This window comes from Telluria sp. ZB4P36, assembly GCF_059685865.1.
In genome coordinates this window covers 1-54,050 of the sequence record NZ_JCASIE010000006.1, presented here as the reverse complement: position 1 = coordinate 54,050, position 54,050 = coordinate 1, and the positions used below count along the sequence as shown (strand labels likewise).

The window sequence follows — 54,050 nt, the reverse complement described above, 5'->3', positions numbered from 1 at the left end:
TCTTCTTCCGAGCCCGGCTTGTCCAGCACCGAGATGTCCTTCTCCGCGCGCACGCCCAGGTGCAGCAGCAGGGTGGCGTCGCCGCCGTCGTCCAGGATCATGTTGGCATGGGTTGCAGCCGATCCATCGCCCGGCCATTCGAAGATCCGGTGGGTGTACTCCCAGTACTCGTCCAGGGTCTCGCCCTTGACGGCGAACACCGGGGTGCCGACCGAGGCGATGGCGGCGGCAGCGTGGTCCTGGGTCGAGTAGATGTTGCACGATGCCCAGCGCACTTGCGCGCCGAGGGCTTCCAGGGTGCGGATCAGGACCGCGGTCTGGATGGTCATGTGCAGCGAACCGGCGATGCGCGCGCCCTTCAGCGGCTGGGCGGCGGCGTATTCCTCGCGGATCGCCATCAGGCCCGGCATTTCGGTTTCTGCAATGCGGATTTCCTTCTCGCCCCAGGATGCCAGGGAGATGTCTGCTACGAGGAAATCGTTGATGTCTTTGAGTACGGCGCTCATCACGCCCTCCTTTCAATGGTTGAAAAAAGTAACGTGAGCGCGGTTGCTGATATCCGAGCCTGGCGAAGATGGGAATCTTCGTCGCAACGCTCCTCGGAATAGGCGAGTTTACCATGAGTGGCGGCCTGGTGGGCCGCCACTGTTGCTGCCAGGGCTTACGCCAGGCCGGCTTCGGCGCGCAGCAGCGCCGCCTTGTCGGTGCGTTCCCAGGTGAACTCCGGCTCTTCGCGGCCGAAGTGGCCATAGGCCGCGGTCTTGGCGTAGATCGGGCGCAGCAGGTCGAGCATCTGGACGATGCCTTTCGGGCGCAGGTCGAAGTGTTCCATCACCAGCTGGGCGATCTTCTCGTCGGAGATGAGGCCGGTACCTTCGGTGTAGACGGTGATGTTGATCGGGCGCGCCACGCCGATCGCGTAGCTGACCTGCACCTGGCATTGGCGCGCCAGGCCGGCGGCCACGATGTTCTTGGCAACGTAGCGTGCGGCGTAGGCTGCCGAACGGTCGACCTTGGATGGGTCCTTGCCCGAGAACGCGCCGCCGCCGTGCGGAGCTGCGCCGCCATAGGTGTCGACGATGATCTTGCGGCCGGTCAGGCCGCAGTCGCCCTGCGGGCCGCCGATGACGAAGCGGCCGGTCGGGTTGACCAGGAACTTGGTGCCTTCGAGCCACTCGCGCGGCAGGACCGGCTTGATGATCTCTTCGATCACCGCTTCCTGGATTTGCGAGTGCGAGATTTCCGGTGCGTGCTGGGTCGACAGCACGACGGTGTCCACGGCCACCGGGCGGCCGTCGACGTAGCGCAGGGTGACCTGCGACTTGGCGTCCGGACGCAGCCATGGCAGGCGGCCATCCTTGCGCAGCTGCGACTGGCGCTCGACCAGGCGGTGCGAGTAATAGATAGCGGCCGGCATCAGTTCCGGGGTCTCGTCGCAGGCATAACCGAACATCAGGCCCTGGTCGCCCGCGCCCTGGTCGAGGTCGAGGCCAGCGCCTTCGTCGACGCCCTGGGCGATGTCAGGCGACTGCTTGTCGTAGGCCACCAGCACGGCGCAACCCTTGTAGTCGATGCCGTACTCGGTGTTGTCGTAGCCGATGCGCTTGATGGTGTTGCGCGCCACCTGGATGTAGTCGACGTTGGCGTGGGTGGTGATTTCACCCGCCAGCACCACCAGGCCGGTGTTGCACAGGGTTTCGGCAGCGACGCGCGCGCGCGGATCCTGTTCCAGGATGGCGTCGAGGATGGCGTCGGAAATCTGGTCGGCGACCTTGTCGGGGTGGCCTTCGGAAACGGATTCGGACGTGAAGAGATAGTCGTTGGACATGTGGGCTCCGGTTACTGCTGTGTTTTGAACGTGCCGCAGCAACGGGTGCCTGCGACGCTTTAGCGACATTTATATTCCGCTTCGCAAGTTGTCTATTAACTCGGCGGATCCTGCATAAAGTGGTATTTTACGCTTCCTCCAAGAATTTTGCTCTACCAAGACCCCTTCTTTCAACCCTGGTCAATCGCATGTTAGTTTTTTTATTCCGTGCACTATCGGTATTTCCATTGCCATTATTGCATGCCATCGGCGCGGCCCTCGGCTGGCTCGTCTATTTACTGTCCGGCTCGTATCGCCGCCGCCTGCGCGCCAACCTGGCCCAGGCCGGCTATGAGCAGCACCTGAACGCGGCCGTCGCCGAAGCCGGCAAGGCCATCATCGAACTGGCCTTCGTCTGGTGCGCCGATCCGCGGCGTGTCGCGCGCCATGCCAGCGTCGAGAACTGGGAGCTGGTGCAGGAACGCCTGGATGCCGGCCGCGGCATTGTCTTCCTGACGCCACACCTGGGCTGCTTCGAAATGACGGCCCAGCAGATCGCCCTGCACACGGCGCTGACCGTCATGTACCGCCCGCCGCGCAAGAGCGCGCTCAAGCCGCTGGTCGAAGGCGCCCGCGCACGCCACAACCTGAAGCTGGCCCCGGCCACCCTGTCGGGCGTGCGCATCCTGGCCAAGACCCTCAAGAGCGGCGAACCGATCGGCCTGCTGCCCGACCAGGTGCCGCAGGAGGGCGAAGGCGTGTGGGCACCGTGGTTCGGCCGCACTGCGTATACGATGACCCTGCCGGCCAAGCTGGCGCAGCTGGGCAAGGCCGACATCCTGCTGGTGTATGCCGAACGGCTGGCGCACGGCCGCGGCTATGTCGTGCGTTTCGTGCCCTTCGAGGGCAGCCTGGAAGGCTCGGCGGCGGAACAGGCAGGGTCCATCAACCGCGCCATGGAGCAGCTGATCGCGCGCTGCCCGGCGCAGTATTTCTGGAGCTATAACCGCTACAAGCAGCCGGAAGGCGTGGCCGGTCCGGAAAGCGGGGCCGCGGCATGAGGCTCCTGCTCGGTTTCCTGTGGCTGCTGCATTTCCTGCCGCTGCCCATCCTCGGCCGCTTCGGCGAAGCGGTCGGCAGCCTGATGTTCCGGATCATGGGCAAGCGCCGGCGCATCACCCTCACCAATCTGCGCCTGTGCATGCCGGAGCTGAGCGAGCGCGAACGCCACGCGATCGCGAAGCAGCATTTCCGCGCCTACGCGCGCAGCATCTTCGAACGTTCGATCCTGTGGTGGGCGCCGGAAGCGCGCGTGCGCAGCCTGATCCACGTCGAGCCGGCCGTGCCGCAGGCCGAGATGGAAGCCGGCCCGACCATCCTGCTGTGCCCGCACTTCGTCTGCCTCGACGTGGCCGGCGTGGCCTCGCGCGTGATCCCGGTGTGCAGCATGTACGTGCCGCAGAAGAACGCGGCCTTCGACAGACTGCTGCGCCACGGCCGCGAACGCTACGGTCCGGTGCGCCTGGTGACGCGCAAGGAAGGCATCAAGCCGATCCTGCGCGCGCTGCGCGACGGCCTGCCCTACTTCATGCTGCCCGACATGGACTTCGGCGAGAAGGATGCCGAGTTCGTGCCCTTCTTCGGCATCCCGGCCGCCACCCTCACCGCGCTGGGCCGCATCGCGGCCACCACCGGGGCCAAGGTGATCCCGGTGGTCGCCACCTACCTGCCGAATTACCAGGGCTGGCGTGTGCGTTTTTATCCGGCGTGGGAGAATTACCCGGGAGACGACATGGTCGAAGCGACCCGCCGCATGAATGCCTTCATCGAGGAGCGCGTGCGCGAAGCCCCGGCCGAGTACTTCTGGACGCACAAGCGCTTCAAGACCCGGCCGCCGGGCGAGCCCTCGTTCTACGAATAATGAAGCAGAACTGACACAGACATGAAACTCAAATTCACCAAGATGCACGGCGCGGGCAACGACTTCATCGTCGTCGACGCCATCCACCAGGACGTCAACCTGAGCGCGGAACAATGGCGCCGCCTGGCGGACCGGCGCTTCGGCATCGGCGCCGACCAGGTCCTGGTGGTCGAGCGCCCGGTGAGCGAAGGCTGCGACTTCCGCTACCGCATCTTCAACAGCGACGGCGGCGAAGTCGAGCAATGCGGCAACGGTGCGCGCGCCTTCGGCCGCTTCGTCAGCGACAAGGGCTTGTCCAGCGAACGCAGCATCCGCGTCGAGACCATGAAGGGCATCATCGCCCCGCGCCTCGAGGACGACGGCAGCGTCACGGTGGACATGGGCGCGCCGCGCCTGGATCCGGCCGAAGTACCTTTCGATGCCGCCGGCCTGGGAGGCTGGGCCGAGGGCGAGGACACCACCTGGCCACTGCCGGTCGGCGGCAAGACCGTGTTCGTGTCGCTGGTCTCGATGGGCAACCCGCATGCGGTGCAGGTGGTGGAGAACGTCGATACCGCGCCGGTGGAGACCATGGGCCCGGCGATCGAAACCCACGCGCGCTTCCCCAAGAAAGTGAATGCCGGCTTCATGCAGGTAGTGGACCGCCACCACATCCGCCTGCGCGTGTTCGAACGCGGCGCCGGCGAGACCCTGGCCTGCGGCACCGGCGCCTGCGCCGCCGTGGTGGCCGGGATCCGGCGCGGCCTGCTCGATTCGCCGGTACGCGTGTCGGCGCGCGGCGGTGAGCTCAGCATTGCATGGGCCGGACCGGGACAGCCGGTCTACCTGAGCGGGCCGGCGGTAACCGTGTTCGAAGGCGAAGTCGAGATCTGAAGCGCGGTCCGACGGCGCCAGCAGGATGGATCAGCTTGCCCAACTACGCTCCCTGATCGCAGCCGACGAGCGGCGCATGCGCGTCCTCCGTGCCGTGCAGGCGCTCCGCTTGCCCGATTGCTGGGTTGCTGCCGGTTTCGTCCGCAGCCGTGTCTGGGACCATCTGCACCAGTATCCCGCATCGCCGCTGCCCCAGGACATCGATGTGATCTGGTTCGATCCAGGGCAAGTGGCAGCGGAACATGACGCCGCCCTCGAGACGCGCTTGCTGGCCCGCGACGATCGCCTCCGGTGGTCCGTCAAGAACCAGGCCCGCATGCACCTGCGTAATGGCGACCGGCCGTATCGATCCGCAAGGGATGCGATGCGGCATTGGCCCGAGACCGCTACCGCGGTGGGCGTCCGGCTGGACGCGCAAGGAGGTATCGATGTCGCCGCCCCCTTCGGCCTGGACGACCTGTTCGCGCTGGTCGTGCGTCCGACCGAAGCTTTTGCAAGCGACAAACACGGCATGTATCTGGAGCGCATCCACTCGAGGCAATGGACCGCCAGATGGCCCGGCCTGAAGCTGCACGACGCGGATCACCAGGGCAAGGGAATCGCCGCGCCATGCTCGTCGACGACCGGCACCGGCGACACCGCCAGGATGCCGTAGAGGGTCAGCGCTTCACCGCCCGTGTTCACGACCTGGTGCAATTCGTTGGGCTGGCACAGGAGCACCGTGCCGGCGCCACACGGGGTATCGACGCCGTCATGCCGCATGATTCCATATCCACCTGTAAATATGATAACTTCCTCGCAGTCGTGCCGATGAAGGGGCGTGGCGGCGCCCGGACCCAGGGACTGCTGCCATACCTCGAAGGAATGGATCTGGCCCGCATGCGAAGCGAGCGTCTGGTGCTTCAGGCCTGGAAGTTCAATGGCCGGGATGGCGTCTGAGTGGCGGACTTGCATGGCAGCTCCAATAGTCTAGGGTTGGAGCGCGCATTATCGCCGCGCGTCTTTACACGGGAAACAGCACAGCATGTCCAAACCAGTTGGACACAAATTCAACACCGGCGCGGGCGCGCAGGAACTCGTCAAGCAGCGTTGCTTCGTGCAGGTCGTGCGCACGGGCGGCATCAGCAGCGCCGCGCGCCTGCTCGGACTCACGCCTTCGGCCGTCAGCAAGAACATCGCGCGCCTGGAAGCGGAGCTCGGCACCAGCCTGCTGGCACGCGACAACCGCCGGCTGGCGCCGACGGCGCGCGGCCAGCAGGCCTTCGAGGCGTGGAGCGAGCTGATCACACGGCTCGACCAGGTACAGCAGGAGCTTGCCGCACCGGAGGGCCTGGCCGGGCAGCTGGGGCTGTCGATCCCGAGCGGCATCCTGGCCTGGCTCTCGCCCCTGCTCGCGCGCTACCGGCAGGCATGGCCGCGCGTACAACTCTGCCTGAACGTCAGCGATGGCCACAGCGACCTGGTGCGGGACCGCAACGACCTGGCCCTGCGTTTCGGCCAGCTCAAGGACAGCAGCCTGCGCGCGCTGCCGCTCACCGTGACGCCGCTCGTCGTGTGCGCCTCGCCTGCCTATCTGGCGCAAGCCGGCACGCCGCGCCTGCCGGCCGACCTGGCGGATCATGTGGGCGTGTTCTTCCGCCGGCCGGACATTGGCCGGCCGCGTCCGGTGGAGCTGGTGCCCGAGTCGGTTCCCTGGCGGGCCCAGGCGATCATCAACGATGGCCAGTCCCTGGTCCAGGCGGCCCTGGCCGGCTTCGGCCTGATCCAGGTCCCGCTCATGCTGGTGCAGGCCGAGATCGATGCCGGCCAGCTGGTCGAGGTGCTGCCCGAGTGCCGTCCGGCGCCGCTCGAGGTCAACCTGGTGTTTTCCGGCGCTCCCTGGCTGCCGGCGCAGACGCGTGCCTTTGTCGACATGGCGAAGGACATGTTTCGCAAGTAAAGAACGGCCGCGGGCTTCCTTATGCTGCCAGCCCGATCTCCGCCGCCGCATCGCCTTCGTCCTCGGCCTTGCCCGCCGATCCCACCAGCGTCCGCAGCCGGTACAGGCGCTGCCGGTAATTTCCCTCGGGTCCAGACGGGCCGCAATCGATCCCCTCGAACAGCCGCGCGATGCGGTCGAGCGCGTGGCGTTCGTGCGCCGTGTCGACCAGCACCAGGCGGCGCTTGCTGCGCCCGTAGCTGGCGCGGATGTCGATCACCAGGCAGTGGCCATGGTCGGCGACGGGCACATCCAGCAACAGCGCTTCGGCGCGCGACAGGCCGAACAGCGCCGCCAGCTCCAGCCTCGCCTGCAGCAGCGGGTGCGCCTGCAGCAGCTTCTCGTGCCCGGCCAGCAGCTTGCCGGTCTCGGCATAGGGCGGCGTGGACAGGCGCGGGGCGATCTTGCGCAGCAAGGCCTGCGCTTCGGTGCTGCCCTGGGCGGATGCCTTCTGCAGCCAGTAGACGGCACGCACATCGTTGTTCTCGTTCTCGCGGCGCGCGCGCCAGGCGTTGTGGCCGCATTCGAGCTGGGCGTCGCGGTAACCCATCTCGGCCGCACGCTCGAGGTAGCGCTGGGCGTCGGCGACATTGCGCTGCGAGAACTCGGGCTTGATATAGATGCGCGACAGCGCATACCAGGCCTGGGCCAGTCCCTGCTCGCCCGCCAGCGTCAGCCAGCGGATCGCCTTCTTGAAATTGGCGGCGCCGCCGCCGGCGGCGACGCGGCGGCCGTCGACGCCCATGCGTGCGCAGCGCAGGCCCATCGCCAGCTGGGCGTGGCGGTCGTGCTCGGCTGCGGCGAGTTCCCAGAAGCACAAGGCCTCATCCGGGGCGAGCGGACCGTCATGCCGGCTTGCATCATGCCGGATGTCCGTACCCCGCCCTTCGTCGAGCAGGCGCGCCACCCGCGACAGCAAGGCGATGTCGCCCGGCGCCAGCCGGTGCACGCCGTCCTGGCTGGCGGCAGTGCGCACCACGGCGCGCGCCAGCGGCAGCGCGCGCACCAGGTAGTCGTCCCAGTGTCCGCCATTCCAGGCCTGGTCGAGCACGGCGGACTGGGCCTCGGCCACGCCGCTGTCGGCCGCGCGCCGCAGCCAGCCCTGGGCCGAGAGCGGGGCCCCGGTGCCGGCCGGCCGCACCGGCACGGCGTCGCGGCGGCGCGCCAGCAGCCATTGCGCATCGGGGAAGCCGGCGCGGGCAGCGTCTTCGAGTGCACGCAGGGCCTTGGCAAGCACTGGTGCCGCGGCCGGGATGGCGGCGCCGGTGACACCATCGCCCAGCACCAGCTGGGCGAACACGAGCCCGGCATGCACGCTGCCGTCGTCGTAGGCGCGCTCGTACCAGGGCGCGAGCGCCGCTGCGCCGGGCTGCGCCAGCGCCAGGGGAATGTGGTTGCCGATCAGTTGCCAGGCCTGCTGGCAGTCCTGCCGCGCAGCGCGCTCGAGCCAGTGCAGCGCGGTCGGCAGGCTCTGCGGCAAGCCGGCGCTGCCGAACAAGTAGAGCTTGCCTAGTTCGAGCTGGGCAGCGGCCTGCCCGGCGCGTGCGTTGCGGATGATCGCCAGTTCTTCGCGGTTTGCCATTGTTGCTTGTCTTGGTGTGGAATCGGCCAGCGGGGCCATGACGGCAAATACCGGAAAACGATGGCAGCTGCTGGCGGCGCCAGCACGGGCTTCACGCCAAAAAAGTTGCCAATATACAAGAATTTCCAGATTGCCGTCGCCGCGCACTTCAGTGTGACGCAGAGTCTACGGCGTCGCCGTGCCCGCTCCGTTTCAATTCCCGGCTTCCTTGAGACGGCGCAAACCCGTCCGTCTGGCTATTCGCCTGTATCTCTGAAGCAATTTGTTACATGTTTTTGAGGCGCGTTCCAAAAATACAACAACGCAATTGGATTTATTGGCTTTCGACCAACTACGCCCTTCATAATTGACAAAACCGACAATCTTGACGACTCAAGCATTTAAGGTGCAGCTATCCGGGCATTTAACATTTACGTCTCAATGCCAGGGATAAAGCTGAGATTTAATTAAGAAAAAGGAAACACGAATAATGAAACACTCCCTCATGGCCGTCGCTCTGCTTGGCGCATTCGCTGCCGGCACAGCACACGCACAAACCTCGGTTCAGATCTACGGCACCATCGACGCCGGCGTCATCAAGCGCAGCGGCCAGAGCCTGAACATCGGCAAGCGTGCATCGAACACCCTGGGTTTCAAAGGGACTGAGGAACTGGGCAACGGCCTCAAGGCACTGTTCCAGCTGGAAATGCGCTACGAGCCGGACACCGGCACCAATGAAATCGGCGGCAACGGCGCCCAGCGTCCGCTGTTCCAGGGCCAGTCCCGCGTCGGCCTGCAAGGCGACTTCGGCATGGTCCGCATCGGCCGCGGCCTGACCCCGTACCACGAAACCGTGGGCGCCTTCGAGCCCTTCCACGCCTCGCCGAGCCCGGCCGGCTTCTGGACCGACCTGGCCGTCGCCGGCTACAGCTCGCAGCCGCTGGACGTGGCTGGCTACTCGAGCAACCGCTTCTCGAACGGCGTCTGGTACAACTCGCCGGTCACCAGCGGCTTCCAGCTGAACGCCGCCATCGCCACCAAGGAAGGCGGCGGTGGCCCGGCCGTCATCGGCCGCGGCACCCCGGCCGCGCCGCAGTACCCGGTTGGCGCCGAAGCGTCGGCCAACCCGTTCTCGATCACCGGTACCTACAACAACGGCCCGGCAGCCTTCATGGCCGGCTACGAGCGTAACGCCATCGAGTCGAAGGTCTGGTCGATCGGCGCATCGTTCGCCGCCACCCCGGAACTGAAGCTGATGGGCCTGTACTCGAAGCAGGACCAGGAGCACAACCGCTTCGCCAACGCCAACACCAAGGCATGGGTGCTGGGCGCTAACTACACCATGGGCCCGGGCAAATTCCTGGCTGGCTATGGCCACAAGGACACTGATGGCCTGCAGAAGGTCAAGCAGCTGTCGCTCGGCTACGAGTACAGCCTGTCGAAGCGTACCTACCTGTACGTGGACGCATCGCGCAAGAAGGGCACCACCGCCATTCCGTCGACCGTCAACCACTACGACGTCGGCGTGAATCACTCGTTCTAAGCCGTATCCGGGCGCGGGCCTGCGGGCCTGCGCTCTGCACCGGGGGCGGACATGGGCGACCATGCCCGCCCCCGTCGTTTCATCCCTGTTCTGTAGTTTTTAAGCAACGCCAGCCAAGGCGCCGCCACCTCCTGCATCGGGAGTCTGTACAGTGCACTTAAGCAATGGCATATTGGCAAGGCGCGTATTAAAACGCTCGTTCGCAAATAATTTGGAGACCCAATGAAGAAAAGTATCCTGGCCGCGCTGCTCGGCACCTGTTTCGCAACCTCGGCCTTCGCGCAGACCAGCGTGCAAATCTACGGTATCGCCGATGCCGGCGTGATGTGGCAGAAAGGTGGCCCGACCAAGATCTATAGCGGCGGCGCCGACGGTTCGCGCATTGGTTTCAAGGGCACTGAAGACCTGGGCAACGGCTACAAGGCGATCTTCAATCTCGAAGCGCGCGTCGAACTCGACACCGGTACCCAGCAGCCGACCCTGATGAACGACAATCCGGGCACCTACCTGCTCAAGGGCATGGACGCGATCCCGGTCGCGATCCGCTCGCGCCTGCAGTCGCTGATCCAGCCGCCGGGCGGCCCGGCCGTCAACCAGGAACGCGCCCTGTTCGACCGCACCGCGATGGTCGGCGTGATCACCCCGGTCGGCGCCATCCTGCTGGGCCGCATGTACACCCCGGGCTATGAAGTCTTCAACATGGCCGACACCTTCGAGTCGGGCACCGCCGGCACCTGGGGCCACGTGACCGGCGGCACCGCCGGCTTCACCGCACTGGGCGCGGACATCCGCTCGCAGGAAGCCGTCCAGTACCGCATCGCCCTGCCGAACGGCATCGGCGCATCGCTGATGTACGGTCCGAAGGGTTCGGGCTACCTAGGCCGCTACAACAAGTTCCGCGCCGCAGCCGTGACCTACAAGGCCAACGGCTTCGACGTCGGCCTGGGCTACAACCACGGCTACGACCAGCAGAACCGTCCGAGCCTGCGCACCCTGACCGTCGGCGGTTCCTACGTCCTGGACGACAGCTGGAAACTGTTCGCCGGCTTCCACAGCCAGCGCAACCAGAACTCGGCCCTGCTGGCCGACTACATCGGCGGCTGGGATGCCGGCGTGACCCCGGTCCTGACCCAGCAGGGCGTGCCGGCGGCAAACCAGGCTGCGCTGCGCAACATCTTCGTGACCAACATCACCCGCAACACCCTGCAGGACGCACGCAGCTGGCAAGTCGGCGCGCACTACAAGCTCGGCAGCGGCCGCATCATGGCCTCGTACGCGCACCAGGATGACCGCCTGGCCTCGAACAGCGACGCCGACCTGTACGCAATCGGCTACGACCACTTCCTGTCGAAGCGCACCGACCTGTACACCGTCGCCGCCATCATCCGTAACCAGAACGATGGCCAGTACGCTCCGGGCACCGCCGGCAATCCGGGCGGCTTCACCAAGCGTCCGGGCGAAGACGGCCGTGCACTGCAGATCGGCATCCGTCACCGCTTCTAAGCTTCTGCTTTCCGCATGAAAGACGCCCTCCGGGGCGTCTTTTTTTGTCCGTCGATATCCGCCTGTCAGGTAAAATGCCGGACGAACTTTTCCCTCTGCATATTTTCATGACCATCGAGACACTCGACGCCAACGCCGTTGCCCAATACCTCATCGACCACCCGCAATTCTTCGAGGAGCACGCCGGCCTGCTGGGCGAAGTGAAGCTGTCGAGCCCGCTGACCGGCCGCGCCGTGTCGCTGCAGGAGCGCCAGATGGAAGTCATGCGCGACAAGTACCGCGTCCTCGAACTGCGCCTGGCCGAACTGACCCGCCGCGCCGAGGAAAACCACGCGATCGCCAACCGCTTCCACGCCTGGAACCAGGCCTTGCTCTCCTCGCATGGCGGCGCCGCGATCGCGCGCGACCTGGTCGACGCGCTGCGTACCGAATTCATGGTGCCGCAGGTCACCCTGCGTCTGTGGAACCTGGCGCCGGAGCACGCCGATGCCTGGTTCGCGAACGGCGTGTCGGACGACGCGCGCCTGTTCGCCTCCAGCCTGCGTGCACCCTACTGCGGCCTGAACAACGACTTCGAAGCGGTGCGCTGGCTCGACGACCCGGCCGCGGTCCGCTCGACCGTCCTGTTGCCGCTGGCCGCCGAAGGCAAGACCTTCGGCCTGCTGGTGCTGGGCGCCCCGAACGACGACCGTTTCACCGCGACCATGGCGACCGACTTCCTGGTCCACATCGCGGCCACCGCCAGCACCGCGCTGGCGACGCTGCGGGCCTGAACACCATGGCGGCGGCGCAGATGGAGTGGCCCGCACGCTACCTGAGCGAGCTGACTACCCAGCGCCAGCTGTCGCCGCACACGGTCGCGGCCTACCGCCGCGACCTGCAGGAACTTGCCACCCTGGCCGGCCACGAGGACTGGCCGTTACTGACCCACCACGACATCCGCCGCTTCGCCGCCAGACTGCACGCCGGCGGCCAGTCGGCGCGCTCGATCGCGCGCAAGCTGTCCGGCTGGCGCGGCTTCTACGACTGGCTGTCGCGCCAGGTGGCCTTGGCCGCCAACCCGGTCGAGGGCGTGCGCGCGCCGCGCCGCCCGAAGACCCTGCCCAAGGCCCTGTCGGTCGACGACGCCGTGCAGCTGATGGAAGGGAATGCCCACGGCCACCCGGAACCGGCCGAACTGTGCGACCGCGCCATGTTCGAACTGCTGTACTCGAGCGGCCTGCGGGTGTCGGAACTCGCCGGCCTCGACATGGTCTATACCGAAGGCGGCAATGGCCGGCCCGCCTCGCTCGGCTGGCTCGACCTGCAAGCCGGCGAAGTGATCGTCACCGGAAAGGGCAATCGCATGCGGCGCGTACCCGTCGGCGCACCGGCGCGCTCGGCGCTGTCGGCCTGGCTGGCGGTACGGCCTATTGCCCGCGACGGCAGCGCCGCGCTGTTTCTGTCCGCCCGCGGCACCCGCATCACGCCGCGTGTCGTGCAGACCCGCCTGAAGGCGCATGCACTGCGCGCAGGCACGCCGGTGCACGTCCACCCGCACGTATTGCGCCACTCCTTCGCCTCGCACGTGCTGCAATCCTCGGGCGACCTGCGCGCGGTACAGGAACTGCTCGGGCATGCGAGCATCACCTCGACCCAGATCTATACGGCGCTCGACTTCCAGCACCTGGCCGCCGTCTATGACAAGGCCCATCCGCGCGCCAAGGCCAAATAAGCGGCAATGGCTTGAGGCGCGTCAAGACGCCGCACGGTTAATGGTGATGTTGCACGAAATCCGGCATAATCGCCCGATTCTTCCGCCGTGATGCGGACACAAGCGACAGCAAAGCGAACAATGGAACCAATCCCAAGCACCATCCTCACCGGCTTCCTCGGCGCGGGCAAGACCACCCTCCTCAACCGCATCCTGCACGAGGAGCATGGCCTGAAGATCGCGGTCATCGAGAACGAATTCGGCCAGGAAAACATCGACAACGAGATCCTGGTGCGCGACACCGGCGAGCAGATCGTCGAGATGAACAACGGCTGCATCTGCTGCACCGTGCGCGGCGACCTGATCGTGGCGCTGACCAGCCTGGCCCAGAAACGTGCCGCCGGCGAAATCAGTTTCGACCGCGTGGTCATCGAGACCACCGGCCTGGCCAACCCGGGTCCGGTGGCGCAGACCTTCTTCGTGGACGAAGAAGTGGGCGCTAACTACATGCTCGATGCCGTGGTCACCGTGGTCGATGCGCGCCACGCGATGGACCAGCTGGACCGCCACGAGGAAGCCCAGCGCCAGGTCGGCTTTGCCGACAAGATCCTGCTCTCGAAGATAGACCTGGTCGATGCCGCCGCCGTCGATGCCCTGAAGGCGCGCCTGCACCGCATCAACCCGCGCGCGCCGATCTCCACCAGCGATTTCGGCCGTGCGCCGATTTCCGAGGTGCTGGACCTGCGCGGTTTCAACCTGAACGACAAGCTGGAGCTCGACCCGGACTTCCTGCGCGCCGAAGAAGGCCACGATCACGAGCATGATCACGAGCACGGCGAACACTGCGGCCACGACCACGTTCACGGCGAGGATTGCAAGCACCACGACCATCACCATAGCCACCATACTGACGACATCGCCGCCTTCGTGTTCAAGAGCGAGCGCGCCTTCGACCCGGAACGTCTCGACCAGTTCCTGGGCAGCATGGTGCAGGTCTTCGGCCCGCAAATGCTGCGCTACAAGGGCGTACTGTCGATGGCCGGCGCCGACCGCAAGGTCGTGTTCCAAGGCGTGCATCAAATCATGGGCAGCGACCTGGGGGCAAAGTGGGGCGAAGCCGAAACCCGTGGCAGTAAAATGGTGTTTATTGGTAAAAATTTACCAAAAGACGTATTTATCCGCGGACTCGAACAGTGTTTGGTATAAACTACATCAGTTTTGCGGGCAGCTCCGGGCCCGCCGACGACCTGCTGCGATAGTGGCAGGCCGGGCGCCAGCGCTACCGGCGCAAGCGCCTCCGGGCATGGTCCCACACGCCAGCCAGCATGTCGGGACAGGCAGTGAAGGACGGCGGTCGCCGTCCGGGCAGCGGCCCTGGCCCATGCACCTGTTGCCAAGGTGTTAATGCCTAGTTTGCTGCTAAAATGAAAACCTCTGTCGTATCGAAGGCATCATGACTAAAACAACGAAACCGAATACCGCCGCGCAGCTCGAAGAACGCCTTCTGACGGAAGAAGAAATTCGGGCGATGAGCGACGACGACTACATGAATCCGGCGCAGCTGGCGTTTTTCCGCAACCGCCTGCAGGAGCTCGAGAAGGAACTGCTGAAAAATGCCGGCGAAACCACCGAACACCTGCGCGAAACCGTGCTGGTGCCGGATCCGGCCGACCGCGCGACCATCGAAGAAGAACACGCGCTGGAACTGCGCACCCGTGACCGCGAACGCAAGCTGCTCAAGAAGGTCCAGCAATCGCTGCAAGCCATCGAAAACGGCGAGTACGGCTGGTGCGAGGAAACCGGCGAGCCGATCGGCATCCCGCGCCTGATCGCCCGTCCCACCGCGACCCTCTCGCTGGAAGCCCAGCAGCGCCGCGAACTGAAGCAAAAGCTGTACGGCGACTGACCCGTCCACCTCCTACCGAAAAGAGCATGCCCCGCAAGGCGCATGCTCTTTTCTTTTGTGCACGACAAACCTGCCGTGCATATATTTTGTTTCCCATCGGATACACTAGCGCTGCAGCGCGTGTGCGCAGCACATACCGCCCGCAGCCGTGCTACCGTCATGCTCGTGCCGGGACTTGTTCAATTATCCATTGGGGACCATGGGGCTGTTCTCCTTCCTGAAGAAAAAGAGCGACGCGCCAGGCGACGATATCCTGGCGCTGGACACGCGCCTGCGCGCCGGCGAGCCTTCGCGCCTCGACAGCGAAGCTGAACGCGAGCGCCAGCGCGCCATCGCGCGCGCCACCGCCGCCAAGATCGACGAGATCGAACTGGAGATGGCCTCCGCCATCTTCGACGACGAACCGGCCTGGGGCAGCGCGGCGCGCCGCCCGGCCGCGGCGGCCCCTGCGCCGGCGCCCGCACCGGCCGCAGAGGAACTGCCCGATGCCGCGGCCGTGCCGGCCACCGCGCCGGCCGTCGAGGAAAGCGCCATCCTGTATGCCAACGGCCAGGCCATGGCCGCCGAAGACCTGCTGCTCGACAGCCTGGGCGGTTTCGGCCAGCACGAACGCCTGCCCTGGTGGATGCTGTTCGACCTGTACCAGGCCACCGGACAGGAAACCCGCTTCGAGAGCATCGCGATCGACTACGCCAGCCACTTCGAAACCTCGCCGCCGGCCTTCCAAGCCCTGCTCCCCGCCCCGGCCGCGCCCCAGCTGGCCGGGGTGGCGGCCAGCGAAAGCTTCGGACCCGCACTCGACGGCGCCATCGAGGCGCGCCTGCAGCGCCTGCTGGCCTCAAGCGCCCCGCTGGTGCGCGTCGATCTCGGCGCGGTGCGCAGCGCCGATGCCGAAGGCTGTGCCCTGCTCGTGAAGGCCTTGCAGTCGCTGCGCAAGGAAGGACGCGAACTGGTGCTGGCCGGCGCCGACACCCTGATGGCGACCCTGCGTCCCATGCTGGCGGTGGGCGACCGCGCCTGCGGCGAAGCGCCCTGGCTGCTGCTGCTCGAACTGCTGCTGCTGTCCAACCGCGAAAAGGATTTCGAGGAATCGGCGATGGACTACTGCGTCACCTTCGAGCTGTCGCCGCCCTCGTTCGAAACGCCGAAGCACGTCTCGACCGCCGCGCCGGCCCCCAGCGCGGGCGACCGCTTCCTGCTGCCGGCCCTCGCGCTGGGCGACTGCGCCGCACTGCTGGACGCCGTCGACGCCTATGCCGAGGGACGCGAGCTGCTGGTGCTGGACTGCTCGCGCCTGGCGCGCATGGACTATGCCTGCGCCACCGCGCTGCAGGGCCGGCTGCGCGCGCAGTCGGAACGACAGCGCCGGGTCGAGCTGCGCGAACTGAACCACCTGGTCGCCGCCCTGCTGCGCCTGCTCGGCTATGCGCACGGCGATAGCGGCATTCGTCTTTACCCGCACCGCTACTGATTGCCTGCGCGACAGTTTTTAGCCGCGCTCGTCTTGCAATTTAATGCAGCCACCCCATCTGCGGCTTGCTAGACAACCACGAGGCTAAAAATGGAACAATTTCACGGCACCACCATCGTCACTGTGCGGCGCGGCAGCCAGGTCGCACTCGGCGGCGATGGCCAGGTCACGCTGGGCAATGTCGTCATGAAGGGCTCGGCGCGCAAGGTGCGCAAGCTGTATCAGGGCAAGGTCTTGTGCGGATTCGCCGGCGCCACCGCCGACGCCTTCACCCTGCTCGACCGCTTCGAAGCCAAGCTGGAAAAACACCAGGGCAACCTGCTGCGCGCCTCGGTCGAACTGGCCAAGGACTGGCGCACCGACCGCATGCTGAGCAAGCTCGAGGCCATGCTGCTGGTCGCCGACAGGGAATCGACCCTGATCATCACCGGCAACGGCGACGTGCTCGAGCCCGAAGACGGCCTCGGCGCGATCGGTTCGGGCGGCGTGTATGCCCACTCGGCCGCCAAGGCCCTGTTCGAGAACACGGAGATGGCGCCCGCCGAGATCGTCAAGAAGTCGCTCACCATCGCCGGCGAGCTGTGCATCTACACCAATCTGTCCCACATCATCGAGACCCTGGAATGAACCAGTCCCCCATCATGAACATGACGCCCCCCGAGATCGTCTCGGAACTGGACAAGCACGTGGTCGGCCAGGGCAAGGCCAAGCGCGCGGTCGCGATCGCGCTGCGTAACCGCTGGCGCCGCCAGCAGGTCGCCGAGCCGCTGCGCCACGAGATCACCCCGAAAAACATCCTGATGATCGGCCCGACCGGCGTCGGCAAGACCGAGATCGCGCGCCGCCTGGCCAAGCTGGCCGACGCGCCCTTCATCAAGATCGAAGCGACCAAGTTCACCGAGGTCGGCTACGTCGGCCGCGATGTCGACACCATCATCCGCGACCTGATCGACATCGGCGTCAAGCAGACCCGCGCCAGCGAGCAGAGGAAGGTGCGCCAGCGCGCCGAAGATGCGGCGGAAGACCGCATCATCGACATCCTGGTGCCGCCGGCGCGCGACTTCGGCTTCAACGTCAGCAACGGCGGCAGCGACGCCAAGGAAGGCGACGCCACCCGCCAGACCTTCCGCAAGCGCCTGCGCGAAGGATCGCTGGACGACCGCGAGATCGAGATCGACGTCGCCGACCAGGCCCCGCAGATGGAAATCATGGCGCCGCCGGGCATGGAAGAAATGACCGAGCAGATCAAGTCGATGTTCGCCGGCGTCGGCAACGCGCGCAAGAAGCCGCGCAAGATGAAGATCAAGGAAGCGATGAAGCTGCTGGTCGACGAGGAAGCCGCCAAGCTCGTCAACGAGGACGAACTGAAGCAGAAAGCGATCGCCAACGTCGAGCAGAACGGCATCGTATTCCTGGACGAGATCGACAAGATCGCCACCCGCTCGGAACACGGCGGCGCCGACGTCTCGCGCGCCGGCGTGCAGCGCGACCTGCTGCCGCTGGTCGAGGGCACCACGGTGAACACCAAGTACGGCATGATCAAGACCGACCACATCCTGTTCATCGCCTCGGGCGCCTTCCACTTGTCCAAGCCTTCGGACCTGATCCCCGAGCTGCAGGGCCGTTTCCCGATCCGCGTCGAACTGGAATCGCTGTCGATCGAAGACTTCAAGAGCATCCTGACCTCGACCGACGCCAGCCTGACCAAGCAGTACGAAGCCCTGCTGGCGACCGAAGGCGTCAAGGTCGATTTCACCATCGAGGGCATCCATCGCCTGGCCGAGATCGCGTTCTCGGTCAACGAGCGCATGGAGAACATCGGCGCGCGCCGCCTGTACACGGTGATGGAAAAGCTGCTCGAGGAAGTCTCGTTCACGGCCGGGGCCACCCGGGCCCAGACGGTCACGATCGACGCGGCCTACGTCAACGGCCGGCTCGACGCGCTGTCGGTCAACGAGGACCTGTCGAGGTACGTGCTGTAATTTTGTTAGGAAGGAAGACTGGCGATGGCAAACAAGGCACTGGCGACGCGGCAGAAGATGCGGCTGCGGGTGGAGCCATCTCAGCAGTTCGGCAAGCCGCGCAACCCGATCGCGGCGCTGGCCAAGGCACGTTCGGCGGGCGCGCACGCCACGCCGCTCTCCAGCGAGCGGCAGGAGGCCAAGCGCATGCTGAAGAAGGCCAAGCTGGTCGCGGACGACGACTGAAGAACGGCCCTTCCCCCGACTGATTTCCCCTTTGGCGGGCGCGCTTGCGTGTCCGCCTTTTTTACGTCCATCTCATCGGCAGCTTGTGCCGCGCCGGATTCGGCTGTACATTTTTCGCTGTTATCCACCTGACAGGAATCGCATGAGCTCACCGGAGTTGGTACTCGACGTGCTGCGCGCGGAAATGCGCACCGCCAGCATTACCTACAAGGACCTGGCCGCACGCATCGGCGTGAGCGAATCGAGCGTCAAGCGCATGTTCGGGCAGAAGGACATGGCCCTGTCGCGCCTGGCCCAGATCTGCCAGGTGACCGGCATCGCGCTGGAAGACGTGCTGCGCCGCGCCGCCGACGCCCGCCCCCAGTCCGACGCCCTCACCCTGCCGCAGGAAACCTCGCTGGTCGCCAAGCCGCGCCTGCTCCTGATGGCGATCTGCTGCCTCGGGCACTGGTCGCTGGAACAGGTGATCGAGACCTATCGCCTGACCGAACCGGAATGCATCACCCTGCTGGCCGAGCTCGACCGGCTCGGGCTGATCGAACTGAAACCCCTGAACCGCTACAGCCTGCGCGTGTCGAACGCCTTCCGCTGGTTGCCGGACGGCCCGGTGCAGCGCTACTTCCGCGAACACGTGGTGAAGGATTATTTCGCGGGCGGCTTCGACCGGCCGGGCGAAGCGCTGATGTGCCTGCCGGCGCGGCTGTCCAGCGCCAGCGCCCAGGAACTGGCGCAGAAGATCGAACAGCTGGCCGGTGAACTGGCGCGCCTGCACCGCAATGACCGCCGCCTGCCCTTGCAGGAGCGCGACGGCTATACCCTGCTGCTGGGCTTCCGGTCCTGGGAATTCGCGGCGTTCACAGCATTGCGCCGGGGATAAACCAAGCGAATCAAGCCGGCCTGGTCTGGGTATCGCCGCCGCGCGTCACGTGTAGCATGCGGCTCGGCATGCGCACCTTGGCCGTATGCCACACGCCGCGCGGGACGACCACGGCGCCGCTGCCTTCCAGCTTAACCTTGTGCAGCGCGCCGCCCTGCTCGAGCTGCAGCTCGACCTCGCCGGACAGCAGGTACACGAACTCGTCACCGTGCGGGTGCATTTCCCAGGTCGGCCAGTCGGCGGTAAACGCATACTCGGAGATCAGCCATCCCTGGCCGAAAGCGGCGAACTCGGGCGCCGGCAGCTGCCAGAAAGCCTCGCCGGCGACTTGCTGCGCCACGCCATCCGGCGCGAGGTGAACATAGGTGTGCTGGGGATGCAGGATCATGATGTCCGGGGATGAGGGATGAGTCCGCCCATCCTAGCACCGCGCCCGGCCATATGGCTTGCTGTATGATCCCGCACCTGGATACGAAAGCCGCATATGCTCACCATTACCATCAAGCAGGGCAAGGAAAAAAGCATCCTTGCCGGCGAACCCTGGATTTACCTCTCAGCCATCGACAAGGTCGAGGGCAAGCCCGCGGAACGCAACAAACAGGGCGTCACGGCCACCGTGCAGTCCTCGTCGCGCCAGTTCCTGGCGCGCGCGGCCTACAATGCCAAATCGCAGATCGCCGCGCGGGTCTGGACCCTGCGCGAGGACGAGCCGGTCGACCACGCGCTGATCAAGCGGCGCGTGCAGACGGCCGTCGAGCGCCGCCTCGACACCTGGCGCAGTGCCGATCCACAGGCGCTGGTCCAGCTGGTCGATGCCGAACAGGACGGCTTGCCGGGCTTGCTGGTGCACGGCTATGGCGGCGCCGCGGGTTACCTGGTCTGCCAGTTCAATGCCGCCGGGGTCGACCTGTGGAAGGTGCCGGTCGTGCAGGCCCTCCTCAAGGCCACAGGCTGCCCGAATGTCTACGAGCGCTGCGATGAGCTGGTGCGCAAGGCCGAAGGATTGCCGATCACGCGGCGCACGCTGGCCGGCGAGGAACCGCCCTCGCGCCTGAACGTGCGCGAGGGAAGCCGGCTGCTGCCGATGGACATCCGTACCGGCTTCACCTACCCGCGCTGAACGCCCTTGTCTGGCCGGCTGGCTTCGGGCATCAGCCACAGCAGGGCCAGCAGCACGTGGATGAGCGCGCCGAGCGGCGGGTAGACCAGCGACAGCAGGATCGCCAGCGCATACAGCGCGACCGACAGCCGGTTCTTGCCGTTGCTCCAGGAGTGCAGACTGGCGGCGCCGCTGTCCACGTCGAGGCGCCAGGACAGCAGGATGAAAGAGATCGAGCACAGCAGCAGTACCACGCCATACAGCGCGACCGGCACGGGCGCCATCGGATTCTCGCCGGCCCAGGCCGTCACGTAGGGAATCAGCGACATCCAGAACAGCAGGTGCAGGTTGGCCCACAGGGTGGCGCCGTCCACTTTCGCGACCCGGTCGAGCAGCGCATGGTGGTTGACCCAGTAGATGCCCACGTAGACGAAGCTGAGCGCATAGCGCAGCCAGCCCGGCAGCACTTCCGCCAGGCTTGCTACGGCGGTGCCGTGGGGCGGCTTCAGTTCCAGCACCATGATGGTGATGATGATCGCGATCACGCCGTCGCTGAAGGCCTCGAGGCGGTTCTTGTTCATGGGGCCTCCGGCTCTGCCTGCACCAGGTGCAGGCAGAGGATCGCGCTAGGGACGATCAGGGCCACGAAGCCGAAGGCGCGGTAGGCGAAGGCCGCGGCGGCACAGCCGAGGGCGAAGGCCAGCACCGGCCAGAAGAACTTGGCGCAGCGCGCCTTGGTGGCCGCGTCGGCGGCGCCGCGCAGGCGGTCGACCGTGTCGATCACGAGCTGGGTAACGTTCCCGGTCATCATCGAGGTCGGCGCCAGGTGGGTCAGCAGCAGCTTGCTGGCCGCGCTGTGCGCGCCCATCGCGGCGGCGCCCAGCAGGCCGGCCGCCATCGCAAAGGCACCGGCGCTGCTGCCCACCGGCTCGGCCAGCATGCCGCAGGCCATGAAGCCCAGCAGCAGCACCAGCTGCAGCAGGTAGGTGGGTTTGACGGCCGCCTTGCCGCGGCGCTCGCAGCCCGCCACCAGCAAGCGGGCTGCGGCGATACCCAGGATGAAGGCCGGGAAGGCCAGCAGCTTGAGCAGCGAAGGCGTCTGTGCCGGGTCGGCCAGTGCTGCCGCGATCAGGACGAAGTTGCCGGTGACGTGGGCCGTGAACAGGCCGAACAGGGCGACGAAGCCGAGGGTGTCGACGTAGCCGGCCAGGAAGCCCATGCTGGACGCCTGCAGGCGCTGGAAGTGTGCGCTCGTCATGATCAGAACGCGAAGCAGCTGCAGCCGAAGGCACCCCAGAATGCGCCGAAGCTTGATGCCGGGACGTTCGACTTGCGGGCGCGGTCATGGCTGTGGGCGTGCACGCCGCAAGGACCCGAACACTGGTGCGGCAGGGCCATGTGCGACTGCTGCGGCTGCGGGGCGGCCTTGCGCCAGTGGCCGGGTACCGTCGAGACCGGCGACCATTCCGGCAGCACGGGAATCGGCGCCGGCCCGATATCGCTGAATTCGGCGGCGCCGTAGACCACCTTGCCGCCGACTACGGTGAGCACCGATTCGATCGCCTTGATGTCTTCCGCGTCGACGCTGAAGAAATCGTCGGACAGTACCACCAGGTCGGCCAGCATGCCTTCCCGGATCCGGCCCTTGCGGCCTTGCTCGTTCGAGAACCAGGCGCTGCCCGAGGTCCACAGTTCGAGGGCGACGCTGCGATCGAGCAGGCCCTTGTCGCCGTACAGCGGCAGGCCGCCGACGGTGCGCCCCGTCACCAGCCAGTACAGGGCGGTCCAGGGGTTGTAGCTGGCCACGCGGGTGGCGTCGGTGCCGGCGCCCACCGGCACGCCCATCTCCAGCATCTGCTTCACCGGCGGCGTGGCTTTGGCCGCTTCGGCGCCGTAGCGGTCCACGAAGTATTCGCCCTGGAAGGCCATGCGGTGCTGGATCGCAATGCCGCCGCCCAGCGCCTTCACGCGCTCGATATTGGCCTGGCTGATGGTCTCGCAGTGGTCGAACATCCAGTGCAGGCCGTCGAAGGGGATTTCGCGGTTGATCTTCTCGAACACGTCGAGCATGCGCGTGATCGATTCGTCGTAGGTGGCGTGCAGGCGGAAGGGCCAGCGCTCGCTCACCAGGTGGCGCACCACCTTTTCCAGCTCGTCCTCCATGCCGTTCGCCAGCTCGGGGCGCGGCTCCAGGAAGTCTTCGAAGTCGGCCGCCGAGAACACCAGCATCTCGCCGGCGCCGTTGTGGCGGTAGTAGTCGCTGCCCTGCCCTGGCGTCACCATGCCGGTCCAGCGCTGGAAGTCTTCCAGTTCCTTGCCCTTGTTCTGGGTGAACAGGTTGTAGGCGATGCGGATGGTGAGCTGTTCGTTGCGGTCGAGTTCCTCGATGACGGAGTAATCCTCGGGGTAGTTCTGGAAGCCGCCGCCGGCGTCGATCGCGCTGGTGATGCCGAGGCGGTTCAGCTCGCGCATGAACTGGCGCGTCGAGTTCACCTGCAGGTCGTAGGGCAGCTTCGGACCCTTGGCCAGGGTCGCGTAGAGGATCATCGCGTTCGGACGGGCGATCAGCATGCCGGTCGGGTTGCCGGCGGCGTCACGCTGGATCTCGCCGCCCGGCGGGTTCGGCGTGTCTTTCGTGTAGCCGACGGCGCGCAGTGCGGCGCGGTTGAGCAGCGCGCGGTCGTACAGGTGCAGGATGAACACCGGAGTGTCGGGTGCCGCGGCGTTGATTTCTTCCAGGGTCGGCATGCGCTTCTCGGCGAACTGGAATTCGTTCCAGCCGCCCACCACGCGCACCCATTGCGGGTTCGGGGTGCGCAGGGCCTGTTCCTTCAGCATGCGCAGCGCGTCCGCCAAGGACGGGACGCCTTCCCAGCGCAGCTCGAGGTTGTAGTTCAGTCCACCGCGGATCAGGTGCAGGTGCGAGTCGTTCAGGCCGGGAATCACGGTGCGGCCGTTCAGGTCGATGACCTGGCTGCCCGCCTCCCGGAAGCGCATCACGTGCTCCTGGTCGCCGACCGCCAGGAAGCGGCCGTCGCGGATGGCGACCGCGCTGGCGTTCGGCTGCTCTCGGTCGAGGGTGGCGAACTTGCCGTTGATGAGGAGGGTGGTCTGTGCTTGCATGCTGCTGCTCCTGGCTGGGGTGGCGTGGCGGTCCGCCCTGGGGCGGACCGGTTCGGCGTGATTAACGGACTGCGGAGATGGGGGCAGGTGCGGGCGCCAGCACGTCGTTCTGGCCCTGGTTGCGGGCCGGGGCCTTGTGCACCATGGTGTAGGCGTAGTCCACGCCCATGCCGTAGGCGCCCGAGTGCTCGGTGACGATCTTGATCACGGCATCGTAGGTGTCGCGGTGCGCCCAGTCACGCTGCCATTCCAGCAGTACCTGCTGCCAGGTGACCGGCACCACGCCCGCCTGGATCATGCGCTGCATCGCGAAATCGTGGGCATCCTTCGAGGTGCCGCCCGAGGCGTCGGCGACCATATAGATCTCGTACTCGCCTTCCAGCATGGCGCACAGGGCGAAGGTGGTGTTGCAGACTTCGGTCCACAGGCCGGCCACGATGACCTTCTTCTTGCCGTTCCTGGCGAGCGCGTCGCGCACCTTCTGGTCGTCCCAGGAATTCATCGAGGTCCGCTCGAGGATGGGGTGGTTCGGGAACACGTCCAGGATTTCCGGGTAGGTCTTGCCGGAGAAGGACTCGGTCTCGACGGTGGTGATGATGGTCGGGATGCCGAAGGCCTTGGCGGCCTTGGCCAGGCCGACCACGTTGTTCTTCAGGGTCTGGCGGTCGATCGACTGCACGCCGAAAGCCATCTGCGGCTGGTGGTCGATGATGATCAGTTGCGAGTTTTCCGGGGTCAGGACTTCGAGTTTGGCGTTGGTCATGATGTTCTCCTTCAGTAAGTTAAGTAGGTAAATCCAGAATCGGGTCAGGCTTGGCGGGAGTCGCCGGTGTCGTTCTTGGCGCTGGGGACGCCGGTGATGCGGGGCTGGCACTCGCTGGCGAACCAAGCCTTGGTTATCGGTGCGCCGTCGATGATCCGTTTGGCGACCGGCACCACCTGTTCACCGATCAGCATGCCGAGCAGGCCGATCAGGGCGATGGCGGGGGGCGCCGGCGAGCGGACGTTGATCAGTCCGTAGACCACGCCTGCCAGGATGCCGGCGCCGAGAGAAACGAGGTACATGCTGTGCTCCTTGTTCTGCTATGCGTCCGGAGACGCGGCCTCAAAACCATCGAACTCTTCGATGCTTCAGGAACTGTGCTTCTCTGCTCCCGTTCGCCCTTGTGTTCGATGCGATGGAGTCATTATGCGCGGCCAGGGCCACATTGAAAAACGGATAATTTGCGGCCATATAATCGAATTTTTCGATTGTTCGCCGGATGCGAGGACGGGCGGGGTGGTGCCGTCTTCAGCGCGCGCAGGCGGCCGGGTGGGCATGCGCGAGGAGGTCACCTGCATGCTGCAGCAGGCTGTCATCCTTGGCAAGATGAAGCTGTGAATTCGTCACGAAAAGGCGCGTTGCCGCGCCCCCGTGGAAAGTGGGATGGATGCGTGTATCAGGGAGCGTTGCCCTTGACGACGGTGCCGCCCTGGATCACCACGGCCGGCGCTTCCAGCAGCTGGACGTTCGCCAATGGGTCGCCCTGTACCGCCAGCATGTCGGCGAAGCGGCCGGCCTCGACGATGCCGACATCGTTCCTGCCCAGTGCTTCGGCGGCATTCAGGGTGGCGGCCTGGATCGCCTGCAGCGGGCTCATGCCGTACTTGACCATGACCGCGAACTGCTTGCCGTTGCCGCCATGCGGGTGGACGCCGGCGTCGGTGCCATAGACCATCTTCACGCCGGCCGCATGCGCCTTCTTGAAGTTCTGGCGCTGGATCTCGGTGACTTCACGGTCCTTGCGCAGGTTATCTTCGAGCACGCCGTTCTTCTTGCCCTCGGCCGCCGTGTAGTCGCCGTTGTAGATGTCCATCGACAGCCAGGCGCCGTGCTTCTTCGCCAGCGCGATGCCTTCGTCGTCGATCAGGCTGGCATGCTCGATCGTGGTGACGCCGGCGCGGATCGCGTCCTTGATGCCGGCCGCGCCATGCGCATGGGCCGCCACCCTCAGGCCCCACTGCGCGGCCTCGTCCACCGCGGCACGCAGTTCGGCGAGGTTCATCTGCTGCTGACCTGGCTCGGTGTTGCGCGAGAACACGCCGCCGGTGGCGCAGACCTTGATGACCTGGGCGCCGTACTTGCGCAGCGCGCGCACCGACTTGCGCACTTCCTCGGGGCCGTCGGCGTTGTACGGGTTCCTCTCTTCCATCGAGGGCGGGAAGTAGGTGCTGTCGCAATGGCTGCCGGTCGGCCCGAAGGACCAGGCGCCGGGAATGATGCGCGGCCCGCGCACCTTGCCGGCGGCAATGGCCTGGCCCAGCCCGACGTCGTTCCAGTCCGAGGCGCCGACGTTGCGCACCGTCGTGAAGCCGGCATCCAGGGTCTTGCCGGCATGGGCGACGGCGAGCGCCGACCAGAAGCGGTCGTTGTATTCGAGGTAGCTGTAGCCGCCGAAGGTCGGGTCCGAATCGAGGTGGACGTGCATGTCGATCAGGCCGGGGACCAGGGTCATGCCGGGCAGCGCGATGCGGGCCCCGCCCTCGCCGGCGGGCGCGGCGCCGGCAGGCTTGACGCTGACGATGCGGCCGTCGCGCACCAGGATCTCGGGGTGCTGGACCATGCGTCCGGTGCGCACGTCGAGCAGGCGGTCGGCGGTGATGGTGACGTCGGCGGCCTGGGCCCCCGTCCAGCCCAGGGCGAGGCAAGACAGGACGATCCGCGACATCAGGGTATGGGTGCGATTCAAGAGCTAGCCTCCGGCATTGTGCATTTAACAGGATGCAACTTTATACGCCAGCCGACCTGGCTGCGCAATAAAAAACGCCGCATGCTTGCGGCGTTCCGGCTTACTGCGTCTGCGGCGCCTGCCCCACCGGGCTGTTGATTGCCCTGGTCGGCGGCGGCATTTGCACCTGGTTCGGCGGCGGCGGGATTTGTCCCTGCTGCTGTTGCTGCTGCGGAGACATGGTCGGATCGGGCGGCGCGTCCTGTACCGGGATCGCGTTTTCCGGGGTGGTCGGCGTGCCGCCCGGCGGACCGCCAGCCGGCGGCACCGACTGCATGCTCGGCGGTATCGACACGGCGCCAGGCGAGGTCTGCGGTTCGACACCGGGCGCCGGTGCGACGGCCACGGGCTGCGGTCCGGCCACCGGCGGCGCCATGTTGCCGCCCAGCTGGGACGCGGCCCCGGTATCGGGCGCCAGGTCGACGCGCTTCATCACGCCGCCTTCGGACAGCATCACGTAGCGCGCATGCACTTCGGCCACCGTTACGCCCGGCACGATCTCGCGGCCGATCCGCACCGCCTTCGGCGGCGAACCCTCGGCCACCAGGATCACGGCGCTGTTGGGGCCGGCCGAGACGACGCCGGTCAGCTGGTAATTGGAAATCGCCACCGCCGTCGGCTGGCCGCCGAACAGGTAGGCGGCGGCGTCCGGGCTCGGCTCGGCCTGCGTGACGACCGGCGGCGGCGCCAGCGGGCGCTGGGCGGGCTTGTACAGCTGCAGGAACCAGTAGGCGATCGACGCGACCAGCAGGATCAGCGCGAGCAGGGTGAAGAGGAGAGGCAAACGCTTGTTCATCGATGTCCTTGCTTTGTTTTTCTTATCGCACCAGCTGGTTGATTTCGATAATCGGCATCAGCACCGCCAGCACGATCAGCAGCACCACCAGACCCATGGCCAGGATCAGCACCGGCTCCAGCAGGCCGGCGATGGTGAGCGTGCGGCGCTCGAGGTCGGCCTGCTGCGAGTTGGCGGCGCGCTCGAGCATCGCGGGCAGTTCGCCGGTGATCTCGCCGGCGCGGATCATGTGCACCAGCATCGGCGGGAAATGCTTCTGCGCCGACAGCGCGCGCGCCAGGCTCACGCCTTCGCGCACGCTCGCGGTGGCCTGCTCGACCAATTCGCGCATGGCCACGTTCGACAGGGTATCGCGGCTGGTCTCGAGCGCGCGCAGGATCGGCACGCCCGAGCCGGTGGTGATCGCCAGCGTGCTGGCAAAGCGCGCGGTGTTCAGGCTGCGCTCGAACTTGCCATACACGGGGGCACTCAACAGCCAGGTATGCCAGCGCCGCTTCAGGTCCGGGTTGCGCAGCGCACGCCGCCACAGCCAGAACGCGGCGATGAGCAGGATGCCGACGTAGATGCCGTAGGCACGCACGAAATCGGAGATCGCCAGCATCATCAAGGTCAGGAAGGGCAGCTTCTGCTTGGTGTTGGCGAACACCGAGACGATCTGCGGCACCACGTAGGTGAGCAGGAAGATGACGATGGCGAAGGCCACCACGGTGACGATCGCCGGGTAGGTAAAGGCCAGGCGCACCTTCTGCACCAGCGCGTTGCGGCGCTCGATGTAGTCCGCCAGGCGCGACAGCACGCGCGAGAGCTGGCCGATCTGTTCGCCCGAGGACACCAGGGCGCGGTAGATCTCGGCGAAGTCGCGCGGATGGCGCGACAGCGCGCTCGAGAAGGCCGAGCCGCCGATGACTTCGGAGCGGATCGAGGCGATCAGGTCGCGCACGTAGGGCCGCTCGGCCTGTTCCAGCAGCGCGGTGAAGGCTTGTTCGAGCGGCAGGCCGGCTTCCAGCAGGCTGGCCAGCTGGCGCGTGAACAGCGCCAGCTCGACCTGCGACAGGCGCTCGCCGAAGCCGCGCGAGCGCGCCGCGCCGGAGGCGTCGAGCTGGGCCGCGATCAGCTCGACGTTCAGCGGCGTCAGGCCCTGGGTGCGCAGGTCGGCGCGCGCCGCGCGCGGGCTGTCGGCATTAACCACGCCCTTCTTGGTCGCCCCGCCCGCGTCGACGGCCTCGTAACGGAATGCCGGCATGACGTTAGTCCTTGGTCACGCGCACCAGCTCGGCGCGCGTGGTGGTGCCGTCCGCCAGCCAGCGCTCGCCGTCTTCGCGCATCAGCTTCATGCCGGTCTTCTGGGCAGCGACGCGGATGTCGGCTTCGGACGCCTGGTTGTGGATCTGGGCGCGGATTTCCTCGGTGGTTTCGAGCAGCTCGTAAACGCCGACCCGGCCGTGGTAGCCGGTGTGGCCGCAGCGCTCGCAGCCCACCGCGTGCCAGCCGGTGGCGTCGCTGACCTTGCACTGCGCGCACAGCTTGCGCACCAGGCGCTGCGCCATCACGCCCAGCAGGGACGAGGACAGCAGGAACGGTTCGATGCCCATGTCGAGCAGGCGGGTGACGGCCGAGGCGGCGTCATTGGTGTGCAGGGTCGCCAGCACCAGGTGGCCGGTGAGCGAGGCCTGCACCGCGATCTGCGCCGTTTCCAGGTCGCGGATCTCGCCGATCATGATCACGTCCGGGTCCTGGCGCAGGATGGCGCGCAGGGCCTTGGCGAAGGTCATGTCGATGCGCGCATTGACCTGGGTCTGGCCGACGCCGTTGAGGTCGTATTCGATCGGGTCTTCCACCGTCATGATGTTGGTGGTGGACGCGTTCAGGCGCGACAGCGCGGCGTACAGCGTGGTCGTCTTGCCGGAACCGGTGGGACCGGTGACCAGCACGATGCCGTGCGGCTGGTTGATCAGGCGGTCGAACTGCGGCAGCATGTCCGGGCTCATGCCCAGGTGGCTCAGGTCGAGGCGGCCCGCTTCCTTGTCGAGCAGACGCAGCACCGCGCGCTCGCCGTGGCCGGTCGGGAGGGTCGAGACGCGCACATCGACCGGCTTGCCGCCGATGCGCAGGGTGATGCGGCCGTCCTGCGGCAGGCGCTTCTCGGCGATGTCGAGCTGCGACATGATCTTGATACGCGAGATCAGCGAGGCGTGGATCGCCTTCTTGGGGCGCACGATGTCGCGCAGCGCGCCGTCGACGCGGAAGCGCACGACCGAGGTCTGCTCGAAGGGCTCGATGTGGATGTCGGAAGCGCCTTCGCGCAGCGACTGCGTCAGCAGCGCGTTGATCATGCGGATCACCGGTGCGTCGTCGGAGGATTCCAGCAGGTCTTCGATGGCCGGCACGTCCTGCAGCAGCCTGGTGAGGTCGAGGTCGGCGTCGAACTCGTCCACCACTTGCGAGGCGTCGCCGCCGGCGCCGGCATAGGCCTTGGCGATGGCTTCGTCGAGCTCGCCGCGCTCGAGGCGGCGCAGGGTGATGCGGCCGAAGCGGCGCGAGACTTCCGCGATCGCACTCGGCGCCGTGGCGCCGGACACCAGCACCTCGACGGCCTGGCCCGGTTCGTCCCCGCCGCGCGCCAGCACGCCGTGGTCACGGGCGAAGGCGAAAGGCAACAAATTGTTCATGGTCGGCTTATCTCTGGTTCGATGGCGTCACCGGGCGGAACTGCGAGGTCGGCTGGGCCTGGCGCTGCTGCTGGGGCTGCTGCCCTTGCGGAACGCTCTGGCCGCTGGCCGCGCCGGGCGCGCTGCCGGCCGCCGGTGCGGTCTGGACCGGTGCGGTCGCCATGGTGCCGCCGACCGGCGGCTGGCCATTGGTCAGCGGCGGCAGCTGCGGCGCACCAAGGCTGCGCATCAGGATGGTCTCTTCCTGGCTGGCCTGGCCCGAGGCGCCGACGGCGCGCATGTATTCGTAGCGGTCCATGGCGAGCGAGTTCGAGGCTTCCTTGCTGCGCACCACGACCGGGCGCAGGAATACCATCAGGTTGGTCTTGGTACGGTTGCGGCTGCGGTACTTGAACAAATTGCCCAGCACCGGAATGTCGCCCAGGCCGCGTACTTTCTCTTCGCCATCGCCCTCGGTGTCCTCGATGAGTCCGCCGAGCACGATGATCTGGCCATCGTCGGCCAGCACATTGGTTTCGATCGCACGGACATTGGTGGTCAGGCCCGACGCCGAATTGCGGGTGGACTGGTCGACACTCGAGTTCTCATGGTAGATCGCCATCTTGATCGTACCGCCTTCCGAGATTTGCGGGCGCACCTTGAGCAGCAGGCCGACATCCTTGCGGTCGACGGTCTGGAACGGATTGCCGCCACCGGTGGCGGCGGTGGTCGTGTACGAGCCGGTGATGATCGGGACGTTCTGGCCGACCTTGATCGTCGCCAGCTCGTTGTCCAGGGTGATCATGTTCGGTGTGGACAAGATATTGCCGTTGCCATCGTTTTCAAGGGCGCGCGCTACCGCACCGAGACCCAGCTCGCCGCCCACCTGGCGGAACAGGCCGAAGGTCAGCCCGCCCGGGATGGTCGGGACCGAGGTGCCCGACAGGCCGGTGCGCGCGGCCGCGGCCAGGTCGACGATGTTGCCGCCCTGGGCGCCGCCGGTGAAGGACTGGACGCCGCCGACGCGGTACTTGCTGTCGCTGTCGCCCGAGGCGCCGATCCATTGCACGCCGAATTCCGAGGCCTTGTTGGAGGTCACTTCGACCACCAGCGCCTCGATGTAGACCTGGGCGCGGCGCACGTCGAGCTGGTCGATGACGCTGCGCAGGTTGCGGTACACGGCATCCGGCGCGGTAATGATCAGGCTGTTGGTGGAGGCATCGGCCTGGATGAAGCCCGAGCCCTGGCCGCCGCCGGCGCCGCCCGCGGTGAGCTGGCTCTGCTGGCCGTAGGTATTGCCGGTGCCGCCCATGCCGACGCTGCTCTGCTGGCCCTGCTGGCCGCCGAGCCCGCCCGAACCGCCGGTACCGGTGGTGCTGCCGGCCTGGATCGAACCGCCCGAGGTGCCCTGCTGCTGCACCGGCACCGCCGAGGCGTCCTGCGACACCACGGCGCGCAGGGTCTGGGCCACGCGGCTGGCGTCGGCGTTCTTCAGGTAGACGACGTGGATATTGCCCTGCGACGAGGTCTGCTGGTCGAGGCGCGCGATCAGCGACTTGGCCAGGTTGGCGCGCGCCTGCGAGGGCGCACGTACCACGACCGAGTTGGTGCGCGGATCGGGCAGCACGGTGACGCGGCCCGAATCGCCGCCGGCGCTCGGTTCCATCAGGCGGGTGACGAGGGCCGCGATGTCGCTGGCGATCGCATTGCGGATCGGGATCACGTCGAGGTCGGCCGCCACCGGCGCGTCGAGCGCGGCGATGATGCGGGCCAGGCGGCGCAGGTTGTCGGCGTAGTCGGTGATGACCAGGGTGTTGTTTCCCGGGTTCGCCATGATGGAATTGTTCGGCGAGATCAGCGGGCGCAACACGGCGGTCAGATTGGCCGCCGATTCGTAGGACAGATAGAACACCTGGGTCGCGATCTGGTCGCCGACGGCGCGGCTGGCGCGCACGCCGCCGACCTGGGTCGGCGAGGACTGGGCCTTGGCTTCGGCTTCCGGCACCACCTTGGCATAGCCGTCGCCGCTGGTGACCACGGCATAACCCTGCAGGCGCAGCGTCGAGGTCAGCAGGCCGAAGGCCTGGGTCTTGCTCAGCGATTTCTCGGACACCAGGGTGATCGTGCCCTTGACGCGCGGATCGATGATGAAGGTCATGCCGGTGTAGTGGCCGATCGCCTTGATCACCGATTCGATGTCGGCGTTGACGAAGCTCAGCGCCGCAGCGTTCGCACTCTCCTGGGCCTGGGCCGGCGCGGGAAAGAAGCTGCCGGCGGTGGTGGCTGCGAAGCAGCACAGCATGGCGCCGGCCGCCATGCGGCGCAGCGCCGGCAGGCGCAAGCTGGATCGGGCGGCGAAGCCAGGGGCGAAGGTCGTACCGTTTTTATTGGTCATTATCTGAACTCGAGTGCGATTATGTTTTTGCCGTTCACCATGCGGCGCTGGCCCAGCAGGTTGAGCATATTGCCCAGCGTCTGTTCGTATCCTTCGGCGGCCGAGGCCTGGCCGGAAAAGCGCAGCCTGCCATTTTGCAGCATACCCGAGCCTGTCAGTACGAGCGCACCGCGTACCGTGCGCAGGTTCAGGTCGGCCTGGTTGCCGCGCCAGTCGAATATCATTTCATAGCTGCCCAGCGGCCGGATGGGCGCCATGCGCGAACCCATGTCGCTCAAGCTTAATACTGTCCTGCCCTGCACCGCCACCGTATTGGGTTGGCGCAGCAGGTCGAGCGTATTCCAGACCAGCCGGATGCTGCCGGTCGGCGCCAGCGTGTTGAGCGGCGCGCCCAGCCCGGCCAGGCCCTCGGCCGGCAGCAGCAGTTCGCCACTGCTCACCTGCCATTGCGACCAGCTGCCGTCGATGCGAACCGGGCGTGCCAGGGCTTGCGGGTTCTCCAATTCCATGTGGACCTGGCCCAACAGCACGAGCGGCGACAGACGCCAGGCGAAGCGTCCCGGCAGCAGCGGCGTCACCGCGCCACCCGCGCCCGGCGCCCCGCCCACGAAGGCTGAGCCGTTCCAGAGCGTACCCTGCGCATCCCCCAGAGTCAAACGGCCGCCGGTCTGCTGTTCGACCATCGGACCCAGCCAGGAAGCGGGCAGGAAGGCCATTACCGTGACGAGCACGGCCAGCAGGATCGGAACCAGCCAGAGCAGCAGGCGCTTCATTGGGCCGGCATGCTGGCCTGGCGCAGCGTGAGGGTGGCGTCGACCTGCCCCGCCGTAGCGAGGGCGGTGAAGACGGCATCCTGTACCTGGACCCGGTTCTCGCGGCGCTGGGCATCGAGCCAGGTGACCAGGTTGGCGAAGGACACGCCGTTGAGCTGGACCTTGGCGTATTCGCCGGTCATGGTGATCGAGCCCGCCTTGAGACCACGCTGGGCCATGCTGGCGCTCAGCGCGTCGGAGGTCATGGGCGGCACCTGGGGCGCCGGGTTGGCGGCCAGGGTCGAGGCTTCGGCGGCCAGGGTTTGCAGCTCGGCGGCCTGCTGGCGCAGCGCGGGCAGCGAGCGGCGCAGGCTGTCGCGCCCTTCGATGGCCGGCGCCAGCAGCAGCGCATAGACCAGCGCGACCAGGACCACGCCGCCGCCGACGGCGAGGAACTTGCGCTCCTGGTCGGTGCGCGCCAGCCAGTAGGCGAGCGCACGTTCCCGGATGGCGCCGGCACGGGTGCGGATGGTGGCGAGGGCGTTCATTGTGCTGCTCCCGAAGTGGGCGACTGCGTGACGCCCGTACTGCGGATGATCCAGGTGGCGGGCGCGCTTTCTTCCAGGCTCAGGTTGCGTGCGCCGAGGGCGGTGCGCAGCTGGCTCGTGGTGGCGGGGTCGACGGTTTCAGGTTTGACGCGCACGGTCAGGGCGCGTTCCCGGAACTCCATTGATGCAATGCCGGGCTGGCGCCCGAGGCCGCGCACCGTCTCGCCGAACAGGCCGGCGATCCAGCCGAACTCGTCCTGGCTGATCTGGCCGCTGGCGGCCTTGGCGCGGGCGATGTTCTGGCGCATCTGCGCGACCGGATCGATCACCGGCTGGTTCGGGTAGGCGCTGCGGAAGGTTTGGGTCATTTCCTGGCGCACCGCGTCGGCTTCGCGCTTCAGGCGCAGCCATTCGATGTTGACGCCGATGATGTTGACCACGACCGCGGCAAGGGCCAGGCGGATCGGCCAGCGCCAGCGGCTCCAGTCGCGCTGGGCGACACCGGCCGTGCCGAGGCCCGGCACCAGGTCGATGCCGCTGCTTTTCGATCCTGCAATCCAGTGTTCCCACGCATCGTTTTCCAGCGTGATACCGGGGCCGGCTTCCGCCAGCAAGACCTGGTATTCGCCGAACTGCTCGTGCGGCACATACAGGGTCAGCGGTGCATCGCCCGACAACGCGCGCGCAGTCTGCAGCGTGAGGGTCGGATTGCCGTCCATGGCCAGTCCCAGGCCTTCGTACTGTCCCTGGCGCAGCAGCAGTTCGCCGCTGGCGACAGCGGCGGAGACGCCGCCCGGCTGCAGCGGCAGGCACAGTTGCGAAGGAAGGGCGGCGACGGCGCGCGCACCCATGCCGAGCAGGGCTTTCACCAGCGGCTCGAGCCAGTCGCGCTGGACCACGGCGACCGGGCGGCGGCCGTCCGGCAAGGCGGGGCCGGACACCAGCACGCAGTCGAGCGGGTCGCCCAGGATGTGTTCTTCCACCAGCGCCGGCAGGGCCGCGCGCAGGCGCGCGCCGGTCACGGGCGGGGCCTGGACCGGCAGCAGGGTGACGTCGGTGCCGGCCAGCAGCAGCACCACGCGGCGGCTGGCGGCGACCGCGTCGCCGAGATTGCGCAAGGGGCCTTCGCCCTGCTGCTCGATGGCGCCGCCATCGGCGACCACCGCGAAACGGCACAGGGCATGCTCGCCTTCCGCGCGCGCCGGGTGCCGGATATAAAGAGTCGTCAAACTGTCTCGCTTTCTTCTAGTTCTGGCGGGTCCAGACTACCCTGGTTCCACCGCCGACGGTGATCGCGGGTTGCCGCTCGATGAGCGATTCCGCGTTCAACGCCGCACGGTCGAGCCGTATCCGGCTCTGTACGATAAACCACCGGCTCCTGACATCCCAAGTGTCGGGCAATGCATCGCCATCCGGCACCTGGCTTTTAAAATACTCTTCCGTGCGCCACGCCGCCGTCTTGCGGCGCGCCACCAGGGCGTTGGCCTGCGACAGCGACATGTCCTTCACCAGCGCCGACAGCAGCTCGGGCGGCACGGTATTCACGTTCAGCTTCGTCACCTCGGTGCCGTAGGGCAGCACGATCAGGAAGGGCCGCAGCTTCGCCAGCACCTCGGGCGTGATTCCCTGCACCGCCAGCAGGTCGTCCACCTGCAGTACCGGGATCGGTATGCCGTTGACGGCCGGCACCGGAGACAGCGTCGATGGCGTCGATGGCGGCGGTGGCGGTGGCGGCGGTGGCGGCGGATTGGCCGGGTCCACCATGGCTGTCCCTACCTGCTGCCCCTGCGCGACGAAGTTCGCCACCCGATCGGCCAGGCGGATGTCGAGGCGCAGGTTGTCCAGCAGCTTGCCGAAGATCCTGACCTGCTCCTCGTCCTTGATGCGGTCCCTTGCAAGATTGACGAGATTGTAACGCGACGTGGCGTCAATAATGTTGCCGGACAGCGTCGCGTCAAAACTTTCGCCCTGCACCCGTTCGCGCTCGATGTACTGGTCGAGCCGGGTCTCGGCCAGCGGCGTGGCCCAGACCTGGTCGAGCGAGGTGTATTGCGAGGTATACGCGTCCTGGCGCAGCACCAGGCTGGCCCAGTCGAGGGCGCCGCGCAGGATCCACTTGGTCTGCAGGTGCAGGCGCTGGTTTTCCATCGAGCGCACCTGCACCTGCTGCTGCCAGAACAGGCTGGCGACGATCGAGATTGCGAGCGTGGTCAGCAGCAGGGCCGTGACGACGGCGACGCCGCGCTGGCGCAAGCTGGTCGGGGCGCGCATCAGGTGCCTCCCAGCAGGAAGAACTTGATCATCGGGACTTCCTTGCCTTGCACCACGAGGCCGACCTGCAGGCCGCTCGGGTCTTCCAATTGGGCGCCGTCGGCGGCCGGCGCCGGCTCGGAGCGCCACTGGTTGCCCTGGTAGGCCAGGATGTTCATGCCGGTCAGGCCGCTTTGCAGCGCGACCGGCGGCGCCGATTCGGACGGCGCGTCGCCGGCGGCCGCCTGCCACAGCGCCTCCAGCTGGGCCAGGTCGCGCGTGCCGCGCGATTCGCGTCGCACCAGGGTGCCGTCCACCACGCGGTAGGACACCACCACCAGCTGCGAGGCTTCGTTCTCGTTATAGACCTTGCGCACCAGCGTGAAGCGGGCGTCGGCCCACTGCAGGTTGGGACGGCGGCCGATGATCTCGCGTCCGGCCAGGTGCTCGCAGTCGCTCTGCATCTGGGCAAAGGCCAGTTGCAGGCCGCGCGTGACTTCCATCTGCTCGACCAGCGCGATACGGGCGCGCACGATGCCGTCCAGCCCGCGCCAGCCGAGCACGGCCAGGATGGCGAGGATGCTGATCGCCACCAGCAGTTCGACCAGGGTGAAGCCGCGGCGGCCTTGATGGAGGGGTGGCGTCATGTCCGCGAAGGCCTCAACACGAGCTGGACCAGTTTGACGATGCGGCGCGTCGGACGTTCGGCGTCGAACACCGAGACTTCGATCCGGCGCAATTGCGGATTGGGGCTGGTCAGCACTTCTTCTTCGCAAATGAGCTTGAGCTCACCCTGAGGACAGGGGAAGTTGCGCTTGCCGACTTCGGGGAATTCCTTGCCCAGGCGGATCTGCACCAGGCGGTTCTCGGCCGACCAGGTGGCCATCATGGAGGCGCGCAGGCCGTCGCTGTTGGAGGTCAGGCTGCCGACGGCGCGCAGGCCGGCGCCGAGCGCGGTGCCGACGATGACGAGGGCGACCAGCACTTCGAGCAGGGTGAATCCGCGTGCGCGCATGTTCATGCCCTATTCCACCGTGAAGTGGCCGATGCCGTCGGCACGGATCGCGACCGCATTGCCGCCGGTGGCGAGGGTCAGCACGAAGGGCTTGTCGACCGGCTCGCGCCCGAAGGTGATGCGCACCTGGTTGGGATCGGCGCCGGTGGTCGGCTGCAGCACCAGCTGCAGCGGGGCGCCGCGGAAAGTCCGTTCGCGCAGCAGGTCGTCGCGGGTGACCGGCTCCCAGCCGGTGTCGTTGCGCACGACGAAGCGGTAGCGCTCGGGATTGGCCTCGAAGGCGACCTGGCGGTTGCGCACGATGGCTTCGTCACGCGCCAGCTGCAGCAGCAGGGCGATGCGCTGGGCTTCCTGCTGCAGGTCCTGGCGCGGGGAAGGGATGGCGTTGAGCGAAGCGAGGCCCAGCGTGATGCCGATGATGACCATCACGACCAGCAGCTCCACCAGGGTGAAGCCGCTACTGCCTTGGGCGCCCCGGGCCCGCATCGGAATCCTTATTCCCAGGAACCGACGTCGGCATCCTCACCGGTGCCGCCGGGCTGGCCATCGGCGCCCAGCGAGAACACGTCGACTTCGCCGTGGATGCCTGGCGACAGGTACTGGTAAGCATTGCCCCACGGGTCTTTCGGCAGTTTCTCGATGTAGCCGCCGTCTTTCCAGCCGCCGGCGGACGGGCCCGCGGTCGGCTTGGTGATCAGGGCTTGCAGGCCTTGCTCGGTGCTCGGGTAGCGCTGGTTGTCGAGCTTGTAGAGCTTGAGTGCCTGCATCATGGTGGCGATGTCGACCTTGGCGGCGGTGACGCGCGACTCGCCGGTACGGCCCAGCAGCTTCGGCACCACCAGGGCGCCGAGGATGCCGATGATGACCACGACGACCATGATCTCGACCAGGGTGAAGCCGCGTGCGCGGCGCTGCTTACGTTGCGAATCAATGTGCATGGGTTAATCTTTGTAAGGACGTCGGTTGAAGACAGACAGTATAAAGCCACATGCGGCCATGGGCTACCACGTGCGCGTGAGCAATTGTACTCGGGACGGCCCAGTTAACCCTGTCTTAATGAGCTTGTCCAGATGCTCATGCCGCCCGGCTGGCGCGGGCCGCGCAGACGGGGCAGGACAGGTTGCGGGCGACCTTGAGCGCGGTCCATTCCATGGCACGTCCGTCGAGCAGCAGCAGGCGCCCGGCCAGCGGCTCGCCGATGCCGGCCACCAGCTTCATGGCCTCGGCCGCCTGCATGGCGCCGACCACGCCGACCAGGGGCGCGAACACCCCCATGGTGCTGCAGGCCACGTCCTCGAAGTTGCTGTCCTCGGGGAACAGGCAGGCGTAGCAGGGGGCCTCGGGTCGGCGGCTGTCGAAGACCGAGAGCTGGCCGTCGAACCGGATCACGGCGCCGGACACCAGCGGCTTGCCTTCCTCCACGCAGGCGCGGTTGACGGCGTGGCGGGTGGCGAAGTTGTCGCTGCAGTCGAGGACCACCGTCGCGGCGCGCACCAGCTCCCGCAGGCGATCGCCGGCCGCCCGTTCGCGCAGGGCGGTGACGTCGATGTCGGGATTGATGGCCAGCAGGGCTGCGCGGCCGGAATCCACCTTCGGCTGGCCGATGCGCGCGGTGGTGTGCATGACCTGGCGCTGCAGGTTGGTGAGGTCGACCTCGTCGTCGTCGACCAGGGTGATGCGGCCGATCCCGCCTGATGCCAGGTAGAGGGCGGCGGGGGAACCGAGGCCGCCGGCGCCGATGATCAGGGCGTGGGCGTCGAGCAGGGCTTGCTGGCCTTCGATGCCGATCTCGTCGAGCAGGATGTGGCGGGAGTAGCGCAGGAGCTGGGTGTCATTCATGCCGCAGACACTACTTCTTCGGCGCCTTGATCTCCGGCGGCTTGGTCTCCGTCCCCGGCAACACCTTCGGCGCCGGTTTCAATGCCTCCGGCTCCGCCTTGGCCAACTCTACCTTCTGCCCCTTGAAGTGATTGATCGCCTGGGCCAGCTGGAAATCGTCCTTGCTGCCGTAGTCGAGCGGCTTGCGGTCTTTCAGTTGGGCGATGGCGCGCTGCTGGGCTTCGAAGGCGTCCTTCTTCTCCTTGACGGCCGGCGTCTTTTCGCCTTCGCTGGCCAGGTGGCGCTGCAGGTCGGCCTCGCGCACGCGCAGCACGGCCAGGGCGTCGCCTTCTGCGGTTTCGTCCACGCGCATGTCGGGCACGATGCCGGTCGCCTGGATCGGGCGGCCCTTCGGGGTGTAGTAGCGTGCCGTGGTCAGCTTGACCGCGGTGTCGGCCGACAGCTGGCGCAGGGTCTGCACCGAGCCCTTGCCGAAGGTCTGGCTGCCCATGATGATGGCGCGCTTGTAGTCCTGCAGCGCGCCGGCCACGATCTCGGAGGCCGAGGCCGAGCCGCCGTTGACCAGCACCACCATCGGTACGGTCTTGAGTGCGGCCGGCAGGCCGGCCAGCGGGTCGGCGCCGCGCTGGGCATAGAACTCGCGGCGGCCGTAGAACTGCTGGTTCGAATCCGGCAGCTGGCCCTTGGTCGAGACGATCAGCTGTTCCGGCTGCGGCAGGAAGGCCGCGGACACGCCGATCGCCCCCGGCAGCAGGCCGCCGGGGTCGTTGCGCAGGTCGAGCACCAGGCCCTTGATCTGTGGGTTTTCGGCATACAGGGCCTTGGCCTTCCTGGCCAGATCCTCGACGGTGTTTTCCTGGAACTGGCTGACGCGCAGCCAGGCATAGCCCGGCTCGATCATCTTTGCCTTGACGCTCTGGACCACGATTTCCTGGCGCTGCACCGGCACCACCCAGGGCTTGTCCTCGCCGCGGCGCGCGATGGTCAGCGTGACCTTGCTGCCGGCCTTGCCGCGCATGCGCTTGATCGCTTCGTCGAGCGACATGTTGCGGACCGGGACGTTGTCGATGCGGGTGATCAGGTCGCCGGACTTGATGCCGGCCTTGTGCGCGGGGGTATCCTCGATCGGGGCGACGATCTTGACGTAGCCGTCTTCGCTGGCCACTTCGATGCCGACGCCGACGAACTTGCCCTGCACCGCTTCCTTCATCTCGCGGAAGGCTTTCTGGTCGAGGTAGCTCGAATGCGGGTCGAGCGAGGCGACCATGCCGCCGATCGCTTCAGACAGCAGCTTCTTGTCCTCGACCGGCTCGACGTAGTCGGACTTGATCAGGCCGTAGACGTCGGCCAGCTGGCGCAGCTCGTCGAGCGGCAGCGGCGCGCCGGTTTCCTTCTGCGCATGGGCCGAGAACTGGAAGGAGGCGGCGACGCCGGCCACCATGCCCAGTCCGATCAGCCCGAGATTCTTTGCCTTACCCATGTGTGGTGCCCCTAGAATTTGATCCAGCTTGCCGGATCGAAGGCCTTGCCGCGATGCCTGAGCTCAAAGTATAGCCCCGATTCCTCGATACCGCCGGTATTGCCCGCGCTCGCGATCACCTCGCCGGCGCGCACCATGTCGCCGGGGCGCTTGAGCACCGCCGAGGCGAAGCCGTAGGTCGACAGGTATTCGCCGCCGTGGTCGATGATGACCATATTGCCCCAACCGCGCATCCAGTCGACGTGCACCACCCGTCCCGGACCCACGGCCCGCACTTCGGCGCCTTCGGGCGCAGTGAAGAACATGCCCTTCCAGGTCAGGCTTTCGGTACGGCGCGCGCCGAAACGGGCGCGGATATTGCCGCTGATCGGCGGCGTCAAGCGTCCCTTGAGGGCGGCGAAGGCGCCGGCCGGCGCCGGCGGGGCCAGCGGAACCTCCTGCTCCACCGTGCCCGGACGGGTTTCAGCCGGCCTGTCGGCGGGCTTCTGCTCGGCCACTTTCGGCGGCGGCGCCTCGGGCTCGGGCCTGGCGACCGGCTTGCCGTTCTGGCGCGCGATGCGGTCGCGCTCGGCCTTCTCGGCGGCGGCCCTGGCGCGGGCCAGGGCGCGCGCCTGTTCCTCGGCTTGCGCCTTGGCCTTTGCCGCGGCCAGGGCGGCCTGGCGGCGGCGCTCGGCCTCGGCCTGCTCGCGGATCAGGCGCGACAGGCGGTCCACCAGCTCGCTCATGCGCTGTTCGTCGCGCTGCAGACGGTCGGCCTGCTTGCGCTGGTCGCTCAGGCGGGTCGACAGGTTCTGCATCAGCGCAGTGCGCTTGGCCTTTTCCTTTTCCAGCGTCTGCTTCTGTTGCTGCTGTTCGCCGGCGATTTCCTGCAGTTCCAGTTGGGCGTTCTCGACCTTGTCGCGGTTGGCCTCGACCTCGGCCAGGTTGGCGCGCAGCGAAGACAGGAGCTTCGCCTGGGCCTGCGACACGTAGGCCATCATTTGCAGGTCGCGGTTGATGCGGTTCGGGTTGTCGCCGGACAGCAGCAGCTTGATGCGGTCTTCGTTGCCGGCCACGTAGTGCTCGCGCAGCAGTTGCGACAATTGTTTCTTTTGATTAACAATTGTCTGCTGCAGGCGCTCGCCCTGGGTCGACAGCTCGTGCAGGCGGGTGCTGGTCGCATCCTGTTCCTCGGCCAGCTCGCGCAGCGCGCGGTTGGCGTCGGAAATCGCGGCCTCGGACTCCGCCAGCTCGTCGGCGGCATCGGCCCGCGCATCTTCGGTGCGGGCGATGTCGCGCTTGATCGCCTCCAGCTTCTGCTGGATACCGGTGCGCTGCTTCTCCGCAGTCAGCTTCTGGCGGCTGCGTTCGGTCTGGCGTTGGGCAAAGGCGGAATCGGACAGCGCGACCGCCAGTAATGCGCACAGGAGCGCACTACCGGCTGACTTCGTGAATGGCAAACGCAAGCTTACTTCGCCTTCCCTTGGTTGGCCACGGCCGCCACGGCGGCGGCGATCGCGTCCTGGTCGCCCAGGTAGTAGTGCTTGATCGGCTTGAGGTCGGCGTCCAGTTCGTACACCAGCGGCTGGCCGTTCGGGATGTTCAGGCCGACGATGTCGGAGTCGCTGATGTTGTCCAGCATCTTGATGATGGCGCGCAGGCTGTTGCCGTGGGCCGAGATCAGGATCTTCTTGCCGGCGCGGATGGCCGGGGCGATTTCCTCGTCCCAGCATGGCATCACGCGGGCGACGGTGTCCTTCAGACATTCGGTCAGGGGAATCTGCTCTTTCGACAGGCCGGCGTAGCGCGGATCGTTGAACGAGGTGCGGTCGTCGCCCTCTTCCAATGCCGGCGGCGGGGTGTCGTAGCTGCGGCGCCAGACCAGCACCTGCTCGTCGCCGAACTTGGCCGCGGTCTCGCCCTTGTCCAGGCCCTGCAGGGCGCCGTAATGACGCTCGTTCAGGCGCCAGTCGTTCTTGACCGGCAGGTACATCATGTCCATCTCGTCCATGGCCAGCCACAGCGTGCGGATCGCGCGCTTGAGCACCGAGGTGTAGGCCACATCGAAGGTGAAACCGGCTTCCTTGAGCACGCGGCCGGCGCTCTTCGCCTCGTTGATGCCCTTCTCGGTCAGGTCGACGTCGGTCCAGCCGGTGAAGCGGTTCTCGAGGTTCCAGGTGGATTCGCCGTGGCGCATGAATACGATTTTGTACATAAGCTCTTCTTCGGTTAAAAGGTGCGATTGAAATCCGGTCCAGCATCTATTTTATAATGCGCCGATTCAGTTCAACCATTGGGACACTTGTGAATTTCATTCTCGATAATATCTTCGTCGTGGCGATCGCCGTGATTTCGGGCGGCGCCCTGCTCTGGCCGGCCCTGGCTCCACGCGGCAAGCGCGCCACCCCGCTGCAGGCCACGCAGATGATCAACCGCGGCAAGAGCCTGGTGCTCGACGTGCGTACTTCGGACGAGTTCGCTGCCGGCCACCTGCGCGACGCGAAAAACATCCCGCTGGCAGACTTGGGCAATCGGATCGGCGAGCTGGAAAAGTCGAAGAACCGCAGCGTCATCGTGGTGTGCCAGAACGGCGCCCGCGCGGACAAGGCGGTACGCCAGCTGCAGGCCGCCGGCTTCGAGGACGCGCATGCGCTCGAAGGCGGCCAGGCAGCCTGGATCGCGGCCGGCCTGCCGGTGACTAAGTAAACATTTGGAAGGAAGCACCATGACCGCACACGTCGTTCTGTACCACACCGCCAGCTGCCCCTATTGCGTCCGCGCCGAGCGCCTGCTCGAAGCCAAGGGCGTGACCGACATCGAGCGCATCCGCGTTGACCTCGATCCGGAGCAGCGCCAGATCATGATGCAGCGCACCGGCCGCCGCACCGTCCCGCAGATCTACGTGGGCGACACCCACGTCGGCGGTTTCGACGACTTGTACGCACTCGACCAGGCGGGTCGCCTGGACCCGCTCCTGGCCGGCCATTAAGCTGTCAGTAAGTACATACTCAGCCTGGATCGACGGGCTTTGGGGACCATGACCGCGGGGGTATTGCATCAGAATTGATTTTGATACAATTGCCCTCGCGTTTGACCAAAGTACCGGGACGGCGCGTCCGTCCACCATCATTTAAAACGAAAGCGTTCCATGTCCGACGAAAACCTGCAACCAGTATTCCAAATCCAACGCGTCTACCTGAAAGACATGTCGCTGGAGCAACCGAATTCCCCGGCAATCTTCCTCGAGCAGGAAGCGCCGACCATCGAAGTGTCGCTGGACGTCGGCGCCGAATCGATCGCCGAAGGCATCTACGAGTCGACCGTGACCATCACCGTCACCGCCAAGCTGAAAGACAAGGTCGCTTTCCTGGTCGAAGGCAAGCAGGCAGGCATCTTCGAAGCCCGCAACATCCCGGCCGAGCAAATGGATCCGCTGCTGGGCATCGGCTGCCCGAACATCGTTTACCCTTACCTGCGCGCCAACATCGCTGACGTGATCAGCCGTGCCGGCTTCCCGCCGGTGCACCTGGCCGAGATCAACTTCGAAGCCTTCTACCAGCAGCGCCAGCAAGCCATGGCACAAGCTGCTGCAGCTCCGGCACAGTAAGTTCCCACTCACGGGCATCGCTTGCGGTGCCCGTGCCTCCGGCGCCCCGGTCCCCCCAGTCCTTCGGCCCGCCATGATTCCATCCCGCCTCCTTGCAAGCGTGCTCCTCCTGGCAGCGCCGGCTGCGTTCGCCCTGGATTTCAAGAGCGTCGGCGCGGCACCCGTGATCCTGTACGACACGCCATCCAGCAAGGGCGCGAAAATGTACCTGGCGCCGCGCGGCATGCCGCTGCAGGTGGTGTCGAGCTACGGCGAGTGGGTCAAGGTGCGCGATGCCGATGGCGAGCTGGCCTGGACCGAGGCCAAGGGCCTGAGCGCACGCCGCAACGTGGTGGTGCGCACGCCGGGCGCCAAGGTCTTCGCCGGCCCCGAGGAGGGGGCGCAGGTGCTGATGACGGCCGACAAGGGCGTCGTTCTCGAACTGGTCGACCCGACCGCCATTACCTGGATCCGGGTGCGCCACCGCGACGGCATCGACGGCTATGTCCGCTCGAACGACGTGTGGGGCCTGTGATTCCTGAAAACTATGCAGAAAAAACCATCCAAGATCACCGTCCTGGGCGCCGGCGCCTGGGGCACGGCCGTGGCCATCGCCCTGGCCGCCCGCCATGACGTGCTGCTGTGGGGCCGCAATCCCGAACAGATGGCCGAGACCGCGGCGGCGCGCGAGAACCTGCACTACCTGCCGGGTTTCCCGCTGCCGGCCGGCCTGCGTGTCGGCGCCGACTTCGAGGCGGCGCTGGCGCACGTGACCGATGCAGGCGAGGATGAGGCGCCGCTGCTGATCCTGGCCTGCCCGGTGGCCGGCCTGCGTCCGCTGCTGGGGCAGCTCAAAGGCCGTGCGATTCCGAACGTGGTCTGGCTGTGCAAGGGCTTCGAAGCCGGCACCGGCCTGCTGCCGCACCAGGTGAAGGCCGAGGTGCTGGGCGACGGCGTGCCCGGCGCGGCGCTGAGCGGTCCCTCGTTCGCACAGGAAGTGGCGCGCGCCCTGCCCTGCGCCTTGACCGTGGCCTCGAGCTCGGAAATCCTGCGCGAGCGCGTGGTCGCCGCGGCGCACGGCAACAACCTGCGCGTCTACTCCTGCGACGACATGATCGGCGTCGAAGTAGGCGGCGCTGTGAAAAACGTGATGGCGATCGCCACCGGCGCGGCCGACGGCCTGGGCCTGGGGCTGAACGCCCGCGCGGCCTTGATTACCCGCGGACTGGCCGAGATCACCCGCCTGGGCGTGCACCTGGGCGCGCAGGCCGGCACCTTCATGGGGCTGACCGGCATGGGCGACCTGATCCTGACCTGCACCGGCGACCTGTCGCGCAACCGCCGCGTGGGCCTGGCGCTGGCCCAGGGCAAGCAACTGGACACCATCGTGGCCGAACTGGGACACGTGGCGGAAGGCGTGCCGTGTGCGAAGTCGGTGCGCGCACTGGCGCGCAGGCTCGGGGTGGACATGCCGATCACCGAGGCGGTGGCGGCGGTGCTGTTCGATGGGGTGGCGGCGACGGAGATGGCGCAGCAGTTGCTGGCACGGGATCCGCGCGACGAACTGGCCTGAGGTTTGCCGCGCTGCGAAGCCTATTTGCCCGAACTGCGCCCCTCATTCGTCGGCCCACCCGTCCTGACGGCCCCCAGCAAAATGGTCATCAAGGCCACCGCATCCTGGTTCGCCCGGATCGCATGCGGCACCCCGCCCTCCAGGTAAACCATCTCGTTCGGCCGCAACACGGTGGTGCGCCCGTAGGCGTCGAAGGCGATCTCGCCTTCCAGGCACACCAGGGTCATCTCGCCCTCGACCCAGTGCTCGGGCATCGGCTTTTCCTTCGGCACCACCAGCCGGATCAGTTCCATGTGCTCGGTCTTCGCGAGCGCGATCGAGGTGAAATGGGCGATGTCGTCGTCGCCGCGCTGCAAGGCGATGCGCTCGCCCGAAACTGCGTGTTGCAAGGCCATGTCGCCTCCTTATTCGGTTGTTTCCTCTTCGTCTCTTGCCTCCGGCACGCTGCGCAGCCAGCTCACCAGCGCGAACGCATCCTTCATGCCGCTCGCCAGCTGCGGCACCAGCAGTTCCGGTGCATTCAGCAGCAGCGGCACCTCGATCCACACGAAAAAGCTCTTCAGCTTCAGGTATTCCACCAGTGGGTGGTTGGGATCGACGCCCTTCGGTGGACGCTGCAGCTTGTCTTCTTCCTGCAGGTCGCCATAGGTCGCGCGGAGATGCTTATTCTTCAACATTTTGCTGAAGCCTGTCGCATCGTTGACCACGTGTTCGCGGATCGCCTTCAGGCGGTGCGCCGGCGGCAGGTATTCGCCCGCGCCGAACAGCAGGTTGCCGTTGGCCTCGATGTGGAAGTAATAGGTGGGCCCGCCCGCCGCGCTCGGACGGCGCTTGTTGAGCGGTGCGATGCCGGCCGAGAAATGGGTTTTGTAGGGGCGCTTGTCCTTGGCGAAGCGCACGTCGCGGTGGATGCGGAACAGCGCCTTCTTGGGGTCGCAGCCGGCCACCTGCTTGTCGAACGTGCCCAGCTCCCCGATCAATTCCGTGACTACTTGCAGGAATTCGGCGCGCAGGATGTCGTAGCGTGGTTTGTTCCAAAGGAACCAGGGCCGGTTGTTATTCTCGCTGAGTTCGCTTAGGAATTGTGTCAGGTCACGCAGGTGCATGCAGGGTCCGGAAAAAGGCTTCTTCTATTGGGGCTGGCGCGGGCGCTTGCCGACGGTGACGTCGAGCGTGGACTCGCGATTCTTGCGCAGGATGCGCAGCGGCGCCGTGTCGCCCGGTTCGAGCTGGGCAATCAGATTGAGCATCTCGCTGGTATTCGCGACGTTCTTGCCGCCGACCGCCACCAGGATGTCGCCCGGGCGCATGCCGGCGCGGTCGGCCGGGCCGCCGCGCACCACGCCGGCGATGATCGCTCCGCTCGAGCGTCCCAGTCCGAAGCTCTCGGCCAATTCGGGCGTGATGTCCTGCGACTCGATGCCGATCCAGCCGCGCACCACCTGGCCGTGCTCGACGATCGAGTCGAGCACCTTCTTGGCGGTACTGACGGGAATGGCGAAGCCGATGCCGACCGAGCCGCCGGTCTGCGAATAGATGGCCGAATTGATGCCGAGCAGGTGGCCGTTGGTGTCGACCAGGGCCCCGCCCGAGTTGCCGAAGTTGATCGCGGCATCGGTCTGGATGAAGTTCTCGAAGTGGTTGATGTGCAGGTTGTTGCGCCCCAGCGCAGAGATGATGCCGAGGGTAACCGTCTGGCCGACGCCGAAGGGATTGCCGATGGCCAGCACCACGTCGCCCACGCGCGCCGCCTCCGGGTCGCCCAGCACCATCACCGGCAGGTTGCGCGCCTCGATGCGGATCACGGCCAGATCGGTCTCCGGGTCGGTGCCGACCACGCGTGCCGAGGCCTTGCGGCCGTCCGCCAGGCCCACTTCGATGACGTCGGCGCCTTCGATGACGTGGTTATTGGTCAGGATGTAGCCGTCGCCGCTGACGATCACTCCCGAGCCGAGGCTGGCCAGCTGCTCGTCGGGCGGCAGGCGGTCGCCGAAGAAGCGGCGGAAGAAGGGGTCCTTCAGCAGCGGATGGGTTTCACGCGAAGCCTTGCTGGTGAGGATGTTGACGACGGCCGGCATGGCGCGTCCGGCCGCGTCGCGGTAGCTGCCGCTGGCCGGCAGGCGCGGCCCCTGCAGCACCGGCACCTCGGAAGGGCCGAGCGCGACCTGGGTAGGCGCCCGCTGCAGCCAGTCGGGCCGCATCGCGGAGATCACGAAATACAGCGCCAGCGCAACCGTGACGGCCTGCGCGAACAAGAGCCAGAAGCGCTTGATCGCTCCCGGCTGGCGCCGCGGGCGGGTGCCCTGCGGCTTGAGTTCGTGGACGCTGTCGTTCACACCATTACTTCCTCAAGGAGTCGCGAATGTCGCGCAGCAGCAGGATCTCTTCCGCTTCCGCCGCGGTGGGCGCGTCGACCGGGCCGCGCAGGCGGTTTACCATCCGCACCATCAGGAAGATGATGAATGCGAGGATAATGAAGTTCAGCAGGATGGTCAGGAAGTTGCCGTAAGCGATTACGGCGCCGGCTTTCTGCGCCTCGGCCAGCGGCAAGGCCGTACCCTGGCCGTTCAGGGGCAGGTAATAATTGGCGAAATCGAGGCCGCCGAACAACATACTGACCGGCGGCATGATGACGTCCTTGACCAGCGAATCGACGATGCGCCCGAAGGCGGCGCCGATGATCACCCCGACGGCAAGATCGACGACGTTGCCGCGCATTGCGAACGTTTTGAACTCTCCCAGCATGGACATGTCTGTTCCCTTCGTTGTTATTGAGTCAAGCGATTTCATGATACCGCAAGCGGGAATGCTGCGGATGCACACGTGTATAAAGGGTCTAAGCAGGTAGGGGTATTCCGCTCGGATGTGTCCGCTTGATAATTTTTTTCCAATCGGTATTGCCCTTCACATATAATTTTGTGTTGCTGGAAGCTCTTTATTGATTCTTAAGATTCGTATTTTCACGGAGTGGGGTTGGTATGAGTATTGAAAAGCAGGTCGATTCAGGCCGACGCGGACTGCTCGTCGCGACATGCGCTGCAGGTGGCGTCGTCGGGGTGTCCACGGCGGGAGTTCTTGTTAGTACCTTCCAGCCGTCAGAGCGCGCGAAAGCCGCCGGCGCCCCGGTCGAGGTCGACATCTCCGACGTCAAGCCAGGCGATTTGAAGGTGGTCGAATGGCGCGGCAAGCCGGTCTGGATCCTGCGCCGCACGCCCGAGATGATGGCCACCCTGGACAAGGCCGTGCCCGAGCTGGCCGACCCGAACTCCGAAAAACCCTACCAGCTGGAGACGCCGGAATACGCCAAGAACGCCTGGCGCGCCCGCGAAGAGCACAAAGAGGTGCTGGTCACGGTCGGCATCTGCTCGCACCTGGGCTGCTCGCCGTCCTCGCGCCTGGCGTCCGGCCCCCAGCCCAACCTGCCCGACGACTGGCCGGGCGGCTTCCTGTGCCCTTGCCACGGGTCGACCTTCGACCTGTCGGCGCGCGTCTTCAAGAACAAGCCGGCGCCGACCAACATGGACGTCCCCCCTTACATGTACCTGTCCGATAACCGCCTGGTGATCGGCAAAGACGAGAAAGGCGAGGCATAACATGGGCGGACCATTCAAGGAAACGCAGGTTCCCGCGAACGCACCGGCCGGCGCCAAGGCCCTGGCCTGGGTCGACGACCGCTTCCCGCTGTCGAAGCTGTGGAACGACCAGTGGGGCAAGTACTACGCCCCCAAGAACTTCAACATCTGGTACCTGTTCGGCTCGCTGGCGATGCTGATCCTGGTGCTGCAGATCGTCACCGGCATCTTCCTGACCATGCACTACAAGCCGGATGCCAACCTGGCCTTCGGTTCGGTCGAGTACATCATGCGCGAAGTGCCGTGGGGCTGGCTGGTGCGCTACATGCACTCCACCGGCGCCTCGATGTTCTTCATCGTGGTCTACCTGCACATGGCGCGCGGCCTGATGTACGGCTCCTACCGCAAGCCGCGCGAGCTGATCTGGCTGTTCGGCTTCGCGATCTTCCTGTGCCTGATGGCCGAGGCCTTCTTCGGCTACCTGCTGCCATGGGGCCAGATGTCCTACTGGGGCGCCCAGGTGATCGTCAACCTGTTCGGCGCGATCCCCGTGATCGGCCCGGACCTGTCGCTGTGGATCCGCGGCGACTACGTGGTCTCCGACGCCACCCTGAACCGCTTCTTCGCCTTCCACGTCATCGCCCTGCCGCTGGTGATCCTGGGCCTGGTCGCCGCCCACCTGATCGCGCTGCACGAAGTCGGCTCGAACAACCCGGACGGCATCGAGATCAAGGACAACATCGGTCCGGACGGCCACCCGGTGGACGGCATCCCGTCGCACCCGTACTACTCGACCAAGGACTTCTTCGGCGTGGCGGTGTTCCTGCTGATCTTCTCGGCGATCGTGTTCTTCGCGCCTGAGATGGGCGGCTACTTCCTGGAATACAACAACTTCCTGCCGGCCGACTCGATGAAGACCCCGCCGCACATCGCGCCGACCTGGTACTTCACCCCGTTCTACTCGGTGCTGCGTGCGACGACCGCCGACTTCATGTACGTGCTGATGGCCGCGATTGCCGCCTACGTCGTGTTCATCTGGTTCAAGTCGCGCCTGGCCTACAAGACCAAGATCGCGATCGCGGTCATCGGCCTGGTCCTGATCATCGGCATGCTGCCGCAGGTGCTGGATGCGAAGTTCTGGGGCGTGGTGCTGTTCGGTTCGTCGGTGGTGATCATCGCCTTCCTGCCGTGGCTCGACCACTCGCCGGCACGCTCGATCCGCTACCGTCCGGACTGGCACAAGTGGGTCTACATCCTGTTCGCGCTGTGCTTCGTGGCCCTGGGCTACCTGGGCACCCAGCTGCCGACGCCGGCCTACACGATCATCTCGCAAGTGGCGACCCTGCTGTACTTTGCGTTCTTCCTGTTGATGCCGTGGTGGAGCACGATGGGCCGGTTCAAGCCGGTCCCGACGCGCCTGACCTACTCGGCACACTGATCACCAGAGAGCACAAGGACACCACATGAAATTCTTTGCGAAGAAACTGATCGCGGTCCTGGCCCTGGTGCCGGGACTGGTATTCGCCGCCGACAGCGGCTTCCCGCTCGAGCCGGCACCGGAGCGCAGCGACCTGTCGTCGCTGCAGAACGGCGCCAAGCTGTTCGTCAATCACTGCTTGAACTGCCACTCGGCATCAAGCATGCGCTACAACCGCCTGCGCGACATCGGCCTGACTGAAGAGCAGATCAAGAACAACCTGTTGTTTTCACAAGACAAGGTTGGCGGCATGATGACGACGGCCATGCGCCCGGACGACGCCAAGACCTGGTTCGGCGCCGTGCCGCCGGACCTGTCGGTGATGGCGCGCGCCAAGGCTTCGCCTTCGGGCACCGGCGCGGACTACCTGTACACCTACCTGCGCACCTTCTACAAGGACGACACCCGCCCGACCGGCTGGAACAACATGATCGTGCCGAACGTGGCCATGCCGCACGTGATGTGGCAGGAACAGGGCGTGCGCCAGGCGAAGTTCGCCGACGTGCCTGACCCGCACGAAGCTGGCAAGACCATCCACAAGTTCGTCGGTTTCGAGCAAGTCCAGCCGGGCACGATGTCCCAGCAGGAGTTCGACACCGCGACCGCCGACCTGGTTGCCTACCTCGTGTGGATGGCTGAGCCAGCGCAAGACCAACGCAAGAAGTTAGGCGTTATTGTGTTGCTCTTCATGACGCTGTTCGCCTTCCTGGCTTGGCTCTTGAACAAGTCGTACTGGAAAGAAGTGAAGTAAATTCGCTTTCATTGCCCGGTTGGCTATAATACGGGCAATCATTTTTCGGGGTGAATCGCTAGGCGCTTCACCCCATTGTTTCTTAAGGAACTATAAACCATGATGGTTCTCTACTCCGGCACCACGTGCCCGTTCTCCCAACGCTGCCGCCTCGTCCTGTTCGAAAAGGGCATGGACTTCGAGGTGCGCGACGTCGACCTGTTCAACAAGCCGGAAGACATCTCGACCATGAACCCCTACGGCCAGGTGCCGATCCTGGTCGAGCGCGAACTGATCCTGTATGAGTCGAACATCATCAACGAGTACATCGACGAGCGCTTCCCGCACCCGCAGTTGATGCCGGCCGACCCGCTGATGCGCGCCCGTGCCCGCCTGATGCTGTTCAACTTCGAGAAGGAACTGTTCGTCCACGTGCACGTGCTGGAAAGCGAGCGCAACAAGATGAACGACAAGAGCCACGACAAGGCCCGCAATGAAATCCGCGACCGCCTGACCACGCTGGCCCCGCTGTTCCTGAAGAACAAGTACATGCTGGGTGACGAGTTCTCGATGCTGGACGTCGCGATCGCCCCGCTGCTCTGGCGCCTCGACCACTACGGCATCGAGCTGTCGAAGACCGCGGCCCCGCTGATGAAGTACGCCGAGCGCATCTTCTCGCGTCCGGCCTACATCGAAGCGCTGACCCCGTCCGAGAAGGTGATGCGCCGCTGATGCCGTGTGCGGGCGCTGATCGCGCCCGCATGCCGCGTCTCAGGCTCCAGTGATTCAGTACGCGCCGGTTTCGGACGCCGCACAGGCGAATCCGCTAAACTGGCGCGCAAGCTTTGCTTTTTTTATCACGTCCATGTCAGAGATTTCCACCAAGCCCTACCTGCTGCGCGCCATCTACGAGTGGTGCACGGACAGCGGCTATACGCCCTACCTCGCGGTCAAGGTCGACTCCGCTACCACAGTGCCGATGGAGTACGTCCGCAAGGGCGAGATCATCCTGAACATCAGCTACGGCGCCACCTCGGGCCTGAAGATGGACAACGACGCGATCCACTTCCGGGCGCGTTTCAATGGCGTGTCGCGCGAGCTGTACATTCCGGTGCAGAACGTGCTGGCGATTTATGCCAACGAGAACGGCCAGGGGATGGCGTTCGAGGTGAATGTCACGGCGGCCGAGATGGGACCTTCTTCGTCGTCGTCCGAAGAGGCGGTTGCGCCGTCGTTGTCGGCGGTGCCGGGCAAGCAGGCGGAGACGCCGGTCGAGACCACCACGGCGCCGGATGGCGATGACGAGCCGCCGAAGAAGGGCGGACGCCCAACGTTGACCCGCATCAAATAGCGTATAATCGTTGTTCCAAGATTAAGCCGACTTAGCTCATCAGGTAGAGCAGTTGATTTGTAATCATCAGGTGGCGGGTTCGAGTCCTGCAGTCGGCACCAAAATTCGCTGAAAAGGGTTGCATGCATTTCGCGTGTAACCCTTTTTTTGTTGATCTATTCAAGCGGATTTGCCAGCTAAAAGATCAGTTCCAACGTCCATCGTATCGCGACGTGCAGGTGATCGTCCGATTTCATCTGTCGAATTTTTTTACAGAAATTATGATTGAGAAATCAGTCATCGGTAACTATTTGTTTTCACAGCGTATTTACTCTAGGCATGAAATTTGCATAACAGCAAACCGGTCTATCACTAGGGAAAACACAATGAAAACAATGATGCGAATGATTGCAGCAGCAGTTACCGTCCTGGCTTGCTCGGCTGCCGGCGCCACCACCATTCAAGGTGCAAGCGTCATCGCGAATAATAGTTTTGTCGGAGGGTATCCGCCGTCGCGCTTGGTCGATCAATCGGGCTTGACAAAGACCTACATCAGCGGCACGACCAGCTTCGAAACCTATGCGGCTTCCACTCCTGGACACACTGGCACCTCCTTCTCGAGCGGTTATTTTGCCGCGGCACCAAGCTATGTCGATTTCGACCTTGGCGCCATCTACACACTAAAAAAAATTTGGTTTGTTCAACGATAACGATGGGCAGGGGGTCAAAAATTTCAACCTGCTTATCGCCAACAATACCAACTTTACAAATGCCATTTCCTTGGGCAGCTTTGCTGCCACCTATGGCCCTGGAGATTATGGCCAGGCAGTGCTTCTGCAGGCGTTTGACCTGAACGTGGCGTCTGGTCGCTACATACGCGTCAACTTCGTGACCTCGCATAATTCCTCGCATGTAAATGTCGGCGAAGTCATCTTCGGTGTAGCGGACAATGCCGAGATTCCCGAGCCGTCCAGTTTTGCACTGCTGGGTCTTGCCGCTATCGGCGCAGGCATCGCACGCCGTCGGAAATCCCGCTCCTGATCTAGCACGACATGACTTGTCGGGCCTTAAACACTACGTAGTCGTGCCGCCGGCCCGCAAGTAAGTCGACAGGAAATGCTCAAAACTCACGTGGCGTTGCGGCGGATAGGCATTGCGCTGTCCCGGCCCCTTCGGCAGCGCAGCCCAGGTCCGCGCCACCTTTGGCATGGCGGCAGCGATGTCGCCTTCCTTGATCAGGTCGATCACTCCAAGGCTGCGTAAGATCTCCACCGCAATCAAATCCTGCGTGCGCGGCGAAAAATCCCTTAACCCAAGCCTGCCGCCATGGTGTGCCCAGGTTGGCCGTGTGATCTGATAATTTCCTGCGGCCGTCGACTTCCCGTCAATGCCCGGCCCGGGATGGGTCGACATGTCGGTAAAGCGCCAGCGGTCGTTCGACCTTCCCTTCAGTGCACCGTATTTGAAGTCATAGCCCCCGCCTTCGGCTGCGGCGATCGCCTTCAGGAAAGCGGCGACATTCGGATGAGCGAGGTGTTCTTCGTTCGTCGCCAAGAGCGCGACACTGCGCGATGACGGCTGGGGTGCCGAATCCTGCGAAGCCGTGCGTGTTGCGTCGGACATGGTTTCCTCCGTAAGCGTCTTCCCAGCACCGTCTTGAGCGCTGCAAGCAAAGACGAGATGATGCTTGCCACACCGCTGGGAAGCGGAGTTCAGCCGGCCAGTTTGGCGGCACAGTTCCAGGGCAGGA

62 protein-coding genes, 1 tRNA gene and 1 riboswitch (1 of these 64 running past the window's edge) are annotated in these 54,050 nt (G+C 65.8%); of the genes, 31 read left to right on the top strand and 32 right to left on the bottom strand.

Annotated features, from left to right (window positions below):
• Window positions 1-506: the 5' end (the start) of an adenosylhomocysteinase gene (gene ahcY / locus AC56LK_RS10730; RefSeq protein WP_497184535.1), read on the bottom strand. 919 nt of this gene lie to the left of the window's left edge; the window shows 506 of its 1,425 coding nt (coding positions 1-506); the start codon lies at window positions 504-506; its stop codon lies beyond the left edge, outside the window.
• A 28-nt stretch (window positions 507-534) separates the two neighbouring features.
• Window positions 535-607: riboswitch (S-adenosyl-L-homocysteine riboswitch) on the bottom strand.
• 54 nt (window positions 608-661) lie between these two features.
• Window positions 662-1,828, bottom strand: a complete 1,167-nt coding sequence (gene metK, locus AC56LK_RS10725; protein ID WP_497184534.1) for a methionine adenosyltransferase — start codon at window positions 1,826-1,828, stop codon at window positions 662-664.
• Window positions 1,829-2,016: 188 nt separating this feature from the next.
• Between metK and AC56LK_RS10720 the strand changes: the two genes are divergently transcribed.
• Genes AC56LK_RS10720 through AC56LK_RS10705 form a run of 4 tightly spaced genes read left to right on the top strand, consistent with a single transcriptional unit; the run spans window position 2,017 to window position 5,256 of the window.
• On the top strand, window positions 2,017-2,868 hold the full coding sequence (locus AC56LK_RS10720) for a lysophospholipid acyltransferase family protein (RefSeq protein WP_497184533.1): 852 nt from the start codon (window positions 2,017-2,019) through the stop codon (window positions 2,866-2,868).
• Window positions 2,865-3,728: an LpxL/LpxP family acyltransferase gene (locus tag AC56LK_RS10715; protein ID WP_497184532.1), complete on the top strand. Its 864-nt coding sequence runs from the start codon at window positions 2,865-2,867 to the stop codon at window positions 3,726-3,728. Before AC56LK_RS10720 ends, AC56LK_RS10715 begins: the two co-directional genes overlap by 4 nt.
• A 21-nt stretch (window positions 3,729-3,749) precedes the next feature.
• Entirely contained in the window at window positions 3,750-4,601 is an 852-nt protein-coding gene (gene dapF / locus AC56LK_RS10710) for a diaminopimelate epimerase (protein ID WP_497184531.1), read from the top strand.
• A gap of 25 nt (window positions 4,602-4,626) precedes the next feature.
• Complete coding sequence (locus AC56LK_RS10705; RefSeq protein ID WP_497184530.1) at window positions 4,627-5,256, top strand: nucleotidyltransferase family protein; 630 nt, start codon at window positions 4,627-4,629, stop codon at window positions 5,254-5,256.
• Here AC56LK_RS10705 and AC56LK_RS10700 read toward each other — a convergent pair.
• Window positions 5,184-5,555, bottom strand: a complete 372-nt coding sequence (locus tag AC56LK_RS10700) for a cupin domain-containing protein (protein ID WP_497184529.1) — start codon at window positions 5,553-5,555, stop codon at window positions 5,184-5,186. The genes AC56LK_RS10705 and AC56LK_RS10700 overlap by 73 nt on opposite strands.
• A gap of 70 nt (window positions 5,556-5,625) precedes the next feature.
• On the opposite strand from AC56LK_RS10700, the gene AC56LK_RS10695 reads away from it, so the two are divergent.
• Window positions 5,626-6,540: a LysR family transcriptional regulator gene (locus AC56LK_RS10695; protein WP_497184528.1), complete on the top strand. Its 915-nt coding sequence runs from the start codon at window positions 5,626-5,628 to the stop codon at window positions 6,538-6,540.
• Between the two features lie 19 nt (window positions 6,541-6,559).
• Here AC56LK_RS10695 and AC56LK_RS10690 read toward each other — a convergent pair whose 3' ends face one another.
• A complete protein-coding gene (locus tag AC56LK_RS10690) occupies window positions 6,560-8,161 on the bottom strand; it encodes a tetratricopeptide repeat protein (RefSeq protein WP_497184527.1) in 1,602 nt (533 codons plus the stop codon).
• 469 nt (window positions 8,162-8,630) lie between these two features.
• On the opposite strand from AC56LK_RS10690, the gene AC56LK_RS10685 reads away from it, so the two are divergent.
• The 11 genes from AC56LK_RS10685 (at window position 8,631) to AC56LK_RS10635 (ending at window position 19,340) form a co-directional block, all read left to right on the top strand.
• The gene (locus AC56LK_RS10685) at window positions 8,631-9,683 is read left to right on the top strand and encodes a porin (protein WP_497184526.1); all 1,053 of its coding nucleotides are present in this window, start codon (window positions 8,631-8,633) and stop codon (window positions 9,681-9,683) included.
• Between the two features lie 222 nt (window positions 9,684-9,905).
• Window positions 9,906-11,186, top strand: a complete 1,281-nt coding sequence (locus tag AC56LK_RS10680) for a porin (RefSeq protein ID WP_497184525.1) — start codon at window positions 9,906-9,908, stop codon at window positions 11,184-11,186.
• A gap of 107 nt (window positions 11,187-11,293) precedes the next feature.
• Entirely contained in the window at window positions 11,294-11,959 is a 666-nt protein-coding gene (locus AC56LK_RS10675; RefSeq protein ID WP_497184524.1) for a DUF484 family protein, read from the top strand.
• A gap of 20 nt (window positions 11,960-11,979) precedes the next feature.
• The gene (gene xerC, locus AC56LK_RS10670; protein ID WP_497184523.1) at window positions 11,980-12,900 is read left to right on the top strand and encodes a tyrosine recombinase XerC; all 921 of its coding nucleotides are present in this window, start codon (window positions 11,980-11,982) and stop codon (window positions 12,898-12,900) included.
• A 120-nt stretch (window positions 12,901-13,020) separates the two neighbouring features.
• The gene (locus AC56LK_RS10665; protein ID WP_497184522.1) at window positions 13,021-14,085 is read left to right on the top strand and encodes a CobW family GTP-binding protein; all 1,065 of its coding nucleotides are present in this window, start codon (window positions 13,021-13,023) and stop codon (window positions 14,083-14,085) included.
• Between the two features lie 247 nt (window positions 14,086-14,332).
• Complete coding sequence (gene dksA, locus AC56LK_RS10660) at window positions 14,333-14,785, top strand: RNA polymerase-binding protein DksA (RefSeq protein ID WP_036246387.1); 453 nt, start codon at window positions 14,333-14,335, stop codon at window positions 14,783-14,785.
• Window positions 14,786-14,984: 199 nt separating this feature from the next.
• Window positions 14,985-16,256 (top strand): STAS domain-containing protein, encoded by a 1,272-nt coding sequence (locus AC56LK_RS10655; RefSeq protein ID WP_497184521.1) that lies wholly within the window; start codon window positions 14,985-14,987, stop codon window positions 16,254-16,256.
• Between the two features lie 90 nt (window positions 16,257-16,346).
• Window positions 16,347-16,883: an ATP-dependent protease subunit HslV gene (gene hslV, locus AC56LK_RS10650; protein WP_497184520.1), complete on the top strand. Its 537-nt coding sequence runs from the start codon at window positions 16,347-16,349 to the stop codon at window positions 16,881-16,883.
• A gap of 14 nt (window positions 16,884-16,897) precedes the next feature.
• Window positions 16,898-18,238 carry an ATP-dependent protease ATPase subunit HslU gene (hslU, locus tag AC56LK_RS10645; RefSeq protein WP_497184644.1) on the top strand — a complete coding sequence of 447 codons (1,341 nt, stop codon included), beginning with the start codon at window positions 16,898-16,900 and terminating at the stop codon, window positions 18,236-18,238.
• A 24-nt stretch (window positions 18,239-18,262) separates the two neighbouring features.
• Complete coding sequence (locus tag AC56LK_RS10640; RefSeq protein WP_497184519.1) at window positions 18,263-18,463, top strand: hypothetical protein; 201 nt, start codon at window positions 18,263-18,265, stop codon at window positions 18,461-18,463.
• Window positions 18,464-18,605: 142 nt separating this feature from the next.
• On the top strand, window positions 18,606-19,340 hold the full coding sequence (locus AC56LK_RS10635; protein ID WP_497184518.1) for a helix-turn-helix domain-containing protein: 735 nt from the start codon (window positions 18,606-18,608) through the stop codon (window positions 19,338-19,340).
• A 10-nt stretch (window positions 19,341-19,350) separates the two neighbouring features.
• On the opposite strand, the gene AC56LK_RS10630 is transcribed toward AC56LK_RS10635, so the two are convergent.
• Window positions 19,351-19,728, bottom strand: coding sequence for a cupin domain-containing protein (locus AC56LK_RS10630; RefSeq protein ID WP_497184517.1), 378 nt, complete (start codon window positions 19,726-19,728; stop codon window positions 19,351-19,353).
• 96 nt (window positions 19,729-19,824) lie between these two features.
• Between AC56LK_RS10630 and AC56LK_RS10625 the strand changes: the two genes are divergently transcribed.
• The gene (locus AC56LK_RS10625; RefSeq protein ID WP_497184516.1) at window positions 19,825-20,460 is read left to right on the top strand and encodes a class I SAM-dependent rRNA methyltransferase; all 636 of its coding nucleotides are present in this window, start codon (window positions 19,825-19,827) and stop codon (window positions 20,458-20,460) included.
• On the opposite strand, the gene AC56LK_RS10620 is transcribed toward AC56LK_RS10625, so the two are convergent.
• From AC56LK_RS10620 to AC56LK_RS10600, 5 genes are all read right to left on the bottom strand, one after another.
• Complete coding sequence (locus tag AC56LK_RS10620; protein ID WP_497184515.1) at window positions 20,448-21,020, bottom strand: TMEM175 family protein; 573 nt, start codon at window positions 21,018-21,020, stop codon at window positions 20,448-20,450. The two genes, AC56LK_RS10625 and AC56LK_RS10620, sit on opposite strands and share 13 nt — an antisense overlap.
• On the bottom strand, window positions 21,017-21,697 hold the full coding sequence (locus AC56LK_RS10615; RefSeq protein WP_497184514.1) for a YoaK family protein: 681 nt from the start codon (window positions 21,695-21,697) through the stop codon (window positions 21,017-21,019). The genes AC56LK_RS10620 and AC56LK_RS10615 overlap by 4 nt, the downstream gene beginning before the upstream one ends.
• 2 nt (window positions 21,698-21,699) lie before the next feature.
• Entirely contained in the window at window positions 21,700-23,562 is a 1,863-nt protein-coding gene (locus AC56LK_RS10610) for an amidohydrolase (protein ID WP_497184513.1), read from the bottom strand.
• 61 nt (window positions 23,563-23,623) lie between these two features.
• The gene (locus AC56LK_RS10605; protein WP_497184512.1) at window positions 23,624-24,325 is read right to left on the bottom strand and encodes a hydrolase; all 702 of its coding nucleotides are present in this window, start codon (window positions 24,323-24,325) and stop codon (window positions 23,624-23,626) included.
• A 44-nt stretch (window positions 24,326-24,369) separates the two neighbouring features.
• Entirely contained in the window at window positions 24,370-24,627 is a 258-nt protein-coding gene (locus AC56LK_RS10600; protein ID WP_497184511.1) for a XapX domain-containing protein, read from the bottom strand.
• A 124-nt stretch (window positions 24,628-24,751) separates the two neighbouring features.
• Here AC56LK_RS10600 and AC56LK_RS10595 point away from each other — a divergent pair, with 124 nt between their 5' ends.
• On the top strand, window positions 24,752-24,943 hold the full coding sequence (locus tag AC56LK_RS10595) for a hypothetical protein (protein WP_497184510.1): 192 nt from the start codon (window positions 24,752-24,754) through the stop codon (window positions 24,941-24,943).
• Window positions 24,944-25,001: 58 nt separating this feature from the next.
• Here AC56LK_RS10595 and AC56LK_RS10590 read toward each other — a convergent pair whose 3' ends face one another.
• From AC56LK_RS10590 to gpmA, 17 genes are all read right to left on the bottom strand, one after another.
• Complete coding sequence (locus tag AC56LK_RS10590) at window positions 25,002-26,291, bottom strand: Xaa-Pro dipeptidase (protein WP_497184509.1); 1,290 nt, start codon at window positions 26,289-26,291, stop codon at window positions 25,002-25,004.
• A gap of 100 nt (window positions 26,292-26,391) precedes the next feature.
• Window positions 26,392-27,126, bottom strand: coding sequence for a hypothetical protein (locus AC56LK_RS10585; protein ID WP_497184508.1), 735 nt, complete (start codon window positions 27,124-27,126; stop codon window positions 26,392-26,394).
• 22 nt (window positions 27,127-27,148) lie between these two features.
• Window positions 27,149-28,369 carry a type II secretion system inner membrane protein GspF gene (gene gspF, locus AC56LK_RS10580; RefSeq protein ID WP_497184507.1) on the bottom strand — a complete coding sequence of 407 codons (1,221 nt, stop codon included), beginning with the start codon at window positions 28,367-28,369 and terminating at the stop codon, window positions 27,149-27,151.
• A gap of 4 nt (window positions 28,370-28,373) precedes the next feature.
• Window positions 28,374-29,795: a type II secretion system ATPase GspE gene (gene gspE / locus AC56LK_RS10575; RefSeq protein WP_497184506.1), complete on the bottom strand. Its 1,422-nt coding sequence runs from the start codon at window positions 29,793-29,795 to the stop codon at window positions 28,374-28,376.
• 7 nt (window positions 29,796-29,802) lie between these two features.
• Window positions 29,803-32,169, bottom strand: a complete 2,367-nt coding sequence (gspD, locus tag AC56LK_RS10570; protein WP_497184505.1) for a type II secretion system secretin GspD — start codon at window positions 32,167-32,169, stop codon at window positions 29,803-29,805.
• On the bottom strand, window positions 32,169-32,942 hold the full coding sequence (gene gspN, locus AC56LK_RS10565) for a type II secretion system protein N (RefSeq protein WP_497184504.1): 774 nt from the start codon (window positions 32,940-32,942) through the stop codon (window positions 32,169-32,171). The genes gspD and gspN overlap by 1 nt, the downstream gene beginning before the upstream one ends.
• On the bottom strand, window positions 32,939-33,469 hold the full coding sequence (locus AC56LK_RS10560) for a type II secretion system protein M (protein WP_497184503.1): 531 nt from the start codon (window positions 33,467-33,469) through the stop codon (window positions 32,939-32,941). Before AC56LK_RS10560 ends, gspN begins: the two co-directional genes overlap by 4 nt.
• Window positions 33,466-34,698 carry a type II secretion system protein GspL gene (gene gspL, locus AC56LK_RS10555; RefSeq protein ID WP_497184502.1) on the bottom strand — a complete coding sequence of 411 codons (1,233 nt, stop codon included), beginning with the start codon at window positions 34,696-34,698 and terminating at the stop codon, window positions 33,466-33,468. Before gspL ends, AC56LK_RS10560 begins: the two co-directional genes overlap by 4 nt.
• 16 nt (window positions 34,699-34,714) lie before the next feature.
• On the bottom strand, window positions 34,715-35,740 hold the full coding sequence (gene gspK, locus AC56LK_RS10550) for a type II secretion system minor pseudopilin GspK (RefSeq protein ID WP_497184501.1): 1,026 nt from the start codon (window positions 35,738-35,740) through the stop codon (window positions 34,715-34,717).
• Window positions 35,740-36,366: a PulJ/GspJ family protein gene (locus AC56LK_RS10545; protein WP_497184500.1), complete on the bottom strand. Its 627-nt coding sequence runs from the start codon at window positions 36,364-36,366 to the stop codon at window positions 35,740-35,742. The genes gspK and AC56LK_RS10545 overlap by 1 nt, the downstream gene beginning before the upstream one ends.
• Window positions 36,363-36,740, bottom strand: a complete 378-nt coding sequence (gene gspI, locus AC56LK_RS10540) for a type II secretion system minor pseudopilin GspI (protein WP_497184499.1) — start codon at window positions 36,738-36,740, stop codon at window positions 36,363-36,365. The genes AC56LK_RS10545 and gspI overlap by 4 nt, the downstream gene beginning before the upstream one ends.
• Window positions 36,741-36,743: 3 nt before the next feature.
• Window positions 36,744-37,220 carry a type II secretion system minor pseudopilin GspH gene (gene gspH / locus AC56LK_RS10535; RefSeq protein WP_497184498.1) on the bottom strand — a complete coding sequence of 159 codons (477 nt, stop codon included), beginning with the start codon at window positions 37,218-37,220 and terminating at the stop codon, window positions 36,744-36,746.
• Window positions 37,221-37,228: 8 nt separating this feature from the next.
• Complete coding sequence (gene gspG / locus AC56LK_RS10530) at window positions 37,229-37,672, bottom strand: type II secretion system major pseudopilin GspG (protein WP_436108267.1); 444 nt, start codon at window positions 37,670-37,672, stop codon at window positions 37,229-37,231.
• Between the two features lie 136 nt (window positions 37,673-37,808).
• Window positions 37,809-38,573 (bottom strand): HesA/MoeB/ThiF family protein, encoded by a 765-nt coding sequence (locus AC56LK_RS10525; protein WP_497184497.1) that lies wholly within the window; start codon window positions 38,571-38,573, stop codon window positions 37,809-37,811.
• 10 nt (window positions 38,574-38,583) lie between these two features.
• Window positions 38,584-40,053: a S41 family peptidase gene (locus tag AC56LK_RS10520; protein WP_497184496.1), complete on the bottom strand. Its 1,470-nt coding sequence runs from the start codon at window positions 40,051-40,053 to the stop codon at window positions 38,584-38,586.
• A gap of 11 nt (window positions 40,054-40,064) precedes the next feature.
• Window positions 40,065-41,492, bottom strand: a complete 1,428-nt coding sequence (locus tag AC56LK_RS10515) for a murein hydrolase activator EnvC family protein (protein ID WP_497184643.1) — start codon at window positions 41,490-41,492, stop codon at window positions 40,065-40,067.
• A gap of 8 nt (window positions 41,493-41,500) precedes the next feature.
• Window positions 41,501-42,247 (bottom strand): 2,3-diphosphoglycerate-dependent phosphoglycerate mutase, encoded by a 747-nt coding sequence (gpmA, locus tag AC56LK_RS10510; protein ID WP_497184495.1) that lies wholly within the window; start codon window positions 42,245-42,247, stop codon window positions 41,501-41,503.
• A gap of 89 nt (window positions 42,248-42,336) precedes the next feature.
• Here gpmA and AC56LK_RS10505 point away from each other — a divergent pair, with 89 nt between their 5' ends.
• The 5 genes from AC56LK_RS10505 to AC56LK_RS10485 all read left to right on the top strand — a co-directional run bounded on the left by AC56LK_RS10505 (window position 42,337) and on the right by AC56LK_RS10485 (window position 45,191).
• Window positions 42,337-42,738 carry a rhodanese-like domain-containing protein gene (locus AC56LK_RS10505; protein ID WP_497184494.1) on the top strand — a complete coding sequence of 134 codons (402 nt, stop codon included), beginning with the start codon at window positions 42,337-42,339 and terminating at the stop codon, window positions 42,736-42,738.
• A gap of 19 nt (window positions 42,739-42,757) precedes the next feature.
• Window positions 42,758-43,021, top strand: a complete 264-nt coding sequence (gene grxC, locus AC56LK_RS10500; protein ID WP_497184493.1) for a glutaredoxin 3 — start codon at window positions 42,758-42,760, stop codon at window positions 43,019-43,021.
• A gap of 159 nt (window positions 43,022-43,180) precedes the next feature.
• Complete coding sequence (gene secB, locus AC56LK_RS10495; protein ID WP_369091439.1) at window positions 43,181-43,639, top strand: protein-export chaperone SecB; 459 nt, start codon at window positions 43,181-43,183, stop codon at window positions 43,637-43,639.
• Window positions 43,640-43,712: 73 nt separating this feature from the next.
• Entirely contained in the window at window positions 43,713-44,153 is a 441-nt protein-coding gene (locus AC56LK_RS10490) for an SH3 domain-containing protein (protein WP_497184492.1), read from the top strand.
• Between the two features lie 12 nt (window positions 44,154-44,165).
• On the top strand, window positions 44,166-45,191 hold the full coding sequence (locus AC56LK_RS10485; protein WP_497184491.1) for an NAD(P)H-dependent glycerol-3-phosphate dehydrogenase: 1,026 nt from the start codon (window positions 44,166-44,168) through the stop codon (window positions 45,189-45,191).
• 20 nt (window positions 45,192-45,211) lie between these two features.
• Here the strand turns inward: AC56LK_RS10485 and AC56LK_RS10480 are convergent, their stop codons facing one another.
• From AC56LK_RS10480 to mscL, 4 genes are all read right to left on the bottom strand, one after another.
• Window positions 45,212-45,586, bottom strand: coding sequence for a cupin domain-containing protein (locus AC56LK_RS10480; RefSeq protein ID WP_497184490.1), 375 nt, complete (start codon window positions 45,584-45,586; stop codon window positions 45,212-45,214).
• Window positions 45,587-45,595: 9 nt separating this feature from the next.
• Window positions 45,596-46,297: a DUF2461 domain-containing protein gene (locus AC56LK_RS10475; RefSeq protein WP_497184489.1), complete on the bottom strand. Its 702-nt coding sequence runs from the start codon at window positions 46,295-46,297 to the stop codon at window positions 45,596-45,598.
• 24 nt (window positions 46,298-46,321) lie between these two features.
• Window positions 46,322-47,464: a Do family serine endopeptidase gene (locus tag AC56LK_RS10470; protein ID WP_497184642.1), complete on the bottom strand. Its 1,143-nt coding sequence runs from the start codon at window positions 47,462-47,464 to the stop codon at window positions 46,322-46,324.
• A gap of 67 nt (window positions 47,465-47,531) precedes the next feature.
• A complete protein-coding gene (gene mscL, locus AC56LK_RS10465) occupies window positions 47,532-47,942 on the bottom strand; it encodes a large conductance mechanosensitive channel protein MscL (protein WP_497184488.1) in 411 nt (136 codons plus the stop codon).
• A 227-nt stretch (window positions 47,943-48,169) separates the two neighbouring features.
• Here mscL and petA point away from each other — a divergent pair, with 227 nt between their 5' ends.
• The 8 genes from petA to AC56LK_RS10425 all read left to right on the top strand — a co-directional run bounded on the left by petA (window position 48,170) and on the right by AC56LK_RS10425 (window position 53,341).
• Complete coding sequence (gene petA / locus AC56LK_RS10460; RefSeq protein ID WP_497184487.1) at window positions 48,170-48,784, top strand: ubiquinol-cytochrome c reductase iron-sulfur subunit; 615 nt, start codon at window positions 48,170-48,172, stop codon at window positions 48,782-48,784.
• Window position 48,785: 1 nt separating this feature from the next.
• On the top strand, window positions 48,786-50,201 hold the full coding sequence (locus AC56LK_RS10455; protein WP_497184486.1) for a cytochrome b: 1,416 nt from the start codon (window positions 48,786-48,788) through the stop codon (window positions 50,199-50,201).
• Between the two features lie 25 nt (window positions 50,202-50,226).
• A complete protein-coding gene (locus tag AC56LK_RS10450; RefSeq protein ID WP_497184485.1) occupies window positions 50,227-50,991 on the top strand; it encodes a cytochrome c1 in 765 nt (254 codons plus the stop codon).
• Between the two features lie 99 nt (window positions 50,992-51,090).
• The gene (locus tag AC56LK_RS10445) at window positions 51,091-51,702 is read left to right on the top strand and encodes a glutathione S-transferase N-terminal domain-containing protein (RefSeq protein ID WP_436108253.1); all 612 of its coding nucleotides are present in this window, start codon (window positions 51,091-51,093) and stop codon (window positions 51,700-51,702) included.
• A 133-nt stretch (window positions 51,703-51,835) separates the two neighbouring features.
• A complete protein-coding gene (locus tag AC56LK_RS10440; protein ID WP_497184484.1) occupies window positions 51,836-52,321 on the top strand; it encodes a ClpXP protease specificity-enhancing factor in 486 nt (161 codons plus the stop codon).
• Between the two features lie 25 nt (window positions 52,322-52,346).
• A tRNA-Thr gene (locus tag AC56LK_RS10435) sits at window positions 52,347-52,422 on the top strand.
• 264 nt (window positions 52,423-52,686) lie between these two features.
• The gene (locus AC56LK_RS10430; RefSeq protein ID WP_497184483.1) at window positions 52,687-53,010 is read left to right on the top strand and encodes a hypothetical protein; all 324 of its coding nucleotides are present in this window, start codon (window positions 52,687-52,689) and stop codon (window positions 53,008-53,010) included.
• Window positions 52,997-53,341, top strand: a complete 345-nt coding sequence (locus AC56LK_RS10425) for a PEP-CTERM sorting domain-containing protein (protein ID WP_497184482.1) — start codon at window positions 52,997-52,999, stop codon at window positions 53,339-53,341. Before AC56LK_RS10430 ends, AC56LK_RS10425 begins: the two co-directional genes overlap by 14 nt.
• A gap of 33 nt (window positions 53,342-53,374) precedes the next feature.
• Here AC56LK_RS10425 and AC56LK_RS10420 read toward each other — a convergent pair.
• A partial coding sequence (locus tag AC56LK_RS10420; RefSeq protein WP_497184481.1) for a lysozyme family protein occupies window positions 53,375-54,050 on the bottom strand: 676 nt, incomplete at its 5' end.

Bases quoted from the DNA above. Each gene is read 5' to 3' on its own strand.
- hslV (WP_497184520.1), top strand. From the start codon at position 16,347: ATGGAACAATTTCACGGCACCACCATCGTCACTGTGCGGCGCGGCAGC.
- AC56LK_RS10595 (WP_497184510.1), top strand. From the start codon at position 24,752: ATGCGCGGCCAGGGCCACATTGAAAAACGGATAATTTGCGGCCATATA.
- dksA (WP_036246387.1), top strand. From the start codon at position 14,333: ATGACTAAAACAACGAAACCGAATACCGCCGCGCAGCTCGAAGAACGC.
- AC56LK_RS10610 (WP_497184513.1), bottom strand. From the start codon at position 23,562: ATGCAAGCACAGACCACCCTCCTCATCAACGGCAAGTTCGCCACCCTC.
- metK (WP_497184534.1), bottom strand. From the start codon at position 1,828: ATGTCCAACGACTATCTCTTCACGTCCGAATCCGTTTCCGAAGGCCAC.
- AC56LK_RS10630 (WP_497184517.1), bottom strand. From the start codon at position 19,728: ATGATCCTGCATCCCCAGCACACCTATGTTCACCTCGCGCCGGATGGC.
- AC56LK_RS10675 (WP_497184524.1), top strand. From the start codon at position 11,294: ATGACCATCGAGACACTCGACGCCAACGCCGTTGCCCAATACCTCATC.
- AC56LK_RS10690 (WP_497184527.1), bottom strand. From the start codon at position 8,161: ATGGCAAACCGCGAAGAACTGGCGATCATCCGCAACGCACGCGCCGGG.
- secB (WP_369091439.1), top strand. From the start codon at position 43,181: ATGTCCGACGAAAACCTGCAACCAGTATTCCAAATCCAACGCGTCTAC.
- petA (WP_497184487.1), top strand. From the start codon at position 48,170: ATGAGTATTGAAAAGCAGGTCGATTCAGGCCGACGCGGACTGCTCGTC.
- xerC (WP_497184523.1), top strand. From the start codon at position 11,980: ATGGAGTGGCCCGCACGCTACCTGAGCGAGCTGACTACCCAGCGCCAG.
- AC56LK_RS10525 (WP_497184497.1), bottom strand. From the start codon at position 38,573: ATGAATGACACCCAGCTCCTGCGCTACTCCCGCCACATCCTGCTCGAC.
- AC56LK_RS10705 (WP_497184530.1), top strand. From the start codon at position 4,627: ATGGATCAGCTTGCCCAACTACGCTCCCTGATCGCAGCCGACGAGCGG.
- AC56LK_RS10685 (WP_497184526.1), top strand. From the start codon at position 8,631: ATGAAACACTCCCTCATGGCCGTCGCTCTGCTTGGCGCATTCGCTGCC.
- AC56LK_RS10665 (WP_497184522.1), top strand. From the start codon at position 13,021: ATGGAACCAATCCCAAGCACCATCCTCACCGGCTTCCTCGGCGCGGGC.
- AC56LK_RS10700 (WP_497184529.1), bottom strand. From the start codon at position 5,555: ATGCAAGTCCGCCACTCAGACGCCATCCCGGCCATTGAACTTCCAGGC.
- grxC (WP_497184493.1), top strand. From the start codon at position 42,758: ATGACCGCACACGTCGTTCTGTACCACACCGCCAGCTGCCCCTATTGC.
- AC56LK_RS10490 (WP_497184492.1), top strand. From the start codon at position 43,713: ATGATTCCATCCCGCCTCCTTGCAAGCGTGCTCCTCCTGGCAGCGCCG.
- AC56LK_RS10640 (WP_497184519.1), top strand. From the start codon at position 18,263: ATGGCAAACAAGGCACTGGCGACGCGGCAGAAGATGCGGCTGCGGGTG.
- AC56LK_RS10720 (WP_497184533.1), top strand. From the start codon at position 2,017: ATGTTAGTTTTTTTATTCCGTGCACTATCGGTATTTCCATTGCCATTA.
- AC56LK_RS10445 (WP_436108253.1), top strand. From the start codon at position 51,091: ATGATGGTTCTCTACTCCGGCACCACGTGCCCGTTCTCCCAACGCTGC.
- AC56LK_RS10480 (WP_497184490.1), bottom strand. From the start codon at position 45,586: ATGGCCTTGCAACACGCAGTTTCGGGCGAGCGCATCGCCTTGCAGCGC.
- gspH (WP_497184498.1), bottom strand. From the start codon at position 37,220: ATGCGGGCCCGGGGCGCCCAAGGCAGTAGCGGCTTCACCCTGGTGGAG.
- AC56LK_RS10625 (WP_497184516.1), top strand. From the start codon at position 19,825: ATGCTCACCATTACCATCAAGCAGGGCAAGGAAAAAAGCATCCTTGCC.
- AC56LK_RS10485 (WP_497184491.1), top strand. From the start codon at position 44,166: ATGCAGAAAAAACCATCCAAGATCACCGTCCTGGGCGCCGGCGCCTGG.
- gspE (WP_497184506.1), bottom strand. From the start codon at position 29,795: ATGAACAATTTGTTGCCTTTCGCCTTCGCCCGTGACCACGGCGTGCTG.
- AC56LK_RS10615 (WP_497184514.1), bottom strand. From the start codon at position 21,697: ATGACGAGCGCACACTTCCAGCGCCTGCAGGCGTCCAGCATGGGCTTC.
- AC56LK_RS10600 (WP_497184511.1), bottom strand. From the start codon at position 24,627: ATGTACCTCGTTTCTCTCGGCGCCGGCATCCTGGCAGGCGTGGTCTAC.
- AC56LK_RS10655 (WP_497184521.1), top strand. From the start codon at position 14,985: ATGGGGCTGTTCTCCTTCCTGAAGAAAAAGAGCGACGCGCCAGGCGAC.
- AC56LK_RS10635 (WP_497184518.1), top strand. From the start codon at position 18,606: ATGAGCTCACCGGAGTTGGTACTCGACGTGCTGCGCGCGGAAATGCGC.
- AC56LK_RS10475 (WP_497184489.1), bottom strand. From the start codon at position 46,297: ATGCACCTGCGTGACCTGACACAATTCCTAAGCGAACTCAGCGAGAAT.
- AC56LK_RS10560 (WP_497184503.1), bottom strand. From the start codon at position 33,469: ATGAACGCCCTCGCCACCATCCGCACCCGTGCCGGCGCCATCCGGGAA.
- AC56LK_RS10695 (WP_497184528.1), top strand. From the start codon at position 5,626: ATGTCCAAACCAGTTGGACACAAATTCAACACCGGCGCGGGCGCGCAG.
- AC56LK_RS10715 (WP_497184532.1), top strand. From the start codon at position 2,865: ATGAGGCTCCTGCTCGGTTTCCTGTGGCTGCTGCATTTCCTGCCGCTG.
- dapF (WP_497184531.1), top strand. From the start codon at position 3,750: ATGAAACTCAAATTCACCAAGATGCACGGCGCGGGCAACGACTTCATC.
- gspN (WP_497184504.1), bottom strand. From the start codon at position 32,942: ATGAAGCGCCTGCTGCTCTGGCTGGTTCCGATCCTGCTGGCCGTGCTC.
- hslU (WP_497184644.1), top strand. From the start codon at position 16,898: ATGAACATGACGCCCCCCGAGATCGTCTCGGAACTGGACAAGCACGTG.
- gpmA (WP_497184495.1), bottom strand. From the start codon at position 42,247: ATGTACAAAATCGTATTCATGCGCCACGGCGAATCCACCTGGAACCTC.
- AC56LK_RS10450 (WP_497184485.1), top strand. From the start codon at position 50,227: ATGAAATTCTTTGCGAAGAAACTGATCGCGGTCCTGGCCCTGGTGCCG.
- AC56LK_RS10605 (WP_497184512.1), bottom strand. From the start codon at position 24,325: ATGACCAACGCCAAACTCGAAGTCCTGACCCCGGAAAACTCGCAACTG.
- AC56LK_RS10585 (WP_497184508.1), bottom strand. From the start codon at position 27,126: ATGAACAAGCGTTTGCCTCTCCTCTTCACCCTGCTCGCGCTGATCCTG.
- gspK (WP_497184501.1), bottom strand. From the start codon at position 35,740: ATGCGCGCCCCGACCAGCTTGCGCCAGCGCGGCGTCGCCGTCGTCACG.
- mscL (WP_497184488.1), bottom strand. From the start codon at position 47,942: ATGTCCATGCTGGGAGAGTTCAAAACGTTCGCAATGCGCGGCAACGTC.
- gspI (WP_497184499.1), bottom strand. From the start codon at position 36,740: ATGAACATGCGCGCACGCGGATTCACCCTGCTCGAAGTGCTGGTCGCC.
- gspF (WP_497184507.1), bottom strand. From the start codon at position 28,369: ATGCCGGCATTCCGTTACGAGGCCGTCGACGCGGGCGGGGCGACCAAG.
- AC56LK_RS10680 (WP_497184525.1), top strand. From the start codon at position 9,906: ATGAAGAAAAGTATCCTGGCCGCGCTGCTCGGCACCTGTTTCGCAACC.
- gspG (WP_436108267.1), bottom strand. From the start codon at position 37,672: ATGCACATTGATTCGCAACGTAAGCAGCGCCGCGCACGCGGCTTCACC.
- AC56LK_RS10520 (WP_497184496.1), bottom strand. From the start codon at position 40,053: ATGGGTAAGGCAAAGAATCTCGGGCTGATCGGACTGGGCATGGTGGCC.
- AC56LK_RS10440 (WP_497184484.1), top strand. From the start codon at position 51,836: ATGTCAGAGATTTCCACCAAGCCCTACCTGCTGCGCGCCATCTACGAG.
- AC56LK_RS10620 (WP_497184515.1), bottom strand. From the start codon at position 21,020: ATGAACAAGAACCGCCTCGAGGCCTTCAGCGACGGCGTGATCGCGATC.
- AC56LK_RS10545 (WP_497184500.1), bottom strand. From the start codon at position 36,366: ATGACGCCACCCCTCCATCAAGGCCGCCGCGGCTTCACCCTGGTCGAA.
- AC56LK_RS10455 (WP_497184486.1), top strand. From the start codon at position 48,786: ATGGGCGGACCATTCAAGGAAACGCAGGTTCCCGCGAACGCACCGGCC.
- AC56LK_RS10430 (WP_497184483.1), top strand. From the start codon at position 52,687: ATGAAAACAATGATGCGAATGATTGCAGCAGCAGTTACCGTCCTGGCT.
- gspD (WP_497184505.1), bottom strand. From the start codon at position 32,169: ATGACCAATAAAAACGGTACGACCTTCGCCCCTGGCTTCGCCGCCCGA.